Origin of the sequence: Mycoplasma sp. 4404 (assembly GCF_034863325.1) — a bacterium.
Taxonomy (GTDB): Bacteria; Bacillota_I; Bacilli_A; order Mycoplasmatales; family Metamycoplasmataceae; genus Mycoplasmopsis.
Genome location: NZ_JAYFFE010000002.1, coordinates 57,672 through 115,342, shown reverse-complemented (window position 1 = coordinate 115,342; position 57,671 = coordinate 57,672). Strand labels below are relative to the sequence as shown.

The 57,671-nt window shown below is 30.1% G+C and carries 57 protein-coding genes, 4 tRNA genes and 1 other RNA gene (2 of these 62 cut by a window edge); 45 read left to right on the top strand and 17 right to left on the bottom strand.

The genetic code is table 4. From position 1 onward, the window contains the following. The 16 genes in view from rplB to rplO are tightly spaced (at most 31 nt apart) and all read left to right on the top strand, a layout consistent with a single transcriptional unit that may run on beyond the window. Positions 1 to 301, top strand: partial view of a 50S ribosomal protein L2 gene (gene rplB, locus VBN07_RS02290; protein ID WP_323177673.1) — the final stretch only. Its footprint begins 545 nt before the window's first position; 301 of the gene's 846 nt are visible here — the last part of the coding sequence; its start codon lies beyond the left edge, outside the window; it ends in the stop codon at positions 299 to 301. After that, positions 301 to 579, top strand: coding sequence for a 30S ribosomal protein S19 (gene rpsS / locus VBN07_RS02285; RefSeq protein WP_257089297.1), 279 nt, complete (start codon positions 301 to 303; stop codon positions 577 to 579). Before rplB ends, rpsS begins: the two co-directional genes overlap by 1 nt. Further along, positions 579 to 923 (top strand): 50S ribosomal protein L22, encoded by a 345-nt coding sequence (gene rplV, locus VBN07_RS02280; protein ID WP_257089299.1) that lies wholly within the window; start codon positions 579 to 581, stop codon positions 921 to 923. Before rpsS ends, rplV begins: the two co-directional genes overlap by 1 nt. Before the next feature lies 1 nt (position 924). Further along, a complete protein-coding gene (rpsC, locus tag VBN07_RS02275) occupies positions 925 to 1,575 on the top strand; it encodes a 30S ribosomal protein S3 (protein ID WP_323176677.1) in 651 nt (216 codons plus the stop codon). Continuing rightward, entirely contained in the window at positions 1,575 to 1,997 is a 423-nt protein-coding gene (gene rplP / locus VBN07_RS02270; RefSeq protein ID WP_257089304.1) for a 50S ribosomal protein L16, read from the top strand. Before rpsC ends, rplP begins: the two co-directional genes overlap by 1 nt. Further along, the gene (gene rpmC, locus VBN07_RS02265; protein ID WP_323176676.1) at positions 1,997 to 2,191 is read left to right on the top strand and encodes a 50S ribosomal protein L29; all 195 of its coding nucleotides are present in this window, start codon (positions 1,997 to 1,999) and stop codon (positions 2,189 to 2,191) included. Before rplP ends, rpmC begins: the two co-directional genes overlap by 1 nt. 2 nt (positions 2,192 to 2,193) lie before the next feature. Then, positions 2,194 to 2,463: a 30S ribosomal protein S17 gene (gene rpsQ / locus VBN07_RS02260; RefSeq protein ID WP_416234915.1), complete on the top strand. Its 270-nt coding sequence runs from the start codon at positions 2,194 to 2,196 to the stop codon at positions 2,461 to 2,463. Further along, entirely contained in the window at positions 2,463 to 2,828 is a 366-nt protein-coding gene (gene rplN / locus VBN07_RS02255; RefSeq protein WP_257089308.1) for a 50S ribosomal protein L14, read from the top strand. Before rpsQ ends, rplN begins: the two co-directional genes overlap by 1 nt. A 31-nt stretch (positions 2,829 to 2,859) precedes the next feature. After that, positions 2,860 to 3,183, top strand: coding sequence for a 50S ribosomal protein L24 (gene rplX / locus VBN07_RS02250; protein WP_416099228.1), 324 nt, complete (start codon positions 2,860 to 2,862; stop codon positions 3,181 to 3,183). A gap of 1 nt (position 3,184) precedes the next feature. Next, the gene (gene rplE, locus VBN07_RS02245; protein ID WP_257089313.1) at positions 3,185 to 3,730 is read left to right on the top strand and encodes a 50S ribosomal protein L5; all 546 of its coding nucleotides are present in this window, start codon (positions 3,185 to 3,187) and stop codon (positions 3,728 to 3,730) included. 3 nt (positions 3,731 to 3,733) lie between these two features. Further along, positions 3,734 to 3,919, top strand: coding sequence for a type Z 30S ribosomal protein S14 (locus VBN07_RS02240; protein ID WP_257089315.1), 186 nt, complete (start codon positions 3,734 to 3,736; stop codon positions 3,917 to 3,919). A 2-nt stretch (positions 3,920 to 3,921) separates the two neighbouring features. Next, complete coding sequence (gene rpsH / locus VBN07_RS02235; protein ID WP_257089317.1) at positions 3,922 to 4,317, top strand: 30S ribosomal protein S8; 396 nt, start codon at positions 3,922 to 3,924, stop codon at positions 4,315 to 4,317. Between the two features lie 5 nt (positions 4,318 to 4,322). Then, a complete protein-coding gene (gene rplF / locus VBN07_RS02230) occupies positions 4,323 to 4,862 on the top strand; it encodes a 50S ribosomal protein L6 (RefSeq protein WP_257089319.1) in 540 nt (179 codons plus the stop codon). Between the two features lie 24 nt (positions 4,863 to 4,886). Beyond that, the gene (gene rplR, locus VBN07_RS02225) at positions 4,887 to 5,237 is read left to right on the top strand and encodes a 50S ribosomal protein L18 (protein ID WP_257089321.1); all 351 of its coding nucleotides are present in this window, start codon (positions 4,887 to 4,889) and stop codon (positions 5,235 to 5,237) included. Continuing rightward, positions 5,237 to 5,866, top strand: coding sequence for a 30S ribosomal protein S5 (rpsE, locus tag VBN07_RS02220; protein ID WP_416234916.1), 630 nt, complete (start codon positions 5,237 to 5,239; stop codon positions 5,864 to 5,866). Before rplR ends, rpsE begins: the two co-directional genes overlap by 1 nt. 7 nt (positions 5,867 to 5,873) lie before the next feature. Further along, the gene (rplO, locus tag VBN07_RS02215) at positions 5,874 to 6,308 is read left to right on the top strand and encodes a 50S ribosomal protein L15 (RefSeq protein ID WP_323176692.1); all 435 of its coding nucleotides are present in this window, start codon (positions 5,874 to 5,876) and stop codon (positions 6,306 to 6,308) included. 510 nt (positions 6,309 to 6,818) lie between these two features. Here the strand turns inward: rplO and VBN07_RS02210 are convergent. The 3 genes from VBN07_RS02210 to smpB form a co-directional block, all read right to left on the bottom strand. Continuing rightward, positions 6,819 to 6,893, bottom strand: a tRNA-Thr gene (locus VBN07_RS02210). A 3-nt stretch (positions 6,894 to 6,896) separates the two neighbouring features. Next, positions 6,897 to 7,279: a transfer-messenger RNA gene (ssrA, locus tag VBN07_RS02205) on the bottom strand. A gap of 7 nt (positions 7,280 to 7,286) precedes the next feature. After that, complete coding sequence (smpB, locus tag VBN07_RS02200) at positions 7,287 to 7,727, bottom strand: SsrA-binding protein (RefSeq protein WP_323177672.1); 441 nt, start codon at positions 7,725 to 7,727, stop codon at positions 7,287 to 7,289. 167 nt (positions 7,728 to 7,894) lie between these two features. On the opposite strand from smpB, the gene VBN07_RS02195 reads away from it, so the two are divergent. The 5 genes from VBN07_RS02195 to VBN07_RS02175 all read left to right on the top strand — a co-directional run bounded on the left by VBN07_RS02195 (position 7,895) and on the right by VBN07_RS02175 (position 15,646). Continuing rightward, entirely contained in the window at positions 7,895 to 10,384 is a 2,490-nt protein-coding gene (locus tag VBN07_RS02195) for a valine--tRNA ligase (RefSeq protein WP_323177671.1), read from the top strand. Next, complete coding sequence (locus VBN07_RS02190; protein WP_323177670.1) at positions 10,372 to 11,202, top strand: bifunctional 5,10-methylenetetrahydrofolate dehydrogenase/5,10-methenyltetrahydrofolate cyclohydrolase; 831 nt, start codon at positions 10,372 to 10,374, stop codon at positions 11,200 to 11,202. The genes VBN07_RS02195 and VBN07_RS02190 overlap by 13 nt, the downstream gene beginning before the upstream one ends. A gap of 7 nt (positions 11,203 to 11,209) precedes the next feature. After that, a complete protein-coding gene (locus tag VBN07_RS02185) occupies positions 11,210 to 12,055 on the top strand; it encodes an HAD-IIB family hydrolase (protein ID WP_323177669.1) in 846 nt (281 codons plus the stop codon). Positions 12,056 to 12,198: 143 nt separating this feature from the next. Next, positions 12,199 to 13,668, top strand: coding sequence for an endonuclease (locus tag VBN07_RS02180; RefSeq protein WP_323177668.1), 1,470 nt, complete (start codon positions 12,199 to 12,201; stop codon positions 13,666 to 13,668). 94 nt (positions 13,669 to 13,762) lie between these two features. After that, positions 13,763 to 15,646: an endonuclease gene (locus VBN07_RS02175; protein WP_323177667.1), complete on the top strand. Its 1,884-nt coding sequence runs from the start codon at positions 13,763 to 13,765 to the stop codon at positions 15,644 to 15,646. A gap of 82 nt (positions 15,647 to 15,728) precedes the next feature. On the opposite strand, the gene VBN07_RS02170 is transcribed toward VBN07_RS02175, so the two are convergent. Further along, complete coding sequence (locus VBN07_RS02170) at positions 15,729 to 18,110, bottom strand: phosphoketolase family protein (RefSeq protein WP_323177666.1); 2,382 nt, start codon at positions 18,108 to 18,110, stop codon at positions 15,729 to 15,731. Positions 18,111 to 18,598: 488 nt separating this feature from the next. Between VBN07_RS02170 and tuf the strand changes: the two genes are divergently transcribed. Next, positions 18,599 to 19,786 (top strand): elongation factor Tu, encoded by a 1,188-nt coding sequence (tuf, locus tag VBN07_RS02165; protein WP_257089347.1) that lies wholly within the window; start codon positions 18,599 to 18,601, stop codon positions 19,784 to 19,786. 111 nt (positions 19,787 to 19,897) lie between these two features. Here the strand turns inward: tuf and VBN07_RS02160 are convergent, their stop codons facing one another. Beyond that, positions 19,898 to 20,683, bottom strand: coding sequence for an MAG0110 family membrane protein (locus VBN07_RS02160; protein WP_323177665.1), 786 nt, complete (start codon positions 20,681 to 20,683; stop codon positions 19,898 to 19,900). Positions 20,684 to 20,759: 76 nt separating this feature from the next. Between VBN07_RS02160 and VBN07_RS02155 the strand changes: the two genes are divergently transcribed. Next, the gene (locus VBN07_RS02155) at positions 20,760 to 22,073 is read left to right on the top strand and encodes a C1 family peptidase (protein ID WP_323177664.1); all 1,314 of its coding nucleotides are present in this window, start codon (positions 20,760 to 20,762) and stop codon (positions 22,071 to 22,073) included. 100 nt (positions 22,074 to 22,173) lie between these two features. After that, complete coding sequence (mnmA, locus tag VBN07_RS02150) at positions 22,174 to 23,289, top strand: tRNA 2-thiouridine(34) synthase MnmA (protein WP_323177663.1); 1,116 nt, start codon at positions 22,174 to 22,176, stop codon at positions 23,287 to 23,289. A 44-nt stretch (positions 23,290 to 23,333) separates the two neighbouring features. Here mnmA and VBN07_RS02145 read toward each other — a convergent pair whose 3' ends face one another. After that, positions 23,334 to 25,766: a leucine-rich repeat protein gene (locus tag VBN07_RS02145; protein WP_323177662.1), complete on the bottom strand. Its 2,433-nt coding sequence runs from the start codon at positions 25,764 to 25,766 to the stop codon at positions 23,334 to 23,336. Between the two features lie 276 nt (positions 25,767 to 26,042). Between VBN07_RS02145 and alaS the strand changes: the two genes are divergently transcribed. The 15 genes from alaS to VBN07_RS02070 all read left to right on the top strand — a co-directional run bounded on the left by alaS (position 26,043) and on the right by VBN07_RS02070 (position 41,768). Next, positions 26,043 to 28,667 (top strand): alanine--tRNA ligase, encoded by a 2,625-nt coding sequence (gene alaS / locus VBN07_RS02140; RefSeq protein ID WP_323177661.1) that lies wholly within the window; start codon positions 26,043 to 26,045, stop codon positions 28,665 to 28,667. Beyond that, positions 28,655 to 29,095 carry a Holliday junction resolvase RuvX gene (gene ruvX / locus VBN07_RS02135; protein ID WP_323176663.1) on the top strand — a complete coding sequence of 147 codons (441 nt, stop codon included), beginning with the start codon at positions 28,655 to 28,657 and terminating at the stop codon, positions 29,093 to 29,095. Before alaS ends, ruvX begins: the two co-directional genes overlap by 13 nt. Next, on the top strand, positions 29,095 to 29,751 hold the full coding sequence (locus VBN07_RS02130; protein ID WP_323177660.1) for a BC85_0335 family putative methyltransferase: 657 nt from the start codon (positions 29,095 to 29,097) through the stop codon (positions 29,749 to 29,751). Before ruvX ends, VBN07_RS02130 begins: the two co-directional genes overlap by 1 nt. A gap of 63 nt (positions 29,752 to 29,814) precedes the next feature. Next, on the top strand, positions 29,815 to 30,309 hold the full coding sequence (gene greA / locus VBN07_RS02125) for a transcription elongation factor GreA (protein ID WP_257089363.1): 495 nt from the start codon (positions 29,815 to 29,817) through the stop codon (positions 30,307 to 30,309). Between the two features lie 24 nt (positions 30,310 to 30,333). Further along, a complete protein-coding gene (locus tag VBN07_RS02120) occupies positions 30,334 to 31,020 on the top strand; it encodes a hypothetical protein (protein WP_323177659.1) in 687 nt (228 codons plus the stop codon). A gap of 113 nt (positions 31,021 to 31,133) precedes the next feature. After that, positions 31,134 to 31,928, top strand: coding sequence for a hypothetical protein (locus tag VBN07_RS02115; protein WP_323177658.1), 795 nt, complete (start codon positions 31,134 to 31,136; stop codon positions 31,926 to 31,928). Positions 31,929 to 32,177: 249 nt separating this feature from the next. Next, the gene (locus VBN07_RS02110; RefSeq protein WP_323177657.1) at positions 32,178 to 33,623 is read left to right on the top strand and encodes a hypothetical protein; all 1,446 of its coding nucleotides are present in this window, start codon (positions 32,178 to 32,180) and stop codon (positions 33,621 to 33,623) included. 25 nt (positions 33,624 to 33,648) lie between these two features. Then, positions 33,649 to 34,449 carry a hypothetical protein gene (locus VBN07_RS02105; protein WP_323177656.1) on the top strand — a complete coding sequence of 267 codons (801 nt, stop codon included), beginning with the start codon at positions 33,649 to 33,651 and terminating at the stop codon, positions 34,447 to 34,449. A 197-nt stretch (positions 34,450 to 34,646) separates the two neighbouring features. After that, positions 34,647 to 37,460: a preprotein translocase subunit SecA gene (secA, locus tag VBN07_RS02100; protein ID WP_323177655.1), complete on the top strand. Its 2,814-nt coding sequence runs from the start codon at positions 34,647 to 34,649 to the stop codon at positions 37,458 to 37,460. A gap of 60 nt (positions 37,461 to 37,520) precedes the next feature. Beyond that, positions 37,521 to 38,132 (top strand): hypothetical protein, encoded by a 612-nt coding sequence (locus VBN07_RS02095; RefSeq protein WP_323177654.1) that lies wholly within the window; start codon positions 37,521 to 37,523, stop codon positions 38,130 to 38,132. 184 nt (positions 38,133 to 38,316) lie between these two features. Further along, complete coding sequence (locus tag VBN07_RS02090; protein ID WP_323177653.1) at positions 38,317 to 39,936, top strand: ABC-F family ATP-binding cassette domain-containing protein; 1,620 nt, start codon at positions 38,317 to 38,319, stop codon at positions 39,934 to 39,936. Positions 39,937 to 39,938: 2 nt separating this feature from the next. Next, positions 39,939 to 40,619, top strand: a complete 681-nt coding sequence (locus VBN07_RS02085; protein ID WP_323177652.1) for a 16S rRNA (uracil(1498)-N(3))-methyltransferase — start codon at positions 39,939 to 39,941, stop codon at positions 40,617 to 40,619. 172 nt (positions 40,620 to 40,791) lie between these two features. Beyond that, positions 40,792 to 41,226 carry a 50S ribosomal protein L13 gene (gene rplM / locus VBN07_RS02080; RefSeq protein WP_257089389.1) on the top strand — a complete coding sequence of 145 codons (435 nt, stop codon included), beginning with the start codon at positions 40,792 to 40,794 and terminating at the stop codon, positions 41,224 to 41,226. Positions 41,227 to 41,228: 2 nt separating this feature from the next. Further along, the gene (gene rpsI / locus VBN07_RS02075) at positions 41,229 to 41,627 is read left to right on the top strand and encodes a 30S ribosomal protein S9 (RefSeq protein WP_323176655.1); all 399 of its coding nucleotides are present in this window, start codon (positions 41,229 to 41,231) and stop codon (positions 41,625 to 41,627) included. A gap of 64 nt (positions 41,628 to 41,691) precedes the next feature. Continuing rightward, positions 41,692 to 41,768, top strand: a tRNA-Ile gene (locus VBN07_RS02070). A 170-nt stretch (positions 41,769 to 41,938) separates the two neighbouring features. Here VBN07_RS02070 and VBN07_RS02065 read toward each other — a convergent pair. Further along, a tRNA-Lys gene (locus VBN07_RS02065) sits at positions 41,939 to 42,014 on the bottom strand. A gap of 8 nt (positions 42,015 to 42,022) precedes the next feature. Continuing rightward, positions 42,023 to 42,108, bottom strand: a tRNA-Leu gene (locus VBN07_RS02060). 110 nt (positions 42,109 to 42,218) lie between these two features. Between VBN07_RS02060 and VBN07_RS02055 the strand changes: the two genes are divergently transcribed. Both VBN07_RS02055 and rsmG read left to right on the top strand, forming a co-directional pair. Further along, positions 42,219 to 43,205 (top strand): ribose-phosphate pyrophosphokinase, encoded by a 987-nt coding sequence (locus VBN07_RS02055; protein ID WP_323177651.1) that lies wholly within the window; start codon positions 42,219 to 42,221, stop codon positions 43,203 to 43,205. Continuing rightward, complete coding sequence (gene rsmG, locus VBN07_RS02050; RefSeq protein ID WP_323177650.1) at positions 43,192 to 43,881, top strand: 16S rRNA (guanine(527)-N(7))-methyltransferase RsmG; 690 nt, start codon at positions 43,192 to 43,194, stop codon at positions 43,879 to 43,881. The genes VBN07_RS02055 and rsmG overlap by 14 nt, the downstream gene beginning before the upstream one ends. 121 nt (positions 43,882 to 44,002) lie before the next feature. Here the strand turns inward: rsmG and der are convergent, their stop codons facing one another. The 4 genes from der to VBN07_RS02030 all read right to left on the bottom strand — a co-directional run bounded on the left by der (position 44,003) and on the right by VBN07_RS02030 (position 47,265). Then, positions 44,003 to 45,313, bottom strand: coding sequence for a ribosome biogenesis GTPase Der (gene der / locus VBN07_RS02045; protein ID WP_323176652.1), 1,311 nt, complete (start codon positions 45,311 to 45,313; stop codon positions 44,003 to 44,005). Next, positions 45,306 to 45,992: a (d)CMP kinase gene (gene cmk, locus VBN07_RS02040; protein ID WP_323177649.1), complete on the bottom strand. Its 687-nt coding sequence runs from the start codon at positions 45,990 to 45,992 to the stop codon at positions 45,306 to 45,308. Before cmk ends, der begins: the two co-directional genes overlap by 8 nt. A gap of 10 nt (positions 45,993 to 46,002) precedes the next feature. Then, on the bottom strand, positions 46,003 to 46,398 hold the full coding sequence (locus VBN07_RS02035) for a hypothetical protein (RefSeq protein WP_323177648.1): 396 nt from the start codon (positions 46,396 to 46,398) through the stop codon (positions 46,003 to 46,005). 87 nt (positions 46,399 to 46,485) lie between these two features. Further along, positions 46,486 to 47,265 (bottom strand): hypothetical protein, encoded by a 780-nt coding sequence (locus VBN07_RS02030; RefSeq protein ID WP_323177647.1) that lies wholly within the window; start codon positions 47,263 to 47,265, stop codon positions 46,486 to 46,488. 136 nt (positions 47,266 to 47,401) lie between these two features. Between VBN07_RS02030 and ftsY the strand changes: the two genes are divergently transcribed. Both ftsY and VBN07_RS02020 read left to right on the top strand, forming a co-directional pair. Continuing rightward, positions 47,402 to 48,451 (top strand): signal recognition particle-docking protein FtsY, encoded by a 1,050-nt coding sequence (gene ftsY, locus VBN07_RS02025; RefSeq protein ID WP_323176648.1) that lies wholly within the window; start codon positions 47,402 to 47,404, stop codon positions 48,449 to 48,451. Next, positions 48,441 to 48,671 (top strand): sigma factor-like helix-turn-helix DNA-binding protein, encoded by a 231-nt coding sequence (locus tag VBN07_RS02020; protein WP_257089415.1) that lies wholly within the window; start codon positions 48,441 to 48,443, stop codon positions 48,669 to 48,671. The genes ftsY and VBN07_RS02020 overlap by 11 nt, the downstream gene beginning before the upstream one ends. A gap of 838 nt (positions 48,672 to 49,509) precedes the next feature. Here the strand turns inward: VBN07_RS02020 and VBN07_RS02015 are convergent. The 5 genes from VBN07_RS02015 to argS form a co-directional block, all read right to left on the bottom strand. Continuing rightward, the gene (locus VBN07_RS02015; RefSeq protein WP_323177646.1) at positions 49,510 to 51,462 is read right to left on the bottom strand and encodes a DNA topoisomerase subunit B; all 1,953 of its coding nucleotides are present in this window, start codon (positions 51,460 to 51,462) and stop codon (positions 49,510 to 49,512) included. 240 nt (positions 51,463 to 51,702) lie between these two features. After that, positions 51,703 to 52,827, bottom strand: coding sequence for a thermonuclease family protein (locus tag VBN07_RS02010; RefSeq protein ID WP_323177645.1), 1,125 nt, complete (start codon positions 52,825 to 52,827; stop codon positions 51,703 to 51,705). An 82-nt stretch (positions 52,828 to 52,909) separates the two neighbouring features. Continuing rightward, complete coding sequence (gene fba, locus VBN07_RS02005) at positions 52,910 to 53,776, bottom strand: class II fructose-1,6-bisphosphate aldolase (protein ID WP_323177644.1); 867 nt, start codon at positions 53,774 to 53,776, stop codon at positions 52,910 to 52,912. Positions 53,777 to 53,789: 13 nt separating this feature from the next. Then, complete coding sequence (gene rpoE, locus VBN07_RS02000) at positions 53,790 to 54,041, bottom strand: DNA-directed RNA polymerase subunit delta (RefSeq protein WP_257089423.1); 252 nt, start codon at positions 54,039 to 54,041, stop codon at positions 53,790 to 53,792. Between the two features lie 17 nt (positions 54,042 to 54,058). Next, positions 54,059 to 55,714, bottom strand: coding sequence for an arginine--tRNA ligase (gene argS, locus VBN07_RS01995; protein WP_323177643.1), 1,656 nt, complete (start codon positions 55,712 to 55,714; stop codon positions 54,059 to 54,061). A gap of 164 nt (positions 55,715 to 55,878) precedes the next feature. Here argS and VBN07_RS01990 point away from each other — a divergent pair, with 164 nt between their 5' ends. Beyond that, on the top strand, positions 55,879 to 57,111 hold the full coding sequence (locus VBN07_RS01990; RefSeq protein WP_323177642.1) for a class I tRNA ligase family protein: 1,233 nt from the start codon (positions 55,879 to 55,881) through the stop codon (positions 57,109 to 57,111). A 7-nt stretch (positions 57,112 to 57,118) separates the two neighbouring features. Then, positions 57,119 to 57,671: the 5' portion of a 23S rRNA (guanosine(2251)-2'-O)-methyltransferase RlmB gene (gene rlmB / locus VBN07_RS01985; protein WP_323177641.1), read on the top strand. Its footprint extends 212 nt past the window's final position; 553 of the gene's 765 nt are visible here — the first part of the coding sequence; its start codon is at positions 57,119 to 57,121; its stop codon lies off the right edge, out of view.

The window sequence follows — 57,671 nt, the reverse complement described above, 5'->3', positions numbered from 1 at the left end:
TGAAACACGTCGTATCTTAGCTCGTTGCCGTGCAACAATTGGTGTTGTAGGAAACGAAGAACACTTATTAGTAAATATTGGTAAAGCTGGAATTAACAGACACAAAGGTATTAGACCTACAGTACGTGGATCAGTAATGAACCCAGTAGATCACCCACATGGAGGAGGGGAAGGTAAACAACCAGTTGGTCGTAAAGCTCCTCTTACACCATGAGGTAAAAAAGCTCTTGGAGTTAAAACAAGAAAAACTAAGAAATCTTCAAATAAACTTATTTTAAGAAGAAGAAAGGATGCTAAATAATGGCACGTAGTCTTAAAAAAGGTCCATTCGCAGATGACCATTTACTTAAAAAAGTAGATGCTATCGTTGAAGGAAAAGCACCTAAAAAACCAATTAAAACTTGATCAAGACGTTCAACAATTTTCCCTAACTTCGTTGGATTAACATTTGCAGTTCACAACGGAAAACAATTTGTTGAAGTTTACGTTACAGATGACATGGTAGGTCACAAATTAGGAGAATTCTCACCAACTAGAACATTCTCTGGTCACGGTGCAGATAAAGGGAAGAAGAAATAATGCAAAAACAACAAGCAAAAGCTCACGTTAAATTGCAAAGAGTTAGTGTATCTAAAGCTAAATTAGTTGCAAACTTATTTAGAGGTAAAGATGTAACTGTTGCTTTAGGGTTATTACACAACACAAACAAAAAATCAGCTCCTATTTTCATCAAGTTATTAAACTCAGCTGTTGCTAACGCAACACACAACCATGGTTTAGATGCTACAAAATTATTCGTAAAAGAAGTTTATGTAAATGAAGGTCCAACTCTTAAAAGATTCCAACCAAGAAGCCAAGGTAGAGCTTACTCTATCTTAAAACGTACATCAAATTTATCAATCACATTAGAGGAGAGAAATTAATATGGGACAAAAGGTTAATCCAAATGGTTTCCGTTACGGAATTTCAAAAGCTCACAACTCACAATGATTTGCAGAAAAAGCTAACTTTGGTTCATTCTTAGTTGAAGATGCTAAAATCTACAAATTCTTTGATAAATTAGTACGTCAATACCAAATTGGTAAAGTTGAAGTAAAACGTAACGCAAACAACAAAGTTACAGTTTTAGTTCACACAGCTAAACCAGCTGCTATGTTAGGCGCTGAAGGTAAAAACATTCAAGACTTAACATTAGCATTATCAAAATTTATTAAAAACAAAAACTTAAACTTAAATGTTCAAGTTTTAGAACTTAAAAATCCAGATTTAAATGCAAAATTACTTGCAGAAATGATTGCAACAAAATTAGAAAACCGTGAAAGTTTCCGTTCAGCACAAAAAATTGCTATTAGAAATGCAATGCGTGCTGGTGCTAAAGGTATCAAAACAGCTGTTTCAGGACGTTTAAACGGAGTTGATATGGCTAGAACAGAAGGGTACTCAGAAGGAGAAATGAAACTTCACACATTAAGACAAGATGTTGATTACGCTACAGCTACTGCTAGAACAACATACGGTGCAATTGGTGTTAAAGTTTGAGTATCATTAGGTGAAAAATTGGAAGGGGATAAATAATGCTTCAACCAAAAAGAACCAAATACAGAAAACCATTCATTCAAAGACACGACAAACGTAAAGCAACAAAAGGAAACAAAGTTTCTTTTGGAGAATTTGGTTTACAAGCTGTAACATCTGCTTGAGTAACAGCTCGTCAAATTGAATCAGCTCGTATTGCTGCTACACGTAGAATGGGACGTGAAGGGGAAGTTATTATCCGTATTTTCCCTCACTTTGCTAAAACATCTAAACCAATTGGTGTACGTATGGGATCAGGAAAAGGTACTCCTGAATTATGATATACAGCAGTTAAAGTTAATACAGTTATGTTCGAAGTGTCAGGTGTTGCAGAAGATGTAGCAAGAGACGCTTTAAGATTAGCTGGTCACAAATTACCTGTTAAATGAAAAATTATCAAAAGAGAAGAAGGAGATAAATAATGCTTTATAAAGAATTAAAAAACAAATCAGTTGATGAATTAAACACATTAGTTGAACAACTTAAAGCAGAATTATTTACTTTAAGATATCAAAACGTTACAGGTGATTTAAAAGAAACACACAAAATTGCAAACATTAGAAAAGACATTGCTAAAGTTAAAACAGCTTTAAATGAAAAAAAAGGAGCTAAATAATTATGGAAAGAAACTCAAGAAAAACTTTAGTTGGAACAGTTGTTTCTGCTGGTAAAACAGCAAAAACAATCATCGTAGCAGTTGACACATACAAAAAACACCCATTATATTCAAAACGTTACAAATCAACAAAAAGATTTGCTGTTCATGATGAAAACCATGTTGCTAAATTAGGTGACATCGTTGTTATTATGGAAACAAGACCATTATCAAAAACAAAACACTTCAGATTAGTTGAAGTTAAACAAGCTGCAATCGAAGGAAATAACTAATGATTCACGAATTATCTAGAGCAAACGTTGCTGATAACTCAGGTGCTAAAGAAATCGGTGTTATTCGTGTTTTAGGTGGGTCAAAGAAAAAAACAGCAAACATTGGTGATGTTATTGTATGTTCAGTTAAAAAAGCTATTCCAAACGGTATGGTTAAAGAAGGGCAAGTTGTTAAAGCAGTAGTTGTACGTTCAGCTTACGGAATTCACCGTGACAATGGTACATACATTCGTTTTGACGATAACGCAGTTGTAATTTTAAAAGAAGATGGAACACCACGTGGAACACGTGTGTTCGGACCTGTTGCTCGTGAAATTAGAGAAAAATACCCAAAAATCGTTTCACTTGCACCTGAAGTACTTTAATTTATTTATAAGGAGATAAGTTATGAACAAAATCAAATTCAAAGTTAATGATGAAGTTATGGTTATTGCCGGTAAAGATAAAGGAAAAACAGGTCAAATCGAAAAAATCTTACGTTCAGAAAACAAAGTTATCGTTAAAGGTGTAAATATTGTTAAAAAACACAACAAACCTTCACACCAAAACCAAGATGGTTCAATTTCAGAAAAAGAAGCTCCAATCCACGTTTCAAATGTTGCATATTTAGTTAAAAAAGCTACAAAAGATAAACCAGCACAAATCTCAAAAATCGGATACAAAATTGATGACAAAGGTAAAAAAGTAAGAATCGCAAAAAGAACACAAAAGGAAATCTAATATGTTAAAAAATGTTTATTTAGAAAAAGCAGTTCCTGCTTTAAAAGAAAAATACCAATACAAATCATCAATGGAAGTTCCAAGAATCGAAAAAGTTGTATTAAACATGACAGCTGGAAAAGAAATCAACAACTCAAAAGCTATTGAAGAAGTTTTAAATGAATTAACATTAATCTCTTCTCAAAAACCATACCAAACAACAGCTAAAAAATCAAACGCTTCATGAAAACTTCGTGAAGGTATGCCTATGGGTGGAAAAGTTACACTTCGTAGAGAAAGAATGTGAGACTTTTTAGACAAATTAATCAATGTTGCAATGCCACGTATTCGTGACTTCCGTGGAGCTAATCCAAAAGCTTTCGATGGAAGAGGTAACTACAACTTAGGAATTAAAGAAGAAATCATCTTCCCAGAAATCGAATTTGACAAAATCCGTAAAATCAAAGGGCTTGACGTTATTATTGTAACTTCAGCTAAATCTGACCAAGAAGCTAAAACATTATTAGAAGCACTTGGTGTACCATTCGAAAAAAAAGGAGCTAAATAGTTTATGGCAAGAAAAGCATTAATCGCAAAAGCTAAACGTCACCCTAAATTCTCAACACGTGCTTACACACGTTGTGAATTATGTGGACGTCCACACTCAGTTTTAAGAAAATACAAAGTATGTCGTATCTGCTTTAGAAACCTTGCACACGAAGGTAAAATTCCAGGTATGAAGAAAGCGAGTTGATAATTATGTTTATTACAGATCCAATTTCAGATTTAGTTGTTAGAATCAAAAACGCTAACATTAGAAAACATAAAACTGTTTCAATTCCATATTCAACTAAAAAAGAAGCTATTGTTAAGTTAATTTTAGAAGAAGGGTACATTGCATCTTACACAGTTTCAGGTGAAGGTGTAAACAAAGAATTAGTAGTTACATTAAAATACAAGAAAAACAAACAAGCTATCGTTGACTTTAAAAGAGTTTCTAAGCCAGGTCTTAGAACTTACGTTAAAGCAGATGAAATTCCTAGTGTTTTATCAGGTTACGGTACAGTAATCATCTCTACTTCAAAAGGATTAATGACTGGAAAACAAGCTAAGGAGGCTAATGTTGGTGGTGAAATCATCGCTTACATTTGATAATTAGTATGTCTCGTGTTGGAAATAGAGTTTTAGTTATTCCTGCTGGAACAGAAGTTTCAGTTAACGGTAACACAGTTACAGTTTCAGGAAAACACGGAAAATTAGAAAGAACATTTAGTCCATTAATCAAAGTACAAGTAGAAAACAACCAAGTTACAACAGTACGTGCAAATGAAAATAAACAAACAAAACAATTACATGGAACAACAAACGCTCTTATTGCAAACATGATCAAGGGAGTTTCAGAAGGGTTCCAAATTGATTTAGAAATCAAAGGGGTTGGGTACAAAGCTGAACTTAGAGGAAATGAACTTGTAGTTAACGCTGGATACTCACACCCAGTTTCAAAACAAGTTCCATCAGAATTAAAAGTTACAGTTGCTAAACCTACAGAAATTTCAGTATTTGGAATTAGCAAAGAGCAAGTTGGACAATTTGCTTCAGTAGTTAGAGCAATCAGAAAACCTAACGTGTACTCAGGTAAAGGTATTTCTTACAAAGGTGAAAAAATTAGACGTAAAGAAGGGAAAACAGCTTCTAAATAATTTAGGAGTTGCTAGGTGAATAAAATGAAAGCAAAATCAAGAAACGCAGCTAGAAAAGTTAAACATGTTCGTTTACGTCAACACATTAGCGGTACAGCTACAAAACCTCGTTTAAATGTATTCAAATCACACCAAAACTTCTATGCTCAATTAATTGATGACACAAAAGGTGTTACATTAGCAAGTGTTTCAACACTTAAAAATGAAAAATACTCAGGAAACATCGCTGCAGCATCAGAATTAGGTAAATTAATGGGTGAAAAAATTAACAAATTAGGTATTACAGAAATCGTTTTTGACCGTGGTGGATACATCTACCATGGACGTGTTAAAGCATTCGCAGAAGCAGTAAGAGAACAAGGAGTTAAATTCTAATGGAAAACAAAAAAGAAGTTAAATTAGAAGCTGGAACAAAAGAAGTTACAGCAAGAAGACCAAGAACAGTTAAATCAGAAGCTACAGAAAACAAACAAGAACGTGCAAACAGAAAACCGATGAACAGAAGACCACGTCAAGCAGCTCCTAAATTCGAATCAGAATTCTCAGAAAAAGTAGTTGACATTGCTCGTGTTACAAAAGTTGTTAAAGGTGGAAGAAGATTCAGCTTCTCAGCTTTTGTTGTAGTTGGAAACAAAAAAGGTCTTGTAGGATTTGGACATGGTAAGGCAAACGAAGTTCCAGATGCTATCAAGAAAGCTGTTAAAGATGCACAAAACAACCTTGTTTCAGTACCAGTAGTTAATGGTACAGTTCCACATGAAATTACTGCTAAATTCTTAGCATCTAAAGTAATGTTAAAACCCGCTCCAAAAGGAAAAGGACTTATTGCTTCAGGAACAGTTCGTGCTGTTGTTGAATTAGCTGGATACACAGATATCGTTACAAAAACATATGGATCTCGTTCAAAAGCAAACGTTGTTAAAGCTACAGTTAAAGCATTATTAAACATGAGAACTGTTGAAGAAATCGCTGAAATCAGAGACAAAGAAGTTAAGGATTTATAATATGGCAATTAAATTAAATACTTTAAAATTCACAGAAGGTTCAAGACCAGAAAAACACCGTAAAGGTAGAGGACACGCTGCCGGAAAAGGTAAACAAGCTGGTAAAGGACAATCAGGTCAAAACAAACGTAAAGGTCACAGATTAGGATTCGAAGGGGGTCAAACACCATGATTCCGTAGAATCGGAAAACGTGGATTTAACAATGTTAACCACGTTGAATACCAAGTAATCAACCTTGCTGATTTAGAAACAAGATTTAATGACGGTGATGTAATCACAATTGAAGCTTTATTCAGTGTAAACTTAATTAAAAGAAATATGCCTGTTAAATTATTAGGAAATGGGACATTAACAAAGAAATTAACAATCGATGTACACAAAGCATCAGCATCAGCTAAAGAAGCTTTTGCTAAATTAGGTGGAACAATTAACGAATTATAATTTCTAAATTCAATTAAACATATAAGGCACTTTAGCTATTGCTAAGGTGTTTTTTATTTTTAGCCTTCTTTATCAAAACATTAAAATTTCATTAAAATAACTGCTAAATTTTAACTTTTTGCAAAATATATAAACTATTTAAACAATGCGATTTATACAAAAGGAGGAATATAAACAAAATCAAGCAAATAGCTAAAAACGTTGCACTCATTGAACTCTTTTACGGTCTTGTCTTTGTTTTAGTTATTAGATAAGTTGTTGGTATCTTTAACCACAAGATACCGAAATTGTTGCTGCAACAATAGATGATATTGCACCAAATGGAATTAATATTTTAGTTATTTTCATACATTCCTTTTAATAATTACAGTAGAAAACTTTGTTATCTATCCTTATTCTAAAAAAATGTAAGTAAATTCTGTAAAAGTAGGTACTTAGTGATTGTTTTTAAAAAAGACATTAAAAAAATCACAACTTCGATAGTCATGATGTTTAAATATATTAATCTAATGGTGCCGCTTATGAGAATCGAACTCATGATGGTTGGTTACGAGTCAACTGTTTTACCACTAGAACTAAAGCGGCTAATGGTGGAGATAAGGGGAATCGAACCCCTGTCCACAAATTGAGCATGTTGCTGCGTCTACAGTTTAGAATACTTTTGATAACTGTTTTAATGATAAAGTATTCGAAAAATATTAAACAGTTTGGTTAAATTTCACATTAGTTTACCAAAGCTAACGCTATCCTCTTAAGACCGACTTTAATATAGAAAGGAGCTACATTAAAGTCACCAGATTGCATTTAATTAAGCAAAAACTGGGTTTAAGTTGTTCATTGAGAACATTGCAAAGTTTGAAACTTTGTTTTCTTTTTTAGCGTTTCCATTTAAGAAAGTCTAGAAGTAATTATAGTCTACCACACTACTGCAACAACAACACCCCAAAGTATGTCGAAACCATTATATCCCCATAATGATTATTTATATGAATTGATTAGCTTATTGAGTTTTTTATTAACTTCATCTTTAATGATTTGTTGTCTTTTATCATACTTTTTAAGACCTTTAGCTAAAGCTATTTCTACTTTAATTCTTGATGAAGAATTAAAGTACATTTTTAAAGGTATGATAGTAAGACTTTGTGATTCAGTAGCAAATTTAATCTTACGAATCTCATTTTTATGAAGAAGTAATTTTCTATCTCTGAACTCATCAGCTTTTACATGCATATATTGCTTGAAGTAAGCTTCCTTAAGATACATTTCACCTTTGTAAATTGAACAAAATGCATTTGAAATGTCAATTGAATTAACTCTAGCTGATTTTACTTCTCAACCAAGTAATTCAATTCCTGCTTCATACTTATTAATAATTTCATAGTTGTGATGAGCTTTTTTATTTGTGCTAATTATCTTCATACAATTAAATTTTACTATATTGTTTTATAAACATTTTATTTTTTCACTTATGTGCTACCAGTAAAAGGGGCAAGGAATTTTAGCAAAATTTATTATAATTTTAATAATTATTTATATAGATATTTTTTTAAGTAAAAATACCTTGAAATTATTTAGAGGAGGTATTAATGGACAAAATATATAATCACACGCTAGTTGAAAAAGACATTGATAAAAAATGACAAGCTAAGAAATATTTTCAAACTCATGATTTAGACAAAAAACCTTTTACTATTTTGCTACCACCACCAAATGTAACTGGTAAGCTACATTTAGGTCATGCACTTGATGTTTATATACCTGACACAATTATAAGATATAAGAAACTTAATGGTTTTGATGTTATGTGAGTTCCTGGTATGGATCACGCCGGAATTGCTACACAATCAAAAGTTGAGGATGTTTTATTCCAATCAACAGGTCAAACTCGTCATGATTTAGGCAGAGAAGCTTTCGTTGATAAGATTTGAGAATGAAAAGCTGAATATGCAAACTTATTTAGACAACAATGATCAAAAATTGGTCTAGCACTTGATTATTCAGCTGAAAGATTCACACTTGATGCAGAAGCTAATGAAGCTGTTTCAAAAGTTTTCATTGACTTATACAACAAAGGGTTCATTTACAAAGGTGTTAAAGCAATTAATTGAGATGTTAAGTTACAAACTGCTTTATCAAACATTGAAGTTAATAATGAACCTACAGAACAAAAAATGTACTACATCAATTATCCAATTAAGGATTCAAACAAAGTGTTGACAATTGCTACTGTTAGAACTGAAACTTTATTAAGCGACGTTGCTGTTGTATTTAATCCAAATGACTCAAGATACAAAGATTTAGAAGGACAATTTGTAATTCACCCAATTACTAAAAAAGAATTGCCAATCATACCTGATGAATATGTTGATATTGACTTTGGTTCAGGATTGATGAAACTTAGTGCACACGCTGAAGTTGATATTGATATTATAAAAAAACACAATCTTGAGATCAACGAAACAATTTCAAAAGATGGTTTAATTAACTATCCTGCATTACCTGAATTCCACGGTTTAGAAAGATTTGTAGCAAGAGAGAAGATTGCACAATTCTTACAAGATAATGGTTATATTCAAAAAGTTGAAACAACAATTTCAAATGTTGGTATTTCAGATAGATCTAAAACACCAGTTGAAATTTTAGTCCTACCACAATGATTTGTTAAAATGGAACATTTCAGAGATTTAATCTTAAAAGATTTAGATTCTCCAGAAGCTGTTAAGTTCTATCCAAAACGTTTTGAATTAACTATGCGTCAATGAATGGAAAATGTTTATGATTGAACGATTTCTAGACAACTTTGATGAGGACACAGAATTCCTGCTTGATATGACCAAGATGGTAATATGAAAGTTCAAGTTGATTCACCAGGTGAAGGATGAGTTCAAGATCCGGATGTTCTAGATACTTGATTCTCATCAGGACTTGCTCCATTTGTGTTCTTAGGATGACCTCAAACTGATGAAAAACTAAAAAGATATTATCCGACATCTCTTTTAGTTACAGGTTATGACATTATTTTCTTCTGAGTAGCTAGAATGTACTTCTTTGGACTTGAATTTACAGGTCAAAAACCATTTGATAGATTACTACTTCACGGCCTTATTAGAGATGCGCAAGGTAGAAAAATGTCTAAATCATTAAACAATGGTGTTGACCCTATGGATATGGTTGATAAATATGGTTCAGATGCTTTAAGATGATTCTTAATCACAAATATAACACCAGGTTTAGATATTAAATTCTCAGACGATAAAGTTGAAGCTGCTTGAAGAGTTAATAACAAGTTATGAAACATTGCTAGATACATTAATGAACTAGAAGATAATAACAATGAAGCTACTGATGCAGATAAGTGAATATTAAATCAACTTAAAAACTTATCAGTTAAGATCGATTCACTTATTGATAACTATGAGTTTTCAGTCATCGGCTCAGAAATCTACAAATTTATTTTCACAGACCTTAGTGGATGATATGTTGAATTCTTAAAGAGTTCATATTCTAAAAAATCAGCTCTTGAAGTCCTAAGAAAAACTTTAATTGTGCTTCATCCATTCTTACCATTCATAACAGACAGGTTATATTCAGAAATCTTTAATGCCGAATTATTAGAACAATTATGACCTACATTTGAAGATGATCATTCGACCGATTATATAAACACAGTTATTGAAGTTGTAACTGAACTTAGAAAATATCGTGAAAATAATCAAATTTCTAAAAAAGAACTTCTTATTTATTCACTTAAAAATGATGTTCCACAAGTTGCTATTGAGACAATTAACAAAATGGTATTTGCTTTATACGAAGATAATAACGATTACTTAATAGCACTAAATGACAACGTTTTATTCATAAAACAATCAGTTGAAACAAAACAAAGAAATAAAGAGCTCCTTTTAGAAAAAATTAATTTTGTTAAAGCAGAAATAGCTAGAGCAGAGCAACTTTTAAACAATGAAAGATTCGTTTCAAAAGCTCCTGCTGATAAAGTGGCTGTTGAAAAAGCAAAATTAGAAAAATATACAGATGAACTTAAAAAATATGAGGAGGAATTATCATGCAAATATTAAGCGGTAAAGAGTTAGCTAAACAAGAATTAGCTAAATTGAAACAAGAGATAATTGATCTTAATTTAGAAAGAAAATTAAGAATGGCAATTATCCAAGTAGGAGATAATGCTGCTTCAAACAAATACATAGCTCACAAATTAAGAGTAGCTGAAGATTTAGGGATTGAGGCTGAATTATTCAAATTTGATGAGGATATTTCTCAAGACAGATTACTTAAGAAAATGGACAGAATCAATGAAAAATTCGATGGAATCATTGTTCAGTTACCATTACCTTCTCATTTACCAACTCAAGTTATTTTAGATGCAGTTCCATACGATAAAGACATTGATGGACTTACAACAAAAAATGAATTCAGATTATATAACGATACAGCTGACAAACACTTTGTTCCAGCTACAGCACGTGGTGTTTTAGAATTAATGGAACACTATGGAATTGATGTAGAAAACAAAAGAGTATGTGTTGTTGGAAGATCACATGTTGTAGGAAAACCTCTTGCGCACATTATTAAAAGAAAAAATGCTAACGTTTCTACATATAATGAAGAAACAGGAATTAAAGGTATTGAAAATGCAGACATCTTAATTGTTGCAATAGGTGTTGCAAAATACATTAAAGCTCACAATGTTAAAGAAGGAGCTATTGTTATCGATGTTGGAACTAACTTAGATGACAAACTTTCAGCAGAATTATCAGGTGATGTTGACTTTGAAAATGTTAAAGATAAAGTAGCTGCAATTACACCAGTTCCTGGTGGAGTTGGACCTATGACTGTAGTTGCATTAATGAAAAACTTAGTTGACATTGTTAAATAGGAGATTAATGCAGAAACCTAAAATTATTTTTATCGATTTAGATGGAACCACATTAGATGGGCCAGAAGAAAAATTCTGAATGCGTAGTGCAACAGAATTTACTAAAAAAACACTTACAGAGTTAAATAAACAAATTCCAGTTGTGGTTGCAACTGGTCGTGGTTTAAGTGCAAAAACTTCTGATATTGTTAAAGGTTTAACAGGAGAAATTACATATATAGCTTGAAATGGAGCTGTTACAGTTGAGAATGGAAAAATTATTTCAGAGGAAATAATTGAACCTGAAAAAGCACAGTTATTATTTGATTTAATCTCTAAAAACTTTGCTTTTGTAACGATTGATTCAAGACACGTATATGTAAAAAACTACTTATATTACATTATTAAATTTGTAAAGAAAATTTACAAAAACTTTTCTAAGAAATTCAGATGAATTTCAGATGCAAAACCATACAAAGACTTTAAAAACGATTATCCTATACACAAGGCTCTTTTATCTAGTTTATCAGCTAGAAAGGCTGCTAAATTTGCTAAAAGATGAAAAGAAAAATATGGAGACATATTCGAAATAGCATTTGTTGGAGAAAAAAATAAAACCTTAGAAATTACTAAGATTGGTTCATCAAAAGGTGAAGCTGAAGTTGCATATTGCAAACTTAAGGGAATTGATCCTAAAGATGCTATGCACATTGGTGATTCAATGAATGATTCAACTACAAAAGGTAAAGTTGGAACATTAATTGCAATGCAAAATTCAGTTCCTGAACTAAAGAAAATTGCTGATGAAATTACTGAATTACCATGTAATGAATCTGGACTTGCAAAGTATTTATCTCAATTTTTAGACAAGTAAATTTTTCACAAAATATGGAATAAATTTTCCATATTTTTATTTTTTATTTGTATAAAATTATAAGTAATATAATTTTTAAATTATATTGATACATAATACAACTAAAATAATAGAAATTTTTAACCTTATTTTAAGGAGGAAAAATGAAGAAAATTTTTAAAAAATTATTTTTAACATCAAGTTTAGCAGCTAGTGCTATTTTGCCGATGGCTTCACTTTCATGTAATAAAACAGGTGATAATTCAAGAAAAGAAATTGTTACACCAAAACCAGTTATTCCTGCTGCACCAGCTGAGGTTTCATTAGAAAATGCAAGCAATGTATTTAAACCTATCGAAATTCCTGCTGCTTCAAAAGAACAAATCTTAACTTATTTAAAAGATGGAAATAACAAATTCTTATACTTCATGAGAAATACAAATGAAATTGGTTTAAACAGAAAAACAGGACCTGCTGTTGGGGCATTATTTGAAGAAGCTATTAATGCTAAATTCCATCCGGCAAACTTTGAAGAACCAATTTTCACATACAAGAGTACAGATAGACCAAATGGTGATATTAACTTCCAATTTAATGCAAGTACAAATGAATTAACTTTAACATACAAAGCTGCAATTAACACAGGTGCTGCTGATAATAGTGGATATGAATTTTCAACTAAAACATTCACATCAAAATTTACTGTTTTCTTTAAGGAAGCACAAACTACAACAACTTCACCAACAACAGGTGGAAACACAGGTAGTTCAAATATAACTATTACACCTGTAAATTCAAACTACTCATACAACTATGATTCAAGTAATAATTACTATGCATCAGCTAATGGAAAAAGCGGTGCAGAATTATATGCTGCATTATTAAAGATTCAAAAAGCACATTTATCAGGTGTTAGAACATATGGAGATATTCCAGGTTTCTACAAATCAAGCGACTCACCATTCAGAGATATTTACTTTGAAAAAGATAACACAATTTTAGATATTTATTCTGAAAACCCAACAGGTACAGATCCATACACATATAGATCTTACCCAACAAGTAATAATGCTTCTGGCGAGAGCGATGGAATGAACAGAGAACACGTTATTCCTCAATCTTGATTCAGCAAACTATCACCAATGGTTTCAGACATTCACCACATTTATCCAACAGATATTAAAGTAAACGGAGTAAGAAGTAACTATCCTCACGATTTAGTCGCAAATGCTTCTGCTAGTTGAACATCAATGAACGGTGGAAAATTAGGGACAAACTCAATTGGTATGACATCATTTGAACCAATCAATGAATTCAAAGGTGACATTGCTAGATCATACCTTTACTTCACTGTAACTTACAATGACAGAAACTTAGCAGCTACATCTCAATCAATCTTCACAAGAACAGCACCTTACATTAAAGAACACTACTTTAATACTTTTGCAAACTGAACAGCAACTGATCCAGTTTCTCCATTTGACGTTGCAAGAAATAATAAAATTGCTGCATTTGAAGGTGGATTAAGAAACCCATTCATTGACTACCCTAACTTATTAGAAAACTTAGTTGGATCAAATCCTAAACCATTCACAAACTTAGGAGTACTTGTTTCAGCTACACCAAAGAATTAATTAAATAAGCCAAAATGGCTTATTTTTTTTCACATTTTGTGAAAATTAAAGCTATTTTCTATCACTTTTTAAAAAAAGTGATAATAGTAAGGGTATGAAAAAGTTTTTAAAACCATTATTAGTATTATCACTATTTGTGACATCTACATCAGTATTATCAACTCAATGTTCACAAAAAAATCCAAACCCTGAACCAAATCCGGGACAACCTATAAATGAATACGAAATTCCTGATGCTTCAAACATAGTTACTAACCCAATGTCTTTAACAGAAGAAAACAAACAAGCAATTGTTTCAGGATTAAGTGCACAAAATGCAAAACTTGTCTTCAATGCTGCTGATAACACACTTCGTTTGAATGATACAAATAATACATTTGTTGCGTTGTTAAATGATGACGGTATTTTTCAAGAGTTTAAACTTATTAATAAAGCATTTGCAGGAAACGAAATCACTAATGAAGAAATTACAAGCAACAAATTAATAGATGTTGATTCATTTGATGCACAAACAAACACAGTTGTAATTAGTTATAAAGTTACACAACCAGCTGATGGTTATATTGCAGTTGGAAGCAATGTTTATTCTTCAACATTTACACTTGATTTTTCAGGTAACGTTGCTGAACCAGGTGAAAAGGATATAACAAATTTATATAACAATATTTTAGTTTCATTACCACTTTCAGGAGACTTAAAAACACAAGTTTTAGCTAAGTTAAATGCTCGTGAAAATATTGCTTATATGTACACAGACAGAACAGTTGGATTGGATAAGAAAAAAGGACCAGCATTTCTTAAGTTCAAATCAGAATTTGAAAACGATGAGTTCCAATTAGTAAATGATGTAGAAAAAGAATTTACATACAAAAATAAAAAATATCCAAATAGTTTCTTAAATTATGAATATAATGCACAAACACAAACGCTAACAGTTAAATATAAATTAACAGTTAGAAATGAAGATAAGACATTTGACTACTCAAATGACAATTTATACACGTCTGTTGTAAAACTTAACATTGTTGAGGAGTCATCTACAGAAGAATCAGTTGATGGAAGTGATAATCCATCAACTCTACCATCATCAGGAAATGGTGAAACACCATCAAATCCAAATCCAGAACATTCACAACCAACTCAACCAGTTACGGCTAATGGTTTAAGATATGATGCAAGTAATAATTACTATGTACAAGCTGATGGTAAAATGGGCGATGAGTTATATGATGCATTATTAGCAATTCAAAGCAGTCACTTTGGAGGAGTTCGCTCATATGGTGCTTTAGGAACATTCTATGATCAATATAATGCGTTTAAAGATAAATATTTTGAAAAAGATAATACATTGTTAGATATTTATTCAGAAAATCCAAATGGAAGAGATCCATATACATTCCCTGATTTTCAATGAGGAGAAAGATCATCTGCAAGAGACGAAGGGCAAGGGACAAACAAGGAACACTTAATTCCACAATCTTGATTCAACAAAGAATCACCAATGGTTTCAGACGCGCACCACGTTTGACCTACAGATATTAAAGTTAATGCAAACAGAGGTAATTTCCCTCACGATAATGTAAGTGATGCAACTAAAACATCAAGAAATGGTGGCAAATTAGGAAGAAACTCAATTGGTGAAACAACATTTGAACCAATAGATACATTCAAAGGAGATATTGCTAGAGCATATCTATACTTTACAGTTACATATAGAAATAGAAACTTAAATCAAAAATCAAATTCAATATTTTCAAGCACTAAACCATACATTAAAGACCACTACTATCAAACATACAAAAACTGAGTTTCAACAGATTCAATTTCACAATTTGATATTGATAGAAACAATGAAACAGCTAGATACCAAGGTGGATTAAGAAATCCATTTATCGATTATCCAGACCTTATTGATAGTCTTGAAGGTAGAAAACCGTTTGTTAATAGAGGTATTTTAGTAGGCTTAGAAAACAGTTAGTTAAAAAAGCAAAATGAAAACACCCTAGTTTGAATTACTAAGGTGTTTTTGATTATCTTTTTACACTTATAAAGTGTTGGTCTTATTTTTTAAGACCTGATCATTTTCAGAATCTAACTTCGTCAATGTCAATTCCAACTTCTTTAATGTATCTGTTGTGGTATGCAACTTTTTCTTCCATTTGTTTTACGAAGTCAGCTGCTTTATCACCGTAAACTGCTTTAGCAGCTGTGATTGAGATGTGGAATCTATCCATGTGGCTCATTTGTCTAATGTCAAATGATGTTGTGATGTCTCCGTTTTCTCTGTAACCGTGAACAAATAAGTTGTGGTTTTGACGTGAGAAGAAGATATCTCTAATAAGACCTTCGTATCCGTGAAATGCGAATACAACTGGTTTGTTCTTTGTAAAGATTGCGTTGAATTCAGCATCTGATAATCCACGTGGGTCAATGCTTGGGTGACGTAATTTTAATAAATCAACTACGTTAACGAATCTAATTTTAAGTGAAGGGAATGCTTTGTTGATGTATTCTAATGATGCTAATGCTTCTAAGTTTGGTTCTGTACCTGATGCAACAACAACTAAGTCTGGTTCTTCACCTGGTTTTGTTGTAGAAGCTCAATCAATAACTTTAAGACCTTTTTCAACTAATTCTTTAGCTTCTTCTACATTGTAGAATTGGTCTCTTGGTTGTTTAGAAGCAACGATAAGGTTAATTACATCTCTTTCTCTGTAAGCTTTGTCTAATACAGCTAATAATGTGTTAGAGTCAGCTGGTAAGTATTCACGAATTAATTCAGGTTTTTTGTCAGCTAAGTGACCTAAAATACCTGGATCTTGGTGTGTGTAACCGTTGTGGTCTTGTTGGAATGCTGTTGATGTAGCAATAACGTTAAGAGATGGGTAATCTTTTCTTCAGTGAACTTTTCTTGCTTTAGCAACTCATTTCATGTGTTGTGTAAGCATTGAGTCAACAACTCTTAAGAATGATTCGTATGAAGCAAACATTCCGTGACGTCCTGTTAATACGTATCCTTCTAAGAATCCTTCAGCTTGGTGTTCTGATAATTGTGAATCGATAACTCTTCCAACTGGTCCGATAGCTTCATCTAATTCAGGATTTACTCTTTCTAATCATTGTCTGTTTGTAACTTTAAGAACATCGTAAAGTCTGTTAGATTTAGTTTCATCTGGTCCGAATACACGGAAGTTATCTGGGTTCATTTTGATTACTTCAGCAAATCATTTTCCAGCGTTAACCATATCTTGGTCTTGAACTGAACCAGGTTTTTTGATGTCTAATGCAAATTGTGTTCAGTCTGGTAAGTTTAATGCTCTAGGGTTTACACCACCATTTGTAATAGGGTGCATTGCCATTCTTTTTGCACCTTTAGGAGCAATTTCAGCATATTCAGCTTTGAATTTAGCATTTTCATCAAATAATTCTTCTGGATGATATGAAGTTAATCATTCTTTTAATAAGTCTAATGTAGCTGGTTTTTCTGATGTAACAGGAAGTGGAACTTGGTGTGATCTAAAGCTTCCTTCATATGTTAAACCATTGTATGTGTGAGGTCCTGTTCAACCTTTTGGTGTTCTAACAACAAGAGCTGGTCAAATAGGTCTTGTAGCTTCTTCAGCTGATTTTTGTCTTGCTTTTGTTTGAATCTTTTGGATTTTTTCAATAGCTTTGTCAAATGCTTTTGCCATTGGTTTGTGAATTCCTCTTTGGTCAAAAACATCAGCTTCAACAAAGATAGCTTCTCATCCAAATCCAGCTAACATATCTCTGATTTCTTTATCTGATTTTCTAGCTAAGATTGTTGGGTTTGCAATTTTTCCACCATTGATGTGGATGATTGGTAATACAGCTCCATCATTAACTGGGTTAATGAATGATGATGAGAATCATCCTGCTGTAAGTGGTCCTGTTTCAGCTTCCCCATCACCGATTACTGTAGCAGCAATGATTTGTGGGTTATCTAAAATAGCACCTGTTGCGTGTGATAATGCGTATCCTAACTCTCCACCTTCGTGAATTGATCCAGGTGTTTCAGGAGCAGCGTGAGATGCAGTTCCACCAGGGAATGAGAATCTCTTGAACATTCTTTTTAATCCCTCTTCATCTTGTGAGATTTCTGGGAATAATTCTGTGTAGCTACCATCTAAGTATGAGTTAGAAATCATAACTTGACCACCGTGTCCTGGACCTTCAATGTAGAACATTTCTAAGTCGTATTTGTTAATAACACGGTTTAAGTGAGCATAGATTAAGTTTTGTCCTGGGATTGTTCCTCAGTGACCGATTGGGTACATCTTAACATCTTCGGCTTTTAACTCTTCTCTAAGTAAAGGGTTGTTTCTTAAAAACATTTGCCCAACTGAAAGATAGTTAGCAGCACGTCATCAAGCATGCACTTTATCTAAATAATTTTTACTATCAAATAAAGTTTTTTTCATCTTGTTTCCTTTTTTGTTTGATTTTATTTCGAAATAAATTTAAACATCAAGTTAAAACGTTTTGTAACTTAATGTATCATTATTTTACTTTATTTATTTTTTAAACAAAACCGAAAATAACCAATATTTTGCACCATCAAACTGCTTGAATTTTGTATATTTATATAATTAATTTTTAGAAATTTTTAGTATTATTTATCGCATATATTTTTATTAAATTTAATTAATGATTTTATATGAAACTGCATCTCCAATTAGTTTCATTATTAGACAGAAATAATAGAAATTGCATTTTGTGGTACAATATAAAAACTAATTTAAATGTTATTGGAAATAATGTTTTCAAAAATTATTTTTGATAAAATTAATGTGCTAATTTAACAAATGGACAGGACCTAGATGAAAGGCTAGGCATAGGTTGGTTTTGGCGCTAAAACACAATACATTTATTAAACAATTTTATATATATAAAATAGAAAGGAAATTACATGGCAAAATTAGATTTTGATCGTAGTAAAGAACACGTTAACGTTGGAACAATCGGACACGTTGACCATGGTAAAACAACTTTAACTGCTGCTATTGCTACAGTTTTAGCTAAAAAAGGATTATCAGAAGCTCGTGATTACGCTTCTATCGATAACGCACCAGAAGAAAGAGCACGTGGAATTACAATTAACACATCACACATCGAATACCAAACAGAAAAACGTCACTATGCACACGTTGACTGTCCTGGTCACGCTGACTATGTTAAAAACATGATTACAGGGGCAGCTCAAATGGATGGAGCTATCTTAGTTGTTGCTGCAACAGATGGACCAATGCCTCAAACACGTGAACACATTCTTTTATCTAAACAAGTTGGGGTTCCTCGTATCGTTGTATTCTTAAACAAAGTAGATATGCTTGAAGGTGAAGAAGAAATGATCGAACTTGTTGAAATGGAAATCCGTGGACTTCTTTCAGAATACGGATTTGATGGAGACAATGCTCCAATCATTCGTGGATCAGCTCTTAAAGCATTAGAAGGTGATGCAAAATACGAAGAAAAAATTATGGAACTTATGGATTCAGTTGATTCATACATCCAAACACCTGTTAAAGAATTTGACAAACCATTCTTAATGGCTGTTGAAGACGTTTTCACAATTACAGGACGTGGAACAGTTGCTACAGGACGTGTAGAACGTGGAACACTTAAATTAAACGACGAAGTTGAAATCGTTGGATTAAAACCTACTAAGAAAACAGTTGTTACAGGAATCGAAATGTTCCGTAAAAACCTTAAAGAAGCACAAGCTGGAGATAACGCTGGATTATTACTTCGTGGAGTTAACCGTGATGAAGTTGAACGTGGACAAGTTTTAGCTAAACCAGGTTCAATCGTTCCTCACACAGAATTCGAAGCTGCTATTTACGTTCTTAAAAAAGAAGAAGGAGGACGTCACACTCCATTCCTTAAAAACTACAAACCTCAATTCTACTTCCGTACAACAGACGTTACAGGAGGAATTGAATTCGAACCAGGACGTGAAATGGTTATGCCAGGGGAAAACGTTAACTTAAAAGTTAAATTAATCGCACCTATCGCTGTTGAAGAAGGAACAAAATTCTCAATCCGTGAAGGTGGACGTACAGTTGGTGCAGGAACAGTTACAAAAATTGTTAAATAATTTGACCAATTGTTTTTCACAAATAATTTCAAATACACAGATTTAGGTCTGTGTATTTTCTTTGCATTTTTAACAAAAAAATCAACACCGTAGTGTTGATAGTAAATTGTTTTATCTTCTTTTAACCAATATAACAATAACGTAATAAAGTAGTTGAGCTAATGAAACAAACAACTGAAATCCGTGTTGGATTCCTAAAGTAATTAATGATTTTCTACTCATATACTCGACATAATCAGCTGTTTTTCTAATTGAATACCATTGAAGAATCATAAATAATGAGATTAATGCAACCATTAAAATTCCGATTCATCAGTTAATGTTATCTCTTTGTCTAAAAGCAAAGAATGAAATTAAGAATGTAACTAATATTGCGAATGATAGAACTGAAATCATTACTATTAGTGATCTTACATTAATAATTTTTAACATTCCTAATATTCCGGTCAAGAATAATATTCCTACCGGTATAAGAATAACTGATGCTAATTGCAATGACGCATACTTGATAATTTCTAATGCAGAGTTATCATATGTATTTGTTCCAAAACTAATTAATAATAAAGCTGTTCCGATTAAAATTCCATAGAATAATGCATAGAAGAAGAACTTGATGCTTAAGAGTATTACATTTTGAGTTTCATTTTTCGGTTTTATAAAACTTAGAATCATAATTCCAATAAAAGGGACGATTATCATCATTATTAAAAATAAAAGTTGATAAAACGAATTTGACATTGAATTTAGTATTAGTAAATCAATTCACACAAAGAAGATTGATAATAATGATAATAAAAACAATCCACCAGTGCTTGTTAATAGTATAATTCCATAAAATAATTTTACAGAGCCTGACTTAACATCAGGAACTGCTTTAATAGTTTCTTGATTATTCATAATTTAAATTGTAATACATTATGAATTAAAACTAAACTATATTAATAACTAATATACAAGGTATATAGGAGTAAAAATGAATGTAACTAAAAACTTATTAGATGAATTTAAGTCAAAATTTGAATCAAAATCAAATAATAAAATGATTCAAAACTCAATCATCAAAAATGGTATTAAGAATACAGTTTTTGATTATCAAACATTTATCAAACACGATCACGTTTTTGATATAGAAACAACATTAGGTGATATAACATCACAAAAAAATAGTGGAAGATGTTGAATTTTCGCTTCATTAAATATGGCTAGAGTTGAAGCTGCTAAAAACTTAAATGTAAGTAGCTTTGAGTTTTCACAAAACTACTTTGCTTTCTATGACAAAATTGAAAAAGCAAACACATTTTTAAATTATGCAATCCAAACAACGAACTTACCATTAGAAAATAGAGAAGTTTATCACTTAATTAATAGAAATGTTGCTTCAGATGGTGGATACTGAGAATATTTTGCTAACTTACTTAAAAAATATGGTGCAGTTCCAAAATCAATTATGCCTGAGACATTCCATTCAGGAAATACAACAGATATGAATGAACAAATTGATAAGCATCTTAAAAATGGAATGAAGAAAATTAGAGCACTTGTTGCACAAGGTGCTGATGAAACACAAATTCAAGCAGTTAAAGAAGATGCACTTTACAGAGTTTATGACATTACTTCTAAATGTTTAGGAACACCAGTTACTGAGTTCACTTATGAATACAAAGATAAAGATAATAAGTATCACAAAATTGAAAACATAACTCCTGTAGAGTTTTTCGAAAAATATGTAGGAAAAGATTTTGATAAAAAAGTTAATCTAGTGCACGACCCTAGAAATCTTTATGAATATGGAACTAAATATGTTCTTAAATATCAAAAATCAGTTTATGAAGATCAAGATGTTGAAATGATTAATGTTCCATTAGATGTAATTAAGAGTGCTGTAATTGCTTCATTAAAAGATAACTTACCAGTTTGATTCGCTTGTGATGTCGATCCTTTCAAAGATAATAAATCAGGAATTTTTGACCCAAAACTTTATGATTTTGATTCAGTTTTTGAACCAATTAGTGACTTTAATAAAGAAGATAGAATTATCTACTTTAACTCAATGTTAAATCACGCGATGGCTTTTGTAGGTGTTAAGACAGAAAACGGTAAACCTATTGCTTGAAAAGTTGAAAACAGTTGAGGTGATGATTCTGGTAAAAAAGGTGTTTACTCAATGTCTGATGAATGATTTGATGAATACAACTTCTCAGTTATTGTAGATCCTAAATATATTCCAGAAGAATATCTTAAAGCTGATAAATCAGTTGTTCTTGAGTTATGAGAACCATTTGCTTAATAGTAAAAAGTTAAATTTTTACATTAAAAACCAAAAAATTTCGCTTTTTTGGTTTTTATATTACAATTTATATACTTATTTAAGTATATAAAGGAGAAATATGTCTAAAAGAGTTGTTATAGGTATGAGTGGTGGTGTTGACTCATCAGTTGCTGCTTATTTATTACAAAAGCAAGGTTACGAAGTAGTAGGATTATTTATGCGAAACTGAGACAGTATTGTTAATAATGATTTTCTAGGAAACAATGATCTTAAACAAGATATGTGTCCACAGGAAAGAGATTATATGGATGCCCAATCAGTTGCAAATTCATTAAGTATCAAACTTGAAAGAGTTGACTTTGTTAAAGAATATTGAGATAATGTTTTTGAAAACTTTATTGAAGAATTCAAAAAAGGAAGAACACCTAATCCGGACATTTTATGTAACAAGTACATAAAATTCAATGCTTTTGCTAACTATGCATTTAATGAACTTAAAGCAGATTATATTGCTATGGGACATTATGCAAATGTAATTGATGGTCACTTATACAGAGCGAAAGATGAAGATAAAGATCAAACTTACTTTTTAGCTCAATTAAGTCATGATCAACTTAAAAAAGTTATTATGCCACTTGCTGCATTAACTAAACCTGAAATTAGACAAATTGCTTCTGAGTTAGGTCTAATTACTGCGACTAAAAAAGATTCAACAGGAATTTGTTTCATTGGAGAAAGAAACTTTGGACAATTCTTACAAAACTATATACCAGCGCAAGATGGAGATATTGTAGATATTACAACAAATAAAGTTGTTGGAAGACATGTTGGATGTTTCTATTACACAATTGGACAAAGAAAAGGTTTAAATTTAGGTGGTATGACTGAACCATATTATGTTTGTGGTCACGATGTGCAAAAAAATATTTTATATGTTGCACCTAACTCAAAACCTGAATACTTAATTTCAAATAATTTAATCGCTTCAGGATTAACCTTAAATAACAAAGATTTTAATCCTGATAATTTAACTGCTAAATTTAGATATAGACAAAAAGATATTAAAGTGTCCGTTGAATTTTTAGGCGATGATAAAATCAGAGTATTCTATACTGAGGGTTCATCAGCTGTTACGCCAGGTCAACAAGTTGTTTTATATGATGGAGACAAATGCATTGGTGGAGCAACAATTGATGAAGTTTATGATGATGAAACTAAAAAATGATACATATAAAAAATCATATGGGCACTAAATTAACTCATATGATTTTTCTTATCTTAATTTCCAATTAATTGGTTTTTATTAACTATATTTAATTTAGGTGCAACTAGAACTGGAGTTTCACTTTGTGGAGAAATTGATGTTGCTCAAGATGAACCGACACTTTCCAAGTTAGGGAAATTAAGTGCAGAAATTGTTCCAAATCCATTTGCAAATGTATTTGAAGCAATACCCTTAACATTTTCTCCTTGAATAGAGTTTATTTGGTTTGAGTTCTTGAATGCAGTTGTGTAAATAAATTCAACGTCATCAGACAATGTAACATAAGGGTTATCAGATTTAAGTTTAATTAAAACTTTCCCTAACATCGCTTTTGTGCTTTCTTGATCGTTTAAGATGTTATAGTAATATGGTGTTCCTTGAAGTGCTGTAGCACCTAGAGAAGTTAAGTTAGGTAAGTTTAAACTTGTTAAGTTTGATAATGATCCAAATGATCCTTGATTTAGTGATTTAACATTTTCTGCTGCTATACTTGTAATAACTTCATTAGCAGTTGCTGCTTCTGGAATTTTATTGTCAAATGAAAATGCAGAGTTGTAGATTTGTGTAATTGATGGGTCTAAAATTATTTCAGTTTTATTATTGATATTTTTGTAACCAATTAAAACTGAACCTAATTTAACTTGCTCTTCATTTGAGTTTGAAATGTGGTCATAGTATCATTTTGAACCGAATAACGCATACTCACCCATGTTTTGAACATTTTGAACATCAAATGTTTCAAGTGCTGGAGTATCTGCAAATGCTTCATTTGCAATATAAACTTCAGGTGCTTGAATTGTTATTGACCTAAGCGTACTGTGTTTAAACATTTCTTCTGAAATATAAACTGGTTGTGTTGAAGTGATTGTAACTGTATTGATATTTTCATTGTTCTTGAATAAACCATTTACAAAATAAAGCGGCTTATCTGAAGTTATTTGCACATCAGTTGCTTCACTATCCACAGATACATAAGTATTCTCGTTAAGTTTAATTTGTTTTTTAAAGCTTTCTGGAACTGTATTTGCAAATTCTGCTAACAATTGATGTCTAATTGCATTTTCTCCTAAATAAGTTACTTTTGGTAAAAATACATTTCTAATATCTTCTGTATTTAATGAATCTTTCCCAATTTTTTCAACATATGGTGCATAAACATATGAAACTTTTTTATCCTTAAATGCTTCCTCCATAATTGCAGTGTAATTTTCATTTAGGAAAATAGGTATTTGTTTTTCTGGAATTTCGTATTTAAGCCCTAAAACAGTATTGTTTTGTTTCTTTAAAAAGAAATCGGTAAATTCACTAATGATTGACTTGAGCATTGTTGTAGTTTCATCTTTTTGAAGAAACATAGCTCATACAATGTTAACTATTATGTTTTTTTCAATCTTCATGGCATCGTTATTAAGCATTTGACCGATTGTATATAAGTTCAAATTGGTATTACCCTTATGTTTATTATTTATTTCTTTTAAGAAAGTTAAGATTTCATCTTTTTTCTCAGTCCCTAATGAATCAAGCGTATCAGGATTATTTATTACAGAATTTACTAATTCAGAAATATCAACAATTGTTTCTGCCATTCCGTAAGTTTCGATATGCAAGCTTCTTTCAGTTTGAATATCAGATTCCGGATTAGAATAATTCAAAAACGGAAAAAGAAGAGAATTATTCTGTGATGCTTTAACAGTTTTATCAGTATCATCGAAAGATTCATATAATTCCGTGATTGCAGCAAGAAAGAATTGTTTAACTTGCTCCTGATCCTTTAAATTTGTAAATAGATCATTTAAAGAATTTATATCCATTCTATTAAGTAAGATATATTTATCTCTAATAACCTTCATAACTATCGGGTACATGTTATCAAATGATGAGCTAGTCAATTTCAACGCATAAGAGGTTAAAGCAATCAGCTTATCTAGTTCAAAATCGTCTAATTCTTTTATGTTGGCACTATTTAGCTTTTCGATTGAAGAACGATATTTTGAAGTCACATATTTTTTTGTCTTTTCAATTAATAAGATAGCTTCATTTGTTAGAGGGATATTTGAAAAGGTGATTCCCTCTACCTCTTTTTTACCTTCTTCTAATGATTTGATATCTTGTAAGTTTTTTGCTATTTGGTCTTTAATTTTTAGAGCTTCCACGTAATTCTCAGAATTATCATTAATATCTGCATTTGTTAGCGATTTGACTAAATTGGCATAGTTATTGAAAAGATTTGGTGTAAGCGCCATTGTGGTATCGGTGAGTGATTTTGAGAAATCCAATAATTCCTCTTTTTTAGCAATTGTTTGAGATGTATCACCTGGGTTTGCAATCGGATTGCCTGGTTTAGGTTCTTTTGCTGTTTTTTGAGAACATGCAATAGTTCCTGTTACTGATGAAATCGCACCAGTTAATGTTAATAATTTAAAAATAGTTTTTGTTTTTAATTTCATATTTCTCCTAATTAATATAATTTTACACTTTATAGAATTTAACTTGGTTATTTTAATTAATTGAAATTAACAAAATTTTGCGCTAATTATTTTGAATTCAAATCTACAATTAAAACTTTTAACTTAGTGTACAAGATGTTTTAGCAATAAAAATGAAAATAAGGATATTCATTAAAACAAATTGAAAATTTAAACTGTTTAAAAATCTTTTTAATATAATTTAATAATATTTTTACTTTTATTTCAAAGAAATAAAAGAACATAAGGAAGGTAAGTATGAATTCAAAACAAATTAGAGAATCATGATTAAAGTTTTTCGAATCTAAAGGGCACTTTGTTGTTCCTTCAAAAAGTTTAGTTCCTCAAAATGACCCATCATTACTTTGAATCAATAGTGGTGTTGCAACTTTGAAAGATTACTTTTCAGGTAAAAAAGAAGCTCCTGCAAAAAGATTAACTAACTCACAAAAAGCAATTAGAACAAATGACATCGAAAATGTTGGTATTACAGCTAGACATCATACATTCTTTGAAATGTTAGGAAACTTCTCAATTGGAGATTACTTTAAAAAAGAAGCTATTGATTTTGCTGTTGAGTTTCTATTAGATGTTCTAAAACTTGATAAAGAAAGATTATATTTCACATACTACTATGAAGATTTAGAAACTAAAAATTACTGAATGGCTCACGGTTTTGACGAATCACACATGATACCAGGTGGAAAAGATACTAACTTCTGAGAAGTTGGTTCAGGTCCTTGTGGTCCTAACACAGAAATTTTCTATGATCGTGGTGAGAAGTATGATTCAAGAGGAATCGAGTTACTTAAAGAAGACATTGAAAATGACAGATACATTGAAATCTGAAACATTGTGTTTTCGACATATAACTCAAATGGTGAAGGTGAATATACAGAATTAAAGCAAAAAAATATTGATACTGGTGCTGGATTAGAAAGAATTGTCTCAATTATGCAAGATGCACCTACAAACTTTGATACTGACTTATTTTTACCTATTATTCACGAAATCGAGAAATTCACAAATTATAGATATGATACAAACAATTACTTTGTAAATGATAAAGATCAAACTTTAATGAACTCATATTTTAAAGTTATTGCTGATCACATGAGAACAGTAACTAATGCTATTGCTGATGGAGCTAAACCATCTAATGTTGGTAGAGGTTACATTTTAAGAAGATTAATTAGACGTAGTGTTTACAAAGCTATGCAATTAAATATTCACGAACCTTTCTTATACAAACTTGTTGATGTGATTAAAGAAACATTACCTTTTGAATATGATGTAAATCCAATTAAAAAAGTTATTGAAGATGAAGAATTAACTTTTGCTAAAACTATTGAAAACGGAAAACAAATTCTATCTGACTTTATTGTTGAAGATTTAAAAGTTTTCCCAGGAGACATTGCATTTAAATTATTCGAAACATATGGTTTTCCTGTTGAATTAACTGCAGAAATTTTAGCTCAACAAAATATCCAAATTGATTATGAAGCTTTTGAAGCAGCAAAACAAAAACACGCCGAAATGAGTAAAGGAATAAAAGTTTCAGGAATGGATAAAGTAATCAACTCATTAACTTTAATCAAATCAAAAGTTGATGAATTTATTGGTTATGAATACACAAAATCAGTTTCAAGCATTTTATACTTACTAGATACTGAAAAAGAAATTGAGCAAGCTAACGGAATTTCATATGTTGTGCTTGATAGAACTCCTTTTTATGCAACTAGTGGTGGACAAAAACACGATCGCGGTTACATAAAACAAGGTGCAAATACAATTTTAATCTTAGATGTTTTCAAAGATAAATTTGGAAACCACATTCACAAAGTTGAAGGAAAAATTGTTAAAAACTTACCTGTAGATTGCTTTGTTGACGAAACAATTAGACTAGGTCTTGAAAGAAACCACTCTGGAACACACTTATTATTCAGTGCACTTAGAAGTGTTTTAGGAAATCAAATTAAACAATTAGGTTCAAATAACAATGAAGAACGTTTAACATTTGATTTACCAGCTGATACAAGACCTACAAAAGAAGAAATTAGAGCAATCGAAAACTTAGTTCGTGAGTACATTAAGATGGATGCTGTAAGACATTACTTGAATATGACTACAGACCAAGCTAAAGAAATGGGTGCAATTATGACTCTTGAAGAACAAGAATATATGAACCCATTAAATGTAAGAATTGTTAAATTTGACAATATTACAGCTGACTTATGTGGAGGTACTCACTTATCAAATACAGCTAAATTAGAAAACTTCAAAATTACAAACGTTGATAAGAAAGCTGCTGGTGTATATAGAATTAGAGCTATTTCATCAAATGCTTTAGTTGATGAGTTTTTAGATGAAGAAATTGATAAATTAATTATTGAAGCAGAAAAATTAATTGACAAAAACACTAAGCTACAAGCTTCATACAACTTTGATTTAAATATTCCTACTGTAAAAGAAGAAGCAATTGACTACTTAGAAGAAACAATTGAAAAACTTAAAGAAGACAATAAGCAAATTCAAAAAGATTTACAAAATTCATTTGAATTTGATTATGACTCAATTGAAGTTTTAACAATAAATGGAAACAAAGTTTATGTAAATCAAACAGTTGATAAATCAAACATTAAAACAGTAGCTTCTACATTAAGAGAAAAATACAATGACATTTTAGTTGTACTTACATCAAATGATGAAACTAATCCAATGATTGTTGTAGCTTCAAAAGAATACAATTCAAATGCTATTGCACAACAATTATTTGCAAAACTTAATGGACGTGGTGGAGGAAACGCTATCTTATCTATGGGTAAAGTCGCAACTGCTAATAACTTAATTGCTGCATTAGAAGAGATTACATGAGAAAAATAGGTCTAGATTTAGGAACTAAAAGTTGTGGAATTGCAATCACTGATGAAAGTGAAATCATTGCATCAGGATTAGAAAACTTTAAATTCGAAGAATATAAATTTACCCAAGCTCTTGACAGAATTAGCTACTACATTAATGAAGTTTATAAAAACAAAATTGATGGAATAGTGCTTGGTTACCCACTTAAAATTAGTGGAGATAAAAGTGATAGAACTTTAATGGTTGAAGATTTCAAAAAGCAACTTGAAGAAAAATTTAACTTACCTGTTTTATTGGTCAATGAACAATATTCAACTAAAAAAGCCCATGAGACTATGATTGAAGCCGGTTTAACTAGAAAGAAAAGAAAAGATCATAAAGATAAGCTTGCAGCACAAATCATACTTAATGATTATTTAGATTACTATAAACATAAATGAGGTAAATAATGAGCGAAACAACAAGAATGATTTTAATGGTATCTGCAATAGTTGTGTTTGTTTTAGGTATTGCTATTTACATTGGGTTAAATATTTACTCAAGAAAGATTCGTAAAAAATATTTAGCAAAAGCGCATGCTGAAGCGCTTGTTCAAATTGAATCTTTACGTAGTGAACTTGGTGTATTACCTTTTGATATTAAAGACTTCCTAAAATCAAAAGCAAACGATTTAGACATTGAAGGTATTATTAATACAATTTATCAAAATCATTATCAAAATTGTTTAATTATCGATGAAAAAGATATGTTCCCAATAGTTGCAATTGACTCAAAAACAAAATCAAATATTTATTATTTAAACTCAAGTTTAAATAAAGACTTATATGATAAAGTTAAAGAGAATTTTGGTAATGAAGCTGGTAAAGGAATAATAGAATATAAAGATCAAGAATTAGATTTTGTTGCGATTTTACGTACTGAGCAAGACGTAAATGACTTATATGATAAGTATGTTCACAAGATGCAAAAAGGTATGTGTATTATTAGTTTCGATAATGCAAAAAGATCTGAAATTAAAAGATTAATTTCATTACTTAGAATGTCTTCAATCCCATATGAAGTATCATTTTTAAGTTCTAAATTTCTTTTTATAGTAAAAAGATAAAATCAGACTAAAATAAAATATAATTAAATTAACTTTTCTCAAAATAACATAAGGAGAATGATTATGAACAATGAAGAATTAAAAGGTGTTGTTTACCTATCGCAAGAAACTTACGATAGATATAAAAAAGAATACGAACATTTAGTTAATGTTGAAAGACCTGCTGTTCAAGCTGCCTTAAAAGAAGCTAGAGCGCAAGGGGACTTATCAGAAAACGCTGAATATGATGCAGCTAGAGATAGACAAGGTGCTGTTGAAGGCAGAATTAGCGAATTAGAACAAATTTTAGATAATGCAAAAATTATTGAAGCTAAAGATGAGTCAACACAAAACACAGTTGGAATTGGTACAACAGTTCAATTTGTTAAAAAAGACACAAACCAAGTTAAAGAAGTTACAATTATGGGTACACACGATACAAACCCATTTGAAAATAAAATTTCAAACAAAAGTCCACTTGCAGTAGCAATGATGGGACATGTAGCTGGTGATGTTGTTGAAGTTGATGCACAAACAAAATACATGATTGAAATTTTAAGTGTTAAATTCAGTAATTAAGCTGAATTTTTCTTTTCTTAATTTATGGAACTACATAATTCAAAAAATCATAATTCTTGCTCTAATAAAGAATTAATATGAATTGCAAATTCAAATAAACAACAACAAACTAGACATAAACCCGATCAAAATCTTTTCACAATAAAAAACATAGCTTACTTAGCTATGTATATGGCAATTATTGTAATTTTAACTTTTACACCTTACACAGGGTATATTACGATTGGTGTTATATCAATAACAACTGTTCCAATTGTTATTTTAATTGCTTCAATTCATTTAGGTATGATTGGAACTTTATGAAGCACACTGTCATTTGGATTTTGATCTTGGATAGGTTCGATTGTTTTAGGGTACCCAATTTTCAATAACATCTTATATTCATTTGTTCCAAGAATCGCTTTAGCTTTATTTTTAGTAGGAGCATATTATTTATGCTTTAAAATAGGTAAATTCAATATATTCACAAGTACAATCTTTGCTTTCTTAATTTTTGCTGCCAATACATTATTTGTTTCGATTTTTATTTTTATCGGAATTCAATTCATAGGCATAAAAGAAGTATCATCACCATCGGTTTGATTAACATTAATTTGAGTAAATATGCTAGTTGAATGATGTGTTTTAGTAATAATTTCAATAGCAATTTATCCATTTTTAAAATGAGTTTATAAACAAAATGTGATTAATAAAGTTTCGTTGGGATATTAGATAAATTAGAGAGCTCGATGAGCTCTTTTTTACTTAACATTCAATAACTATTTATTTTTAATTATTTTATGGAATAGGTGATATTATTTAAATATTAAGAAAAGGAATCAAGAATGATATTAATGATTATTTATTATCTATCCTGACTGATAGATGGAAAAATGAGATTTATATGACATAAACTATTTGACATTATACGATTAATTGATTCAGGCACGAAAATACGTCCTGAAATTTTTGATTACTTAAAAGAAAAATTTCTTAAAAGATTGAAATTCGAACAGATATTATTAATCGTTTTTCTTGTAATCATCACAATATCGGCTATACACACAATTATTTCGATAATTTTGGCATGCATTTATTTTGCTAAAATAAATCCTATCACTAGTTTCTGTTTCTACACAGGATTGCCTGCTTCTATTATTTTACTATGTGAGGGTTCTTCACTTTTGGGCCTTTGAATATGAGGTAATCTAAAATCATATTTGGATGATTATATAAATTACTTAATACCAGAATATTCAAGTAAGAATGCAAGATTATCCAATGAAAATTTATATGATAATTTGATTCTAAATGCTCATTCCGAAGTTCATTTTTTAATAAATGAAAAGACAAAATTTAAAACAGTGTGACCTTCAGTTAGAGTGGACATATCTTCAGTGTTATTTCCTTGAATGCATATTAAAATTAAATTTTTAAAGAAATCAAAAACTAAGAAAATAGATATTTATTTAGCAATGTTATTATGTGGTGATGGTATGTGAAAACTTAGTAATATTGAATTAAAACCTGAAATGTTTTATTATGAATATAAAAGAACAATTCTTAATGAAAATATAAAACCACCAAAGCAAAAATTTGTATTGAGTCAAAATTATAAGACTAGAGAAATTGATATTTAAGTTTTTTACTTCTATGTAAATAATTGAGTCAAAAATTTTGACTCTTTTTTTAAAATTTATTTCTAATGAATGACTAATGTGAACTTCAAAAATATGATGAATGATTATTATTGAGTATTAATTTGTTTATATTTTTTCACATTTTGTGAAAAAATAAGAAGAAATATCAGTATTTTAAGTCATTTATTTTTCATAGTGATAGCATTAAAACATAAAAAGAATATTTAATTAATTAAAGGAGAAATAACTATGGAATCAAAATTCTTAAATGTTTTAAATATTGTTGGTTCAACACCATCTATGGTGATGCCTACAAATCAACCAATCACAGCAAGAGCTGTAAATGCAGAAACAAATGAAACAAACAATCCTGAAAAACTGGAGATGGAGGTGATTAAGGAAATAGACTCTTTTATTGCAGAGAATGAAAAATCAATTTCTGAAATATCTAATAAAGTTGTGGAAGATAGTAAAAAGCATTCAGCAAAGAAAACTGTTGAATTAATGGATGATTCTAAAATAGAAGATTTAATTCTTAGAAGTGCACAAAAACAAATTCAAAATAAAACAGGAAATAACATTCCTATTGAAGAAATAAAACAACAAGCATCTGTTTCAGGTTCAAAAAAACTTGATGAAGCAAAAGCTCAATTCAAGAAAGAAATGCATAAGAAATTAATAGATATAAAGAAAAATGAAAAGAAAACTAAAGGAGAAGTGAAAGAGTTTGAAAATAAAGTATCGTCGAAAATAATTAGAAAAGAAACAGATAGTGCATTAAATTTTGCGGTAAATATCGATGGAACTGTTAGTTCAAAAACACTTATATTTCAATATAAAGAATTAGAAAAACAATCTAAATATTTAAAGGATGTGGTTTTTGAAGAGTTAAAACACATTGAACGCCTTCAAGAGACCAAAGTTGCATTTTTAATAATTTCAATTACCGCTAGTGCAGTTGCTGCAGCCGCGACTATTGCATCATTTTTTACTTTAGGAACTCTTGCTCTTCTTTCAGCTATTTCAACAGGAGTAGCGGTCGCTGCAGGGATTGTCGTTTCTGCACTTGAGGGTGTTATTTCACACAGAAAATCTGTTTATAAAAAACTGGTAGATGTCTATGATTATATGTTCACTGAAAACGTTGCTGCAGGAGTGTGAAGCGCAAGTACATTGTGACCAACATTTGCTCAAAGTGTTGTTGAACTTAAGGAAGCTATATATGAATTAGCTTTTATAGGAACAGATAAAATTAGTAAATCAATAGGTTATTCTGTAAAGACCATATCACATGGCGCAAAATTCTTTTCGCTTGGTTCTTCAGCAATTTCACTGGCTTCAGGTGTTGTGGATTTAGTTGAAACAGGTAAAGACTTAGACGCAAATTTAAAAAAACAAAATGCTTTATTAGATAGAATTGCTGGATTTTCAAATCAAATGTCAAAAATGGAAAAAATTGAGTGAGTTGTAATTGATGAAACGAAATTAGATAAACCATATAATGAAGGTGGAAGAGGAGGAAAGAACCAATATTTCTTCAATTTGAAAACAAAGCAAACAAGGCATTTATCACACTTTCTAAATATGTCTAGACAAGAATTGGCTATGAATGGATTTATAAAAGTTAAATCAAAAACTCGCGGTCAATATATTAAGAGAATTCCAAATAAAACTAAAGAGGATAATCTAGGTTAATTTTTTTATTAATACTAGATAAGTTATGATATTTGCATTATTATTATTCCTATCAAAACTTTTTCAACCAAGACTGAGACTTGCTGAATATAAACTTTATGTTGTTATAAAGCTTGTGGATTCAGGTTTTAAATTAAGAGATGAATTATTTGATTATTTGACAATAATTTTTAAAAAGAGATTAAAATTCGAAGTAATCTATGAGAGAATCTTTTATATTTTAATATCATTATCAGTTTTGTATTTGATTCCTGCGTGTATTGTATTATTTGCTTTGAACAGGGTTTATGTAAATTTATCTGATTCATTATCTATGTTTTTAGTATCAAATTGTGGTTTTAGTATTGGTTTCCTAGTAAGTAGTAGTATTTTTATGTTTGTATTTAAAAAATATGGAGTAATAAGAGAACGTTGAGAATATTTTCTGAGAGAAGTAGAGATATATCGTGATAAATCAAAATCATTACCTGACGATAATTTTTATGATAATAGATTTAAAAATCCTGATCATAAAATGCAATTTCTATTAAATGAAAAAGTGAGATTAAAAACAGTATGATATTCTGTCAAATACAATATAAATGCATCTCTTTATCCATGAATGCACCTTAGATTAAGTTTTCTAAAGAAATCAAAAACAAGAAAAATGGATGTTTATTTGGCTCTGTTATTTTGTGATGATGGATTATGAAAATTAGGGAAAATAGAATTAAAACCTGAGATGTTCCATTATGAGTATAAGAGATCTGTGCTTGCTGAGAAAATTAAACTTCCAAAACGAAAATTTACATTAGCAAATAACTACAAACAAGATTATGATTTTTAGTTTAATTTTATATCTAAAAAACGTTAAAAATAAATTGTGTAAAACTTTATTTTTAACTAAATATTCATACAATAATTATTAACCTGAAAATTACTTTTTCAACACACACATAGTGTTAAAAGTCAAAAAGACCCATTCAACTCATAAAAGTTAATAGGTCTTTTTTATTTTATAAATAAAAAAGTATAATTGAACTTATGAAAAGTTGAAAACAATTATTAGACTTCAAAACGTCAGAAATGCGTATTGCTGAGAAAGCTTTAAAGAAAATTAATCAGCTTGAAAGCATAGTTTCTAAGTTTACAGATGAAGAACTTAAATCTAAAACAGAATACTTTAAAAAGCTATTAGAAAAAGGTCATTCATTGGAAGACATTCGTAATGATGCTTTTGCAGTAGCTAGAGAAGCAACAAAGAGAGTTTTAGGTAAAAGACCTTATGACGTTCAAATATTAGGTGGATTACTTTTAGATTTAGGTTCAGTAGCTGAAATGAAAACTGGTGAAGGTAAAACAATTACATCTATTGCTCCGGTTTACTTGAATGCTCTTTTAGGTAAAGGTGCGATTGTATCTACAGTTAACGAATACTTAACTGAACGTGATGCAACTGAAATGGGTGCTGTGTTTAATTTCTTAGGACTTACTGTTGGGATTAATAAAGCACAAATGAATGAAGATGATAAAAGAAGAGCTTATGCAGCTGATATTACTTATTCAGTTCACTCTGAACTTGGGTTCGATTACTTAAGAGATAATATGGTCTCAAATAAGAATAACAAAGTTCAAAGAGGACTTCAGTTCTGTTTAATCGATGAGGTTGACTCAATCTTAATCGATGAAGCTAAAACACCTCTTATCATTTCAGGTGGAGAAAAAGATGATACAGCAGCTTACTTTGCTGCTGACCAATTCGTTAGAACTCTTGGTCCTGAAGATTACATAATTGATGAAGAGTCAAAAGCTGTAGCACTAACACACTCAGGGATTGCTAAAGCTAATGAGTTTTACAAAACTGATGGACTTTATAAAATTGAAAACTCTGAAAATGTTCACTTAATCCAAAATGCTTTAAGAGCACATAAAATTATGCGTATTGATGTTGAGTACATTGTCCGTGAAGGAAAAATCGAATTAGTTGATGCATTCACTGGTCGTATAATGGATGGACGTAGCTATTCAGAAGGGCTTCAACAAGCTATCCAAGCCAAAGAAATGGTTGAAGTTGAACCTGAAACAAAAACTTTAGCAACCATTACTTATCAAAACTTTTTCAGAATGTTCAAAAAGCTTTGTGGAATGACCGGTACAGGAAAAACTGAAGAGCAAGAATTCATTGATATCTACAATATGAGAGTTAATGTTGTTCCTACAAATAAACCAATTGTTCGTGTGGATGAACCTGATTCAATTTTTGCAACTGCTAAAGCAAAATGAAATGCAGTTGCTGACAAAATTGAAGAACTTTACAAAAAAGGTCAGCCAGTTTTAGTTGGTACTGCTCAAATTGAAGATTCAGAAGTAATTCATAGACTTTTAACACATAGAGCAATTCCTCATAGAGTTTTAAATGCTAAACAAAATGCATCTGAAGCTGAAATTATTTCGCATGCTGGTGAAGTTAAATCAGTTACTATTGCCACAAACATGGCTGGTCGTGGAACTGACATTAAGCCCACACCTGAAGCCTTAGAACTTGGTGGATTATACGTTTTAGGAACAGATAAAGCTGAATCAAGAAGAATTGATAACCAGCTAAGAGGGCGTTCAGGACGTCAAGGAGATGTTGGTACAAGTAAATTCTTTATTTCTATTGATGATCAATTAATGCAACGTTTTGCAAACTATGAAAGTTTCAGAGAAGCTTACTCAAAAGATGGTGACAAAGAAGTTACTAATAAACAACTTAGATTTGCTTTCAATCACGCTCAAAAGAAAATTGAAGGTTTCAACTATGACTCACGTAAATCAGTTTTAAATTATGACGACGTTATTAGACAACAACGTGACTTAATTTATGCGCAACGTGATTTAATCTTATACAGCAGTGACATAGTGTTTATCGTTCAAAGAATGATAGCATCTGCTGCTAGAACGATTGTTAGAAGTGGTGAATATAGATTGCATAATAATGTTTATCATTATGAAGCTCTTGTAGACTTTTTAAATGAAAACATTGGTAAATTCATTAAATTCCACTTTGATATTAATGACATTTCAAAAGTTCACGAAACAGATTTACCAGAATATATTGCTAACATTATTCTTTCAATTTATCAAGATTGAGAAAAGAATGCAATAGAAAACACTTCAGAAGAAGAGTTAATAAGACACTTAAGAGCACTTATTTTAGGTACATTAGATGAAAAATGACAAAGTCATATCAACTTAATGGACAAATTACGTTCAAACGTTAACTTAGCTCAATATTCACAAAAGAACCCCTACCAAATTTATACAGAGGAAGGGACAAAAGCTTTCTACAAAATGATTGATGATATTGCTTATGGAGTGCTTTTAAAAGTCTTCTCAGACAGAATTGGAATGAAGACATTATTCACAAAACAAATGAAAGCTGACCCAATATTCCAACAAATTCTTTCATCATTCAGAATTGATCCATACAAATCAATTGAAGAGCAAGAAAGAGTTGTTATTGAAACTTACGAGTTAATTAAGAAAAGAATGGAAGAGCTAGAGCAACAAAAGAAAGCTGAGCAAGAAAAATTAGCTCAAGCAGCTAGTGAACCAATTGAAGTTCCGGTTGAAAATCAACTACAAAATCAAGAAGTGGTTAGATTAGATGAAAAACCAAAAAAAGTTAAAAAACAAAGTAATAAAACTAATAAAAATATTGCTATAAATCTTGATAATAAACTTTATAATTGTAGTAATATTGCTTATATTAAAGATAATGAACATAAAATTAGTCGTTCAGTAGCTCTTGCACCAAAAAGAAGACAACCACAAAGACCAAGGCTAAATATCAATGTTTATGTAAAACATAAATAAAAATTGTTCAAAATCATAAATTTATTAAATCTAAATAGTTTGAAATAAAAGGAGATCCTTATGGCACAAGTAGAATTAGAAGTTAAATTAGATGGAAATTGTAAAGTATGTAAATCACCAAGAATTCAATGTGTTTGTTTATCATGTCCTTGTTTAGGTGGAAAATACCACGTTGAACAAATGACAATTGTTGAAGAAGTTAAAAATGAAGAAGCATTAGTAGAAGAAACTGTAGTTGAAGAAGAACAACCAGTAGAAGAAAAAGAAACAGTTGTATATTCAGAAGTAAAAGAAGAACCTAAAGAAGAATACGTTTATGTTGAATCGGACTTAACACGTGAAGAAAATATCATAGAACCTGTTGGTGGACATAGATGTGGTGGACACTGCTTAGCAAACAGAAACGCTAATATGGTTAAAAGAGAAGCAGAAGTTGTTTACAGCTCATCAGCATTAGCTAAAGAAGAATGCGGATGTGAAGAAGAAAAACAAACATGCTGTGAAGGTGAATGTAACTGTGAACAAGTTGAAGAAAGAGTAGAAGTAGCAGTTAGAGAAGTTACAGAACAAGTAGTTGAAGAAGTTATTGTTCAAAACTACTACACATTACACCCAGTTGCAAACAAATTCAGAGAATACAGTGAAGAAGTTATTACAGAATTCAAAAAATAATTTATCTTTCACATAGCAAATTTGCTATGTGATTTTTATTTTTATGGTATTATTTTTAGGAGCCGACATCGAAGTGAAAACTTAGATGTGTACTGCCTTCAATTTGAAGGTTTTTTTATTCAAAATAATATAAAATATATAAATCATTAATTTTATATTGTTAATTAAAACAAAGGAGCTAAATATGATTGAAGTTCAAAATTTAAGCAAGATTTTTAGTGATAAAAAATTATTTGAAAACGTAAACTTAAAATTCACAGAAGGTAACACTTATGGAATTATTGGTGCTAATGGTGCTGGTAAGTCAACATTTTTAAAAATAGTTGCAGGTGACATTGAGCCATCAGGTGGAAATATTGTTATCGAGAAAAACAAACGTATTTCTGTATTAAGCCAGGATCATAATGCATATGATGATTACAATGTTACTGAAGTTGTAATTATGGGGAACACTGATTTATACAAAATCAAAGAAGAAAAAGATGCAATTTATATGAACCCTGATGCAACTGATAAAGATTATGAAAGAGCAGCCGATTTAGAAGAAAAATATGGTATGTTAGGTGGATGAACAGCAGAAAATGATGCGCAAGAACTTTTAAGTAACTTACATATACCTAAAGAAAAATGAGAAGCTCCAATGAGAGAGCTTACAGCTAATCAAAAAATCAAGGTTCTTTTAGCTAAAGCATTATTTGGAAATCCTGATGTTTTAATTATGGATGAGCCAACTAACCACTTAGACCTTAGAAGTATTAGATGACTTGAAAACTTCTTGATTGACTACCCTAACGTTGTTATTGTAGTTAGCCACGACAGTGACTTCTTAGATGCTATCTGTACACATATTGTTGACATTGATTACAATGAAGCAAAAATTTACACAGGTAACTATTCATTCTGAAAACAAAGTTCAGAGTTAGCTAGAGAAATGATGAAGCAATCAAATCTTAAAAAAGAAGCACAAATCGAAAAACTTAAAGAATTCATCGCACGTTTCAGTGCTAATGCATCTAAATCAAGACAAGCTACATCACGTAAGAAAGCTCTTGAAAAAATTTCACTTGATGAAATTAAACCTTCAAATAGAAAATATCCATTCGTTCGTTGAGAAATGAACCGTGATCACGGTAAACAAATTTTAAATGTTGAAGGTTTAACATACAAAAATGATAAAGGTGAAACTTTATTTGAAAACGTATCATTCTCACTGAAACCAGGTGAAAAAATGGTTATTGTTGGAGAAGATGACATTGCTAAAACAAAATTATTAGAATGTTTACTTGGAATTAATAAACCAACTTCAGGAACAGTTGAATGAGGACAAACAATTACACCTTCATACTTCCCTAATGAAAATAGCAAATACTTTGATACAGATGAAAACATTCTTGAATGAATTTCTAAGTGACCACTTGAAAATAAAGAAAAAGAAAACAGAGAAAATGATGATGCTAGAATGCGTGGTTTCTTAGGTCGTATGTTATTTAGCAATGATTCAGTATTCAAAAAAGTTAAAGTAACTAGTGGGGGAGAAAAAGCTAGATTAATGTTCTCAAGAATGATGCTTCTTGAATCTAACTTTATCATCTTAGACCAACCATTAGATCACTTAGATGCTGAAAGTATTGACTCAGTTATTGAAGGTGTTAAAAACTTCAAGGGTGGAGCAATTTTCACAACATATAACAGAGCATTTGTTAACCAATGCGCCGATGTTATTTTAGAACTTCAATCACCTACAAAGAGCTTCTTATTTAGAGGTTCTCTTGAAGAATATGAAGAAATTATGCAAGATAACTAATTATGAATAGATTTTTTGTAACAGAGAAAAACAATGACTCTTTTGTTTTATCAAAAGAAACATTAAAACATCTTCAAGTTATCAGAATAGACACAAAACCTTTTATTTGTGTTTATAATGAAGAATTTTATGAATGTGTATTAGATAATAATGCAGCGAAAATAATTAAAAAAATAGAACAAAATCACGAACATAAATATGAAGTTGTTCTTGCAATGGCTGTAATTAAGTTAGATCGTTTTGAATGAGCACTACAAAAAGCTACAGAACTTGGAGTTACAAAAATAATTCCACTAAAAACTCAATACACAAATCATGACTTGCTTAAATTTAATAAATTTAGCTCAAAATATGAAAGATTTAAAACTATTTTGCAAAATGCAGCTGAGCAATCATTTAGAAATAAAATTCCAGTTTTAACCGAATTAATGACATTAAAACAAGTGTTAAAACTGCCGATTCAAAATAAATATATAGCGCATGAAAAAATTGATATTTCATCAAATTTACCACAACCAATTGATAGTGATGTTATTTTCTTAGTTGGACCTGAAGGTGGTTTTTCAGATGAAGAAATCAATTTAGCTGCAAAAAATAATGTAAAAGTTGTTTCATTAGGTTCAAGAATTTTAAGAGCAGAAACAGCAGCAATTTTCATGTTATCGCAAATGAAAATTGATTAATAAAATTAATTAAGAAAATATATAAAATACCTAGATTATAGGTCTAAAAAACATAATAAACCATATGTAAAAAAATGAGTATAAAAAAACTTATGTGGTATAATAAATAAGCAATTTATAAATTTATAAACCGAGATAAATTTTTTATTATTAACGTATATAGGAGGATAGCGTGAGACAAACAACAATAGTTAATACTCAACAAGCTAACAAAAAATGATATGTTATTGATGCTGAAGGACAAGTATTAGGGCGTTTAGCTGCTCAAGTTGCATCAATTTTAAGAGGGAAAAACAAACCTACATTTACACCTAACGCAGATATGGGTGACTTTGTTATCATCGTAAATGCAGAAAAAGTAGTTTTAACAGCTAAAAAAGAAGAAAACAAAATTTACTACTCACACTCAGGATACCCAGGTGGATTAAAAAGCATTACAGCAGCAAAATTAAGAGTTAAAAGACCTACAGCTTTAATTGAAAAAGCAGTAAGTGGAATGATTCCTCACACAAAATTAGGAAACAAACAACGTCGTAGTTTATTTGTGTATGCTGGACCAAACCACAAACACGAAGCTCAACAACCAGAAAGATTAGAGGTTAAATAATTATGGCTAAAGAAACAGTTATGTACCGTGGATTAGGAAGAAGAAAATCTTCAGTTGCTCGTGTTAGATTAACACCAGGTAAAGGTAAATTTGTTATTAACAACCGTGATGCTAGAGAATACTTAACATCTGACATTTACTTAAAAGATGCTAACCAACCTTTTGTTTTAACAGATACATTTGGAACATTTGATGTTAGTGTAAACGTAAGTGGTGGTGGTCTTAGTGGTCAAGCAGGTGCTATTAGATTAGGTATTGCACGTGCTTTATTAGAAGCTAACCCTGAATATCGTTCAGCTTTAAAAGTAGCTGGAATGCTTACAAGAGATGCTCGTGCTAAAGAACGTAAAAAACCAGGTTTACGTGCAGCACGTCGTGCAAGACAATTCTCAAAACGTTAATAAAATTAATAATATTTTGTACTTCTGTTTTAATAGTTTTATGCTATAATAGAAGTACATTTATGCGAGCGTAGCTCAGCTGGTTAGAGCACACGACTGATAATCGTGAGGTCGATGGTTCAAGTCCATTCGTTCGCACCATTTCATAAAGATGACCTTATTTTACCAACTAGAAATAGTTGGTTTTTTCTTGATCTTTTTTTATAAATTAAAGAAATTGATTTTTACTTATATGACTAGCTCACTACTGCAAAAGTAAAAAAAGGAATAAAAAAAGAACCTTTTAAGGTTCCTCGGTCAATTTCTTGAAATGGTACGTCCTAGAGGATTCGAACCTCTGACCCAATGGTTAAAAGCCATTTGCTCTACCTGCTGAGCTAAGGACGCACATTTTTTGGTGCCCAGGACTGGACTTGAACCAGCACGGTATTGCTACCGAGGGATTTTAAGTCCCTTGTGTCTACCATTCCACCACCTGGGCATTTCTTTTGCTTGAATATTATAACACAGAAAAAATAAAACAAAGTATTTTTTTAATATTTTTATTTAAATAATAAAGCAACAAAAAGGGTAAAATATAAATGAGGAAAAATGAATAAAGATCAAACAGTTATTTTTGGTATGCATAATTCAGAAAAATTAGCAAAAAAGATTTCTGAACTTGTTAATATACCACTTTCAAAAGCAACAAGAACAGTTTATACTGATGGTGAAGCAATGTGACTAGCTGAAGAAACTGTTAGAAACAAAGATGTTTACATCATTGCTTCAACATCAAAACCTGTAAATGATAATTTAATGGAATTATTGTTATTTATTGACTCACTTAAAAGAGCAAGCGCAGGTTCGATCAATGTATGCTTAAGCTACTATGGATATGCTCGTCAAGACAGAAAAGCATCAGGAAGACAACCAATTGGAGCTAAATTAGTTGCTAATTTACTTCAAGTAGCAGGTGCTACTAGAATGATTTGTGTTGACTTACATAACCCTTCAATTCAAGGTTTCTTTGATATTCCTGTTGATGATTTAAGAGCACAATATCCACTTGCATTAGCATTAAGAAAACTTAATACATCATTCACAGTTGTATCTCCAGACCACGGTGGAACTGTAAGAGCTAGAAAACTTGCTGAATTAATAGCGAACACAATTAAAATTACAATTATTGACAAGAGAAGAAATGCTGATAATCAAACTGAAGTAATGGGTATTATCGGTGATATCAAAGGTCAAAATGCGGTTATTGTGGACGATATTATTGATACAGGTGGAACAATTAAAAAAGCAGCACAAACATTAAAAGATAATGGTGCTAATAAAATTATTGTTGTTGCAACACACGGCGTGTTTTCAAAAGGGTTTGATATTTTTGAAAACGACCCTAACATCGAAAAAGTTATTGTTACAGACAGTATTGATAACAATGAATTACTAGAAAAATACTCAAAATTACAAATTGTTTCATTAGGTGAATTTATAGGAAAAGTGATTAATGCATCTCTAAATGGTGGAAGCATTACAAATGTATACACAGAAATAAAGGAACAAATAAATAATTACAATGATGAGAAGTAAAGAACTTGTTAGAGAATTATGCATTAAAAATAACTGAGATTTTAGTTTATTTGAAGCTTATGTTAATCTAATTGAAGAGAAAAACAAAGTTATGAATTTAACTGGTTTTTCAGATGAAAGACTTTGAAATGAAGGTATTTACGAATCTTTAGTATTTATGGTTGAAATCACTAAGGACTTACAAAGTGGAACTATTTTAGACATTGGAGCAGGAGCAGGTTTTCCATCAATTCCATATGTGTTAACAAAGCCTAAAAACAAAGTAGTTATATATGAACCGCTTTTAAAAAGAGTTAACTTCTTAAATGAAGTTATTGAGAAGTTAAATTTATCAGATTATGTAATTGTTTACAAATATAGAGCTGAAGATGTAAAGGAAACTAATCAATTCGATGTTGTTACAGCAAGAGCTGTAGCAACTGTAAAAGCTTTAAGTATGGCTGCTTTACACTTAGTTAAAGTTAATGGTTCATTATCTTTATTAAAAGGTAAAAAAGCTAATGAAGAACTTAATGACGCAAAGAACATTTTAAAAGATGTTAAAGTTCAATATTCAGTAAAACCTTTTATTGATGAGAATATTGATAGAGAAAATTACATTGTCTCAATTAAGAAATTAGAAAATACACCAAAAAGATTTCCTTATTTATGAAAAGATATTAAGAAGGTTAATTAATTTATTCAAAGATAGCATCAAGCTATCTTTTTTATTTCAATTTTGCTTTCTCACTTTATTAATAGAGTTTTGTGTTTCGATAAAAAATGCATATGATCGAAATCATATGCATAGTTTTTAATTATTCAATAGCATCTTTCTTGTTTTTGAAGTTCATTTTAATAGGACAACCTCTAAAATCAAATGTTTGACGTAATTGATTTTCAAGGAATCTTTGATATGAGAAGTGTAAGTATTTTTTATTGTTAACAAAGAAAGTGAATGTAGGAATTTTTGCTTTTTCTTGTCTTGCAAAGTAGATATTTAATCTACCACCATTGAATGGAATAGCAGGTTGAATAATTTGAGTTTCTAATATCAAGTTTGATAATAATGATGGTTTGATTTGACGTTCTAAGTTTGCTCTAACTAAGTTAATTGTGTCATAAAGTTTGTTTAATCTTTGGTTGTATTTAGCTGAAATAAATACAAATGGAACTCATGGAACAAAGTGGAATTTGTTTCTAAGTCTTTTTTCATATTCAGTCATTGTGTTTGTTTCTTTTTCAATTAAGTCTCACTTGTTAATTACAATGATAACTGGTTTTTCATTATCTAATGCATAACCAATAATTCTTGAATCAAAGTGCGAAACTTCTTCTTGTGAAGCATCAATAACGATAAGTGATAAATCAGCTTCTGAAAGTGAGTTCATAGCACGCATAAGTGCATAGTGGTCAACTGATTCAACTAATTTTGACTTCTTAGTTATACCGGCAGTATCAATAACATTGTATGTTTTTCCATCAATATCAATTAATGATGTAACTGAATCACGAGTTGTGCCGGCAATATCTGAAACAATTGAACGTTCCTCTTTAGCTAAATTGTTTAAAAGTGAAGATTTACCTGCGTTAGGTTTTCCAATAATAGCTAAATTAAATGCGTCGATTTCTTCAGGGTCTGAGTAATCTAAAACTTCAATACATTTAGTTAAAACATCCCCAATCCCTTCTCCGTGAAGAGCTGAAATTGGATAAATATGATCAACTCCTAAACTATATCAAGAGTAATCAAATTGTTGTGTGTCTTCAAGTTTGTTAGCTACAGCAATGATTGGTTTTTTAGATCTACGTAAAATGTTCATAATGAATAAGTCGTCATTTGTAATTTCACTAGTTCCATCAAATAAGAAGATGATTGCATCAGCTTCTTCAATAGCGATTTTAGCTTGGATTTGAATTTGTTCTTGGAATGGTCTGTTTTCAATTTCAATTCCACCAGTGTCAATGATTTTAATTTCGTGACCAGTTCAAACAATACGTTCGTAAAGTCTGTCACGTGTAACACCAGGCTGATCGTGCACAATAGAAACTTTTCTTCCTACAAGCTTATTGAAAAAAGTACTTTTCCCTACATTTGGTTTCCCTACAATTGCAACTGTATTACGCATTTTGTCCCTTCTTTGCTTTTAATTTTTGGTTAACAATATCAATAATTTTGTTTTCAACTTCTTCAGTTGTTAGTTCAGTACAATCAATATAAATAGCATCTTCTGTTTTATGTAATGGATCGACTTCTCTATAGATATCTTGTTGATCACGTAATTCAACTTCTTTTAAAACCTCTTGGTAGTTTGTGTTGTAACCTAATATTTTGTTTTGTTCATATCTTCTTTGCGCTCTCACTTCTGGTGTAGCTCATAAGAAAATTTTAACTTCAGCGTGAGGTAGAATTCTGAAAGTTGTATCTCTTCCATCAATGATGTAACCCTTGTGTCTTAAAGTCATATGTTGAATAAATTTAACGACAAATGCTCTAACTTCAGGAATTTTAGCAACAGTAGGAGTAACTTTTGAAATATAGTCAGCTCTAATTTTGAGTGAGATATCAGTTCCATCTAATAAAGTTATATCGTTAGGTAATAACTCAATGTTGATTGTTTCAAGAGATTTAATTACACCTGCTGTATCAGTTGTTAAAATATTGTGTTCAAGAGCATTTAATGTGATTGCTCTATAAACTGAACCACTGTTAATAAAAGTGTAATGTAATCTTTGAGCAAGATTTTTAGAAACAGTTGATTTACCGACACCGTTTGGACCATCAATAGCTATATTAACTTTTCTCATATTTACCTCTTTAAAGTTTTATTTTATTTTTATTGATTTTTGTACTTTTTGTATCTTCCTGTTTATTGTTCTCTGGATAAAGAGAATTTAGGACATATTTTAATTCAGGTAGATTATTATCGAAAATTACATAATCATCCATGAAGTCAATTGAATTGATTTCAAGATTTAATTCAAGCTTATTTAATTGCTCTTTGATTTTTAAGATTTGTTCATGAGGTTTATACAAATCTGATTTAGGTATCGTTTTAATGTTTGAAATAGTGTTGATGTATTTCGGGATGAAAACAGAAGTGTTTGAAAATGTTTTATACAACCATTCGTATTCTTTTTTCAATTCAACATCATCATTTATTGCAAGAATTTTCATTCTTTTAAATAATTTAGTTTCTCTATCAACACTCATTTTTACGTACCTCTTTAAATTCCTTTTTATTTTAGCATAATAAATTAATTATATTAATTTATTACAAAAAAAGAGCATTTAAGCCCTTTATGCAAACTTTTTAAGTACTATTTCCTCAAATAATTTTTCATCAATTTTGTTAATAACTGACACTTCTTTTTGTGCTGATTTAAGCACAAAAAGGATATATTCTTTGTTATTGCTAAAATGTGAAGCTAACAATGTATCTTCTGTAAAAGTCACTTCATTTTGTTCATAAACTTTATTAACATATGGTGATTGTGAAATAAAGAAAATTGATTGATCTACAATTTTGCTTAAAAACATTTTTGTTCCAAATTTCTTGAAAAACAACATATTCCCAACTTGATCCTTGAATGTTACAGGTATGTTTCTTGAATATTTGTTTGCTCTTGTGAATGAACCAAGAATGTTAATGTCATATTTTTCGATATCAAATTCATCAAATTCTTTCTTAGAAATTTGAATTCTTGATTTTTTAACAAATACAATCACAATAATCATAAATGAAATTAAAACTGCAAGCATAACACAAGATAAATAGAACACTATTGATGAAACTGAAATTGCACTGAATGAAAGCGTGACTGTTTCAGCTGTTTTTGTTTTTTCATTAACTTGTGAACCAGTTAACTTAATTACTTCTGTAGCATTTAAAACAAATAAAATTAAGCTAATTGCAAAGAAGCCAAATCCAACTAATGCTGAATAAATTGATTTCATTTGCATATCTTTGTATGCGAATCTACCCTTAATTAATTTAAGGTAATTGATTAATCTATATGCACAGTAATAAATGATTAAAGTAAATATTACTTGCATAGCTACCATTACTAAACTACTCATAAAATTATTTTACTATATTTAAATACCTATACTCAATATAAAGCACAAATATATTTTTATTTTTACGACTTGCACACTATGTTTTTAGTTTTATTTAGCTGATGTGATATTTTGATTTATAAAGTAAAATATAGATATGGGATTTTTTAAAAATTTAGTAAATAAGGTTTTCAATAGAAAACCTAAAGATGTTGAACAAGTTCAAGAAGAATTAGACAAAAAAGAGCATAAGAAAATAATCACAAGTGAGAAATTTAAGAAATATGAACAAGGTTTAAATTCTTCTGCGTCATTTGGAAAAAAACTTTTAGAGCTACAAAATAGACACGTAAAACTTGATGAAGACTTTTTTGATGAGTTTGAAGAGTTATTGATTATGTCTGATATCAATGCTTCATTAGTTGATGTTATGGTAGAAAGAATTAAACAAGAAATTAGATTAAACAATATTGACGATCCAAAAATGATTGGAGAAATTGTTGCTGATCAAATGTTTACAATTTACACAAACAACTCAGTTGTTAATACAAACCTAAACTATGAAGTTGGTAGATTAAATGTTTTTGTTTTTGTTGGTGTTAATGGATCAGGTAAAACAACTTCTATTGCTAAAATAGCGAACAAATATGTTAAAGAAGGCAAAAAAGTTTTAATTGCTGCTGCTGACACTTTCAGAGCCGGTGCTGTTGATCAATTAGGTGTTTGAGCACAAAGAATTGGTGCAGAAATTGTTAAACCTGCTCACGAAGGAGCTGATCCTTCTAGTGTTGTTTATCAAGCAGTTTCTAAAGCTAAAGAAGAAAATTATGATTTATTAATCATCGACACTGCCGGTAGATTGCAAAATAAAGTTAACCTTATGAAAGAGCTTGAAAAAATGATTGGTGTTATTAGAAAATTTGAACCTTCAGCACCACATGAATCATTATTAGTTCTTGACGCAACTACAGGTCAAAATGGATTATCTCAAGCAAGAAACTTCAAAGAAATTGCCAACTTAACTGGGATTATTCTTACTAAAATGGATGGAACATCAAAAGGTGGAATTGTTTTATCAATTAAAGATGAATATGACCTTGATGTTAAATATGTTGGTTTAGGTGAAAAACTGGATGACTTACAAGAATTTGATCTTGAATTGTTTATTTATCAAATGACAAAAGCCTTAATTGATAATGAACAATAAGTCATTAGAAAACGTAATTAAATACACAGAGTTATTTGATAAATATGGTAATTTATTAACTCAAAATCAACAACAAGTTTTTAAGTTATATTATGAACAAGATTTATCATATGCAGAAGTTGCTGAAGTGATGGCTACAAGTAGACAAGCTGCGACTGATGCAGTTAATAAAGCAATTCATAATTTGCTTAAAATTGAGGAAAAAATGAACAAAATGTAGATGCTTTTTGCATCTTTTTTTGTACAAAAAACACATCCAAGTACCATTAAATTGGATGTGCTAATAGGATATTATATGTATATTTTATGATTGGTTCAAGTGACGACTCTTGAACCAAATTATTTAATTAAAAATAATTTTTGATAAAGGAGTAATCTATGGAATTACCAAAGAATATTAATATCTACTAATTAATAAAGATAGTTAATATTTTGAAAATTTAAAATTTATATATGACGAACTGTGTGTTTAAATTTACAAAATTACTCAAATAAATATGATTAAAATTTCTTTATTTTAAAGAAATGTAAATACAAAATTTACTCTATAAAATAATGATAAAAATAAAAAGTTAAAACAACTAAATATAATATATAACAAAAATATAGTGAATATCTTTATTGATAATAATAAACTTGTATAAAAAACCTAATAATTTTAATGATTAATAATAAATGATATTAATAAATGTCTGTCTATTTTGTGACTTTATAAATTAAATTTTAAAATAATAGAATATTTTTTTGATATATAAAAGAATTTCCTTTTTGTTGCGACAATATATTTGTCGCACTTATATCATATTCCTTTTTAGTAAATAAAATTATGAGCATGAAAATATTTTTTTAAAATAATTTTTGACTTTTAGAATAGTGTGTAAGCGATAAAAGTTTTTTCTTATTTTTGAGGTTTAAAAAATTTTATATATTCCATTGATGTAATTTTAGGATTTTGTAATTTTTGTTAAAAATTAGTTGCAATAAAGTTTTAAATCTAATCCCAAATTTTAGTAAAGAAAAAGCACATCCAGTTCGTTTTTGGACGTGCATTTTTGACATTATAAATCGATATTTTTTACGTATTTTGCATTCTTTTGAATGAATTCTCTTCTCGGTTCAACTCTTTCGCCCATTAAGGTTTCAAAAATTGAATCTGATTTGTAAATGTCTTCAATTTGTACTTGAAGCATTTTTCTACGTTCAGGATCCATAGTTGTTTCTCATAGTTGTTCAGGATCCATTTCTCCAAGCCCTTTGTAACGTTGAATTGTAATTTTTTGACTAGGGTTTAATGTTGCGATTATTTCGTCTTTTTGATTATCGTTGAAAGCGTATTCAACAAATTTATTTTGCTGAATTTTGTATAAAGGAGGTTGAGCTATGTAAATAAATCCATACTCAATTAAAGGTCTAAAGTATCTGTAGAAGAATGTTAATAATAAAGTTCTAATGTGAGCACCATCGACGTCGGCGTCAGTCATAATAACAATTTTGTGGTATCTTAATTTGTTGATGTTAAATGTTTCTCCTCAACCTGTACCAATAGCTGTCATTAATGATGAAATTTCTTCTGAAGAAAGAACTTTTTCTTGACGTGATTTTTCGACGTTAATAATTTTCCCTCTTAATGGTAAGATAGCTTGAGTTTTTCTATCTCTACCCATTTTAGCCGAACCACCAGCTGAGTTCCCTTCGACAATATATAATTCAGAAATTTCAGGATTTTTAGATGTGCAGTCAGCTAATTTACCTGGTAATCCACCTGATTCGAAAACATTTTTTCTTCTCGCATTTTCTCTAGCCGCATTAGAAGCTAAACGTCCTTTTTTAGCCATAGATGCAATTTCAATAATTTTCTTAGCATCAGCAGGGTTTTCGTTCAAGAATCTTTCTAAAATTGGACTAAACACTCTGTTAACAGCTTGACGAGCATCTTTTGAACCTAATTTTCCTTTTGTTTGTCCTTCAAATTCTGGATCAGGGTGTTTGATTGAGATAACTGCTGTAACACCTTCGATTAAATCGTCACGAGTAAATTTGTCGCTTTCAGATTTAATAACACCTTTTTCAATTGCATAGTTATTAATTAAACGCATTAAAGCATCATAGAAACCAGAAACGTGAGAACCGCCTTCATGTGTTGAAATGTTGTTTGTATATGAAATAATGTTTCCACGATATAAATCAGATAAGTATTGCATACCGACTTCAACACCAATAACAACATCCTCATCTTTGTTATTTTTAACAGCAAATTCTCCATCTGCATAAATAACAGGTGTAACTGGTTTGTAACCGTCGCTTAATTCATGTACGTAGTCAATAATTCCATTTTCATATAAGAATTCATAGTTTGTGTTATCTCTGTAGTCAGATACTGAAACATATAAACCTTTGTTAAGGTGTGCAATTTGCTTCGCGTGGTCTAAAATAATTTCTTTATCAAATGGTAATTCTTCCATAACTGAATAGTCAGGATGGAATTGAATTTTCGTTCCTGTTTCATTTGGGTTAGCAAGTTTTTCAATAACTTCTGTTGACTTAATAGTTTTTCCACCATTAGCAAACTCTGCATAGTATAAGTTTCCGTTTCTTTTAACTCAAGCTTTAAATGAGTCTGATAAAGCATTAACAACACTAGCTCCAACCCCGTGAAGTCCACCAGAAACTTTATATGCATTAGATTCGAATTTACCACCAGCATTAAGTTTTGTTAAAACAACCTCAAGTGCACTAATTCCAAATCTTGCGTGGGTATCAATGGGAATTCCACGACCATTATCTTCGACAATAATTGAGTTATCTTGTGTAATGACAATATCAATTCTATTAGCAAAACCAGCCATAGCTTCATCGACAGAGTTATCTACAATCTCTCAAATTAAGTGGTGTAAACCTGATTTAGATGTTGACCCAATGTACATACCAGGTCTTTTTCTAACGTGTTCTAATCCTTCTAAAAACTGAATATTACTTGCATCATAGTTATGCTCTTTTTTAACTTCAGACATCTATACCTCCATGTGTAAATGTAAATTTTAATAAATATTACATATTTATTAAAATATTATATAGATTTTTCAGAAAAATAGATTGTTATATTTCTGCAAGCGCATTTTTACTTTTACAGCTTGTACACTATTATAAAAGTGAAAAAATGTCTATTTTTACTAACTCACATATGTGTATGTAATATGCATAATTTAAGCTAATTAAATTAGATAAAAAAATCAAGCTGTCGCTTGATCAAATTATCAATTCTTTTTAGGATTCTTATAAAATACATCTTCGATTGGGTCAACTCAGAAACCTAATCTATTTTCTTTTGCATAATTTTGAGAATTCTTAATTGTGTGATACATCGTTTGTTCTTCTTCAGTTTCTGCGTAGAATTTTGTATCTGAACGGTCTAATGTAATGTAAGCAACTCTAGCTAAACCTGATCTAATAAGCTGGTTTCCAAACTCTAAATCAGGATTTTTTCTTTCGTCTGGATATAAGAATACAACTCATCTTCCATAATCATCTTCTTTTAACTTATTAAAGTAGAAGAAGAAACCATGTGATTGAACTTGCTCTACGTAGTATTTTTTAGAAATTTGAGCTCAATAATTTTCTTTTGAAGCTAATTCATCTGAATTTGAACCTTTATCTGTTTCAGGAGTATCGATTCCTCTAGATCTTAATCCTAGACTTTTGCCATTACGACGATTAGTTGATTGAGTTCCTGGTTGAATACCACTAACTAAATTCATATATGCACCATATAATGTGTCGCCATCAACAATTCCTGACATATCAACGACAGCATAGTTTTGTGGTAATGTTTTTTTAATTGTTGTGCTAAAACCTAAACTTGTTTGTAAATTTAATGATGACAAGTAATCCATCTCTTGCTGACTAGCAAAAGCTAAAAATAATTTACTTTTATAAATTTCTAAATTTACATCAATTTTATTAAGTGATTCAATTAAGTTTTGCTCATTTGCATAAGTTTGTCTTAAAAATCTTGATGTTTCAGTTAAATTGTTATATGTTTTTGAACCTAAAAATCATTGATGTCTAATTTCAGCAGTCATTTCATTAGCGCTATCAAAAACTTTTACAACATTTCCTGCTTGAGTTAATAAATCTTGATTAGTACTGTTTGAGTTTATTTTATTTTTGTAGCCATCAACTAATTCAACCAAATTATTGTCAGTTGAATAATTAGTTTTAACTGTTTCTAGTTTTTGGATAAGTTCACTATTTGCATTATTAATAGGATTCGACGGTTCTTTTGGAACATCGTTTTTATTACCACATGAAATAGATAATGTAGTGGCAACTGGTAAAATTGCAAGTGAACTGAATAAAGATAATTTTTTAAATTTCATCTTGTCTCTTTTCTATTTGTATATAAATATAATTTTATTCCTATTTAGAAATAATGTGTATAAAAAAAGCATCAAGATGATGCTAAGCTTTATCATTTGATCCGAACTCTAATATTTTTTGTTTAATTACCTTACACATAGCTTCATAACCAGGTTTGTAAAGTTTTCTAGGATCATAATTTTTATCTTCAAGATCTTTGTTGCTAATAACAAATTCTCTAATCGCAGCGTGATTTGCTAATTGTAAATCGGTGTTGATGTTAATTTTTGTAACACCTAAACTGATTGCTTTTTGGATTTGGTCAAGTGGAATTTCGCTACCACCGTGAAGAACAATTCCTAAACCAGTTTCACTTGATAATTTTTCAAGAACTTCAAAATTAAGACCTTGTCAGTTTTTTGGATATTTACCGTGGATGTTTCCGATTCCTGCTGCTAGAACTGTGATTTTTTCAGCAGCTAATTGTTTAGCTTCTTCAATATCTGCAATTTCACCGTTTCCAATAACACCATCTTCTTCACCACCGATTGAACCAACCTCGGCTTCAACAGTCATATTTTTGCTTTGAGCTAAGTAAACAAGTTTTTGAGTTAATTCTTTATTTTCAGCAAATGGGAGGTGTGAACCATCGAACATAATTGAAGTGAAGCCATCTGACTCAATAGCTTTAACACAAGCATCAAATGAACCGTGATCTAAATGAAGAGCTACAGGAATTGAAATTTTTAAGTCCTTAATAAGACCTGAAACTAAACCTGTTACAGTTTCATATCCACCTATATATTTAAGTGCTCCTTCTGAAACTCCTAAAATAACAGGTGAATTCATTTCTTGACATGTTGTAAGAATTGCTTTTGTTCATTCTAAGTTATTAATATTAAAATGAGGAACTGCGTACTTACCTTTTTTAGCTCTCTTGAGCATATCTTTTGCATTAACTAATGACATAAAAACCCACTTATTAGATATTTCTTAATTCTCAGTTTCCGTTTGCAAGTCTGTTGAATCTTTTGTCAACTGTTAATAAACGGTATAACTCACCAATTTTTCTTTCTCTAACTTTTTCATATGGTGTGTTCATTGTGACGAATCTGTCTTCTCAGTCATATCTTAACTCGTCTTCAACAGTGTCAAAGATTTCCATAAATGCAAATTCGTCTGTTGGACGTGATGATACTAATTCGTATGCGATTTCTAACATTGTTTTGTACATAATAAATTCTCCTTTAATTACATTGATAAAGGTGCAGAAACACCAATTAAGTTAAGTCCAAGAGCTAAAATCGCTTGAACTGATTTGATAAGGTGAGCATATGTTGCTTCATCTTCGTGACCTAATAATTTAGTTTCAGCATAAAAACTGTTAAATGATTTAGCTAAATTAATTAAGTATTGTGTTAATAAGTTGACTTTTGAAGTTGACACAATTGTTTTAATTAATTCAGGGAATGAGTCTAATTCAATAATAAGTTTTTTAGCTTTGTTTGTAAAGTTAATTTGATTATTAACTTCTTCTTGTTTTAATCTATTTAATAATGATACAGCTCTTGAGTGAGCGTATTGAACTATAAATACAGGGTTATTAACATCAGTTGAGTTAGCTGCATCAATATCGAAATCAAATTTATTATTGATTTCCCTAGTGAGCATCATAAATCTAACTGCATCAGCTGAAGAGTAATCTAAAAGATCTTGCAAAGTAACTGCTGTACCAGCTCTTTTAGACATTTTAAATTCTTCTCCATCTTTGATTAATCTTACTAATTGAATAGTTAATATATCTAAATTGTCTGGATTGTAACCTAAGCATTGCATCGCAATTTTCATTCTTTGAATGTATCCTGAATGGTCTGCTCCTCAGATATTAATAAGTTTAGGTGACTTTAAGAACTTAAGTTCGTGATAAGCAATATCAGGTAAGAAATAAGTGTAATTTCCATCGGCTTTGATAAGTACACGGTCTTTATCATCGCCAAATTCTTTGGTTTTTAAGAATAATGCGCCATCTTCTGTGTATGTGTATTTGCTTAATTTTCTAAGAACTGGTTCAATTAAACCATCTTCTTTAATTGCTTTTTCAGAAGCAAATGTATCAAATGAAACATTTAATCTACCAAGATCTTCTCTGATTTTATCAAGCATAATATCTTTAGCTGCAGTTGATAATTCACTTAATTTAACTTCATCAGCATTTAAGAAATAATCACCATATTTTTCTTTAATTTTTGTAGCACATCAAACTATATCTTGTCCTCTGTAGCAATCTTCAGGTAATTGTGCATCAATACCAAATAAGTTTTGATATCTTACATAAACTGAATTTGTAAGTACATTAATTTGATTACCTGCATCATTTACATAATATTCGGCTTCAACATCGTAACCAGCATGTCTTAAAATTCTAATTAAAGAATCTCCATAAGCAGCACCTCTAGCATGACCAACGTGTAAAAATCCTGTTGGGTTAGCTGAAACGAATTCAACATTAACATGTTCTTTATTAATAAAGTCAGCTCCATATTTTGTTGGATTTAAGTTAATGTTTTGTATTGTTGATAAAAATAATTGATTGCTTAAAACAATATTGATAAATCCAGGTACGGCAATGTCTATTTTTTGGTAGATATTTGAATTTGACATTTTAGCAACCAATTTATTTGCTACTTCAATTGGATTTTTAACAGCACAATGATTTTTTAAAATAAATGCAATATTTGTACTAAAGTCATAAACAACTTGATCGATGTTAATATTGTCAGGAACATTAGGTTGAGTGATATTAAAAACTAAATCTTTAACATTAAGATCCTTATTAACAAAATCTTCATTTTGCAATTCTATAACTGCGTCAATGATGTTTTGTTTTAACTGTTCTTTTAGTGTCATAATCCTCCTTATTTATAGATATATTTTATATATCTATTATATTAAAAAATATTTTTTATATAGCTAGGAAACAACTAGTTTTATGTACCTTATACATAGTTATAAAAGTTAATTTTGCTTATATAAAATGGTAATTAAATATTATTTTTTATTATAATAACAATATGTTAAAAATATATGTATGTGGACCCACAGTTTACAATGATGTTCATATAGGAAATATGAGACCGATTGTAACTATGGACTTGATTTTAAAAGCTGCAAAGCAACTAGGGATTGAATATAAATTTGTTCATAATATTACTGATATTGATGACAAAATTATCAAAAAAGCCCAAGAGCAAGGTGTTTCAGAAACTCAAGTATCGGAAAAGTATGGTAATTTATATTTAGATTTACTTAAACAATTCAGTGTTGACACTATAACTGAAATTGAATACGTAACCGAAAATATTGATTTAATTGATAACTTCATTCAAAGATTAATCAAATCGAATAATGCATATTTAGATAATGAAGGTAATGTTTGATTTGATGTTATAAAAAACCAAAACGCCTATGGTATTGTTTCAAATCAAAAAATTGAAAACATGAAATTTGAAGATAGTGAACTTTCTTCAAATAAAAAATCACCTGCTGATTTTGCTTTATGAAAAAACACAAATGATGGTGTTAAATACAATGTTTCTTTTGGTGAAGGTAGACCAGGATGACACACAGAATGTGTTGCATTAATTGAAAAACATTTTGGAGATTCTGGTTTAGATATTCACGGAGGAGGGATGGACTTAACATTCCCACACCATGAAAATGAAAATATTCAATTCTATGCTTTAAATCAAAAACAGCTTTCAAATAAATGATTAAGAACAGGTCAAATTAATTTAAATGGAATTAAGATGTCTAAGTCATTACAAAACGTAATTTTAGCTTCCGACTTTCTTAAAAATTATTCAGCTGACTATTTTAAAATGATTTTATTATTAAACTCATTTACAGGTTTGATCAATATTGATGATAATTTAATTAATAATGTTGAAGTGATTTTTAAGAAAATTAGCAAAATTTACTTCTTAAATGCACTATTAAACAAACAAAACAATTCAGAAATTAACAATGAATTAGCTAAAGAAGCATTCACATATATTTTTGAGCAGAGATTTTCTGACTTTAATAAACTTATTAATGATTCAATTAAAAATATTAATAAAGACAAAAACGCCTTGGACATAGCTACATTAGTATATATTTTTGATAAGTTAGGTTTTGAATTCAATAAATTCGATTACAAAAAATATGTTCCAATTTATCAAAAATGACAAGAGTTTTTAGCTCAAAAAGATTATCAAAATGCCGACAAATTAAGAAACGAATTGATTGAAAATAATTTAATATAGGGTAAATATGAAAAAATTACACGAAAAACAAAAAAAATATGATATGACCACTAAAAAAGTGGGAGAATTAATTGTGTATGGGAAAAATTCTGTTATTGACTGTGTCAATAATAAATTAGATATTTCTGAAATACACATAACTGATGAAGGAAGTTTAAAGTACTTTAAAGATGATAACACTTTAAGGGGTATAAAAATTATTATCACTGATAAGAAAACTTTAGATGAAGAAACAAAAGAAAACCATCAAGGTTTTAAAGCAATCTTAAAATCTGTTAATTACAAGGGACTTGACGATTTAGGAAGATTGCATAAGGATAATTCACCAATTCTTGTGTTGGATAAAATTCAAGATCCACATAACTTTGGTGCAATTATAAGAACAGCAAATGCCGGGGGAATTAAGCATATTATTTTCCCTAAAGATAATGCAGCTGTAATTAATTCAACTGTATTAAAGATTTCATCAGGTGGATTTGTAAATATGAATTTTTACAGAGTTAATAGTCTTAATGCGGCCTTAACTCAACTCAAAAAAAGAGGTTATTGAGTTTATTCAA